This is a genomic window from Thermodesulfobacteriota bacterium (assembly GCA_040755095.1).
Lineage (GTDB): Bacteria > Desulfobacterota > Desulfobulbia > Desulfobulbales > JBFMBH01 > JBFMBH01.
In genome coordinates this window covers 1-50,062 of sequence record JBFMBH010000013.1, presented here as the reverse complement: position 1 = coordinate 50,062, position 50,062 = coordinate 1, and the positions used below count along the sequence as shown (strand labels likewise).

Genomic DNA, 50,062 nt, shown 5'->3' with positions numbered 1-50,062 from the left:
CCGACCAGCCACACTCCCCCCCCCAACCGCACGGCCAGCAGCCCCAGAAGGATCCAGGCTGCGAAGGGTCGCGCCAGGGCCCGGCCAGCCTGCTGGCGGGCGCAGCGCAGCACCAGCCAGGCACCGGCCCGGCGCCGGTTGCCGACGATGATCGCCATGAGGATCCGGGAGGCGAGCATGACGATGCGGCGGGGATAGCCGCCGGTGGTCAGGTGGATGGCCAGGAGGGCGGGCCAGCTGAAAAGGGCCAGGCCACGGCCGGCCGCGCCCGCCTGCTCCAGGCGAAAGCGGATCATGCGCCTGGTCTCGGCCAGGGACAGGGGTCCCAGGCGGATGAGGACCGCCACCCGGTCGGCGAAGCTCTCCCGCTCCCGGACAACGGCCAAAAGCTCAGGCTGGGCGAAGATGACGATCTGCAGCAGCTTGTGCTCGTTGGTCTCGTAGTTGAGCAGCTCCCTGAGGATCTCCAGGCAGAAGCCGGCCAGCTTCTGTCCCTCGTCGAAGAGCAGGGCCACCGTCCGGCCCTGCTCGACGCCGACCCGGAAGAGATGGCCCTTGATCCCCTCCTTGATCGCCCGTTCCGAGACCTCCTCCCCGGGCGCCGGCAGGCCCAGGATCCCGCACACCGCCACCAGGAAGTCCCGGGCCGAGACAAAGTCCGGATCCAGAACCAGACAGACCTCGACTGCGCCCGGCTCGGCTTCGGCCAGACGGCGGATGAGCTGCCGGCAGACGGTGGTCTTGCCGGTGCCCACCTCGCCGAGCACGATCACCAGGCCCCGGCGCTGCAGCACCGCCAGCTCCACCTCCCGCAGGCAGCGGCGGTGGCCGGTGGACTGGAAGAAGAAGCCGGGATCCGGGGAGTTGGAGAAGGGCTCCCGTTCCAGATTGAGGAGGGTGTAGTAGCTCATGGCTTCCGGGATGCCCGCCGCAGCCGGCTTGGCGTCCGGTGCAGGAATGTAGCCAGGCCGGGGAGGCCTGTCAATCGCAGAGCCGGGGCCTGATTTCTTGTTGACAAAGAGCCGGTTTTCGCCAATATGAATGACGATTCATTCAAAGACGACCCGTGCCTCGGCACCATTCTCCCCTTCTCCCAAGCACAAGGAGACCTGTCATGAAGCGCATCCTGAAAGCTGCTGCCACCGCCTGTACCTTCCTCGTCATGACGGCTGCCCCGGTCCTGGCCAGCGGTCCCGCTGCCAGCAAGCCTGCCCCCGACGCCATCATCCAGATGCTCAAAGATGGCAACCAGCGGTTCGTGGACGGCAAGGCCGCCCATCCCCATGCCGACGCGGCCCGCCTCGCCCAGGCCGGCTCGGAGAATCAGGGCAACCACGCGTACGCCACGGTCATCTCCTGCTCCGACTCCCGGGTCCCGGTGGAGCGGATCTTCGACGCCGGGATCATGGACATCTTCGTCATCCGGGTGGCCGGCAACGTGGTGGACACCGACGAGGCCGGCTCCATCGAGTATGGCCTGGCCCATGTCAACACCCCGGTTCTGGTGGTGCTCGGCCACACCCAGTGCGGGGCGGTGAACGCGGTGACCCAGGCGGTGCTGGGCCACGGCCATGCCCTGGAGCGCAACATCCCGCCCCTGGTGGAGAACATCCAGCCGGCAGTCAAGCGGGCGATGGCCGCCCATCCCGAGGCCAAGGACGCCGAGATCGTGCCCTTCGGCATCGAGGAGAATGTCTGGCAGAGCATCCAGGACCTGTTCATGGCCAGCCCGGCGGCCCGGGACATGGTCACCGGCGGCAAGGTCAAGGTGGTGGGCGCCATCTACGACGTGGGCACCGGCAAGGTGAGCTGGCTGCCCGAGGCCAAGACCATCGACATCCTCAAGGACGTGGAGGCCAACCCGGCCCGGGCCATGGAGGCGATGGCCCACTGAATATCGAATATCGAGCAAGGAATATCCAACCGCAGAAGGGACCGGCAGCACTGATCCGAAATGTCCACTGCCGGTTCCTTCAGCCTTCGGAATTCCTTGTTGGACATTCTGCGGTTCGTGTTTCACAGTAGGGCTATCGGGCAGATCGGCCCCCCGAATGGCTCGCGACCGGGGGCGCCCTCGGGCGCCACCGGCGTTTTGGGGGCCTGCCAGACCCTTCGCCGTGGGGCGGGAAGCGGCCATGTATCTCGCGCAAGCCACCCTTGCCGGCCAGCTCCATTACCTCCTCCGGGAGTCGGTGCCCACCGCCGGCGGCTGGACCTTCCGGGAGCTGGTGGACCTGGGCCCGGATCCCGGCCGGCATCTCATCTACCCCGGCGGCCGCAGCTATCTTCTGGCGCCGGAGCTCACCGCAGCCCTGGAGGCGGCCGGTGTCGTGCCCGACGACGAGGCCCTGGAGAACCTGCTCTGGCTCTTTCTGCGGCCGGAGGTGCGACGGGCCCTGGCCCCGTTCCGGCACCGGCGCCGGCCCCTCCCCGCGCTCACCCCGGCCGAGGAGCAGCGGCTGGCGGCAGCCATCCTTCTGCTCGATCGCCGGCGGCTGGCCTTCCTCCGCCACGGCCGGCTGGACCTCTCCCGCATCGGCCTTGAGCCCATGGGGCCTTTCCGGCAGCTGGCCGACAAATCCCGGGACGAGCTGGAGCAGTTCTTCCTGTTCCAGGAGGTGCGGCTGCCGGTCCGGGAGTACAAGGCCTATGTCTATGCCGCCTTCAACCTGCAGCGCTTCTTTGCCAGCCCCTATGCCCGCACCCAGCCCCAGCTCCTGAGCCCGGATGAGCTGGACGCCGTCTTCCTGGCCGAGCTGGCGGCCGTGAACCGGGATCCCGCCTTCTGGATGGGTCCCCTGCCCGGCCCGTTCCTCCATCCCTATCTGGTCCGCCACGCCATCCAGTTCTTCGATTACGAGTTTCCGGCCGAGGCCGCGGAGGCGCGGCTGATCCGGGAATTCATGGCCCGGCACCGCCGGTTGCTGCGGCCGGCGCCGAAGCCCCTGGCCGCGGAAGAGGCCGAGCGCCTGTTCGGCGTGAGCGGCGACGAGCTGGCCCGCCTCTCCCGGCGCCAGCTGCAGCGTCTCTACAAGGAGCGCGCCCATGCCCTGCACCCGGACAAGGGCGGCGACCATGACCTCTTCATCCGCCTCACCGAGGCCTACCGGGCCCTGATCCGACGTAAGCATGCCTGACCGGGCATCGGGGGGGGGCAGGCCACCCGCCGCCCTTCAGGCCTCCCTCTGGCCCGCCAGCACCGGGCAGCGGTGGCGGTGGCCGGCCCCCCGGTCGCACCAGGAAGGGAAATCGGTGTGGCAGCTGGTGATGGCGTGGGGGCAGCGGGGGTGGAAGGGGCAGCCGGCCGGCCGCTCGGCGGGGTCGGGCACGCTGCCCGGGATGGTCACCAGGCGCTGGCCACGGAGGGAGCGGTCCGGCCGGGAGGCCAGAAGGCCCCGGGTGTAGGGATGGGCCGGGGCCTGGAAGATCTGCGGCCGGCTGCCCTCCTCGACGATGATGCCGGCGTACATCACCGCCACCCGGTCGGCGATGTGGGCCACCACCCCCAGGTCGTGGGTGATGTAGAGAAGGGCCTGGCGGTGCCGGGCCTTGAGGTCGGCGAAGAGAGCGAGGATCTGGGCCTGCACCGTGACATCGAGGGCGGTGGTGGGCTCGTCGGCCACCAGCAGCTGTGGCCGGCAGGCCAGCGCCATGGCGATCATCACCCGTTGGCGCTGGCCGCCGGACAGCTGGTGGGGATAATCGCCCAGCCGCTCCTCCGGAGCCGGGATGCCGACGTCCGCCAGGAGGGAGATCACCCGGGCCCGCACCTCGGCCGCCGGCAGCCGCTCGTGAACGGTGATCGCCTCGCCGATCTGGTCCCCCACGGTGAACACCGGGTTGAGGCTGGTCATGGGCTCCTGGAAGACCATGGCGATGCGCCGGCCGCGGACCGCCCGCCACTCCTCCTCGGACAACCCCACCAGGTCCTGGCCATCCAGAAAGATCCGGCCGCCGGTGATCCCGGCGCTGGGTCTGGGCAACAGGCCCAAGAGAGCCAGGGCAGTGACCGTCTTGCCGCAGCCGGACTCCCCAACCAGGCAGAGGGTCTCCCCCGGGGCGATGGCCAGGGAGACATCGAGCACCACGGGCACCAGCCCGTGCCGGCTCCGGAAGCCGATGGCCAAATCCTGGACCGCGAGCAACGGCGCTGCCGGCATCATCGTCTGTTCCTGGTGGACATTGGTTGACGGCCGACCGCCGGGTCGGCTATATACGGTTGGTCTCAGTGTGGGGGAGCTTACCCAATGGCCGGCCGGCGGGCAAGGCCCCCGGGCCGTCTTCGGCAGGCCGGCCGCCCAAAAGGACAAGAAGACAACCGGAATGGAGGGAAACAGATGCGTAGATGCGGCAAGGCATGGGGGATCGGCTGGCTTGGCATCATGCTCGTTCTGGTCGCGGCGGCCAACGCCGGCGCCGCCACCTTCGATGCCACCGGCAACTGGATTCTGCACACCTCCGGTGAACGGGTGGTGTCGACCAACATCCCCGCCGAGTGCCAGCCGGATCCCGACGGATCTGTGGCTGCCACCATCCAGCAGCGCGGTGCTGCGGTCACCATGCTGGTGCCGGACGAGGGGCTCGTTCTGAACGGCCAGGTGAGCGGCGCCACCTACACCGCAGCCGCCAGCGAGAGCGATGGGCCGGGCGAGACGACCCTCATCCAGGTGCAGCTCGCCCTCTCCTCCTGCCAGGCCGGCACCGGAACCTACAGCATCCAGTACAGCGAGGCGTATGGCCCCAACCACTGCACCATCGTAGGCCAGGTCACCGCCAGCCGCCAGGGTGCCTGCCCGGCGGTCCAGCCGCCCGCAGCACCGGTGCTCACCGGCACCACCACCGGCAACCGGGTCAATCTCTCCTGGGGCGCGGTGGCCGGCGCCACCGGCTACCGGCTCGTGGCCGGCCCGGTCGCCCCGGCCTCCTGGACGCCGCAGGAGGTGGATCTGGGGCTGCGCACCGGCGTCGCCTTTGCCCTTCCCGCCGGCATCAGCGCCAACGTCGCCATCCGGGCCTACAACGCCGCCGGTGTGGGGCCGGCCAGCAACACCGTCCAGGTGGGGGCGGGCGGCAAGCCCGCGGCCCCGGCCCTGACCGGGACCGCTACCGCCACCGGCATCAGCCTCTCCTGGAATGCGGTGACCGGCGCCACCAGCTACATCGTCGCCATGGTGCCGGCGGGCGGCCAGCTCATGGTGGCGGATGCGGGCACCGCCACCTCTTTCCAGCGGTCGTTCCCGGCCGGCACCTCGGTAGCAGCAGCGGTGCTGGCCCGGAATCAGGCCGGCCTCAGCCCGCCGTCCAATGTCGTGCAGCTGTCGGTCGCCAACCAGGACGACGATCACGGCAACACCTGCAGCCAGGCAACAACGGTGGCGGCGGGCGACACCGTGGCCGGCAGCATCGAGACCGCCGGCGACACCGATGTCTTCCGCATCGAGCTGCCCGGGCCCGGCACCCTGACCGTTGCCAGCACCGGCAGCACCGACACCTTCGGCACCCTGCAGGACGCCAGCTGCGCCGACATGGCCACGGACGACGACTCCGGCGCCGGCACCAACTTCCAGCTGCAGCGCGCCTTCCCGGCCCGGGCCACGGTGCATGTCGCGGTACGCCACTACTCGTCCCAGAGGACCGGCGCCTACTTCCTGCAGGTGACGTTCGCACCCCAGGCCGCCTCGCTTCTGGACGCCATGACCGGCACCTGGCAGGTGGGCTACACCGACCCCACCGGCGGTGGCAGCTGGACCGGTCAGATCGTCGTCGATCCTGACGGCACGATCCACACCCCGGACTGGACCACCCACATCGAGAGCGAAGAGCTGATCTACGGCCAGTGGTACACCGTCCAGGGCGCGGTCACCGGCCGGCCCGCCAGCCGGCAGCTTTCTGCCGCGGGCACCGGCCAGGTGCGCCTGGTGGAGACCGGGCGTGCCACTGCCGCCGGCCAGGTGATCGGCGCGCCGATACCTGTCCCGCTGTCCGGCAGCGCCGACTACCGCCTCGACGTCCTGATGACCCCCGACATCGTGCTGGCGCCCACCAGGCTCACCGGCAGCTACACCATCAGCTTCAGCAATGCCACCGGCACCTTCAGGCCGCCCTCCCCCCTAAACGGCACGGTGGCTGGAATCCGAGTGGGGGATTGACCAGAAGGAATGGCGAACAGGTGGTTATCCGCCGGGCGCACCCGAAGGGGTGAAACACCGGACGTGCGCCGTGGCGGTTTCCCATAGGACCTATAGGTCCCATAAGTCCTATAGGTCCTATAAGTCCCATGGGTCCATGGGTCCATGGGAGCTATGGGAGTCATGGGACCTGCAGGTTGCGGTGGCAAGACCAAGGGGGCCGGCGGAACATCCGCCGGCCCCCTTGGCGGTTCAGACCAGGGTGGGGTGTCGCCGGCTAGCGCAGACCAGAGGCCGCGGCCATGGCCTCGAAGAGCTGGGTGTTGTCGAGGAGCTGGGTCCGTGGATACCAGGCGCCCTGGCGGCGGGCGAACTGGTTGACCCCCTGGCCCCTGGCGTAGAAGGTCACCAGCTCATTGGTGTGGGAGCCGGAGCCGTACGTGATCTCGCCCTCGGGATAGACAAAGCCCGGCGTGTAGCCGCCCACCGGTACGCTGTTGGCCACCTGCCGCGGCAGATCGCCCAGGCCGAGCCGCGGGGTGGCGCTGTCGTCCAGGACCAGACGCATGTAGCTGTTGCCGTGGTCCGAGGTGACGATGAGCAGGGTGTTGCTCCAGTCCACCCGGTCCCCGGGCTGGTTGACGAAGTCGATGGCCGAGCGGACCGCCAGGTCCAGGTCCCAGACGCAGCCGATCATGCGGGCGAAGTCATTGGCATGGTTGGCCCAGTCGATATCACCCTGCTCCACCATGAGGAAGAAGCCGTCCCGATCGGCGCTCAGCACCTTGAGGGCAGCCCGGGTGGAGTCCACCAGCAGCGGATCCTCCACCGCGCCCCGGGCGATGGCCGGAAATCGGGGCGAGTCGGCGGGCACCGGGGAGATGAGGTTGCCGTCGGCGCCGCCGAAAAGGCCGAAGAGCTTCTTGCCGCTGGCCAGGGCCTGGCCGGCGCCGTCCGCGAGGATCAGACCGCCGTCCACGCCGGCGGCCCGCTCGACAAAGACATACTCGTCGACGATGCCTTCCTTGACCTCCTGGTAGAGGGATTCGGACAGATAGCGGAAATTGCCGCTGGCGGGAAAGCCGCCGCCGATCACCACTTCGGGCTGGACGTCCCGGATGATCTCGTCGGCAATGGCCAGGTAGTTGTTGCGGGAAACGTTGTGACTGACATGGGCAGCCGGGGTGGCATGGGTGAAGGGCACTGTGCTCACCACGCCGATGGAGCGGTGCTTGTCTTCCCGGACCAGCTCGGCGATGGTCCTGAGCGCGCCGCCCTCCGGGTCACCGGGCAGCCAGGCGATGTTGCCGTCATCGGTCTTGTGACCGGTCGCCCAGGCCGTGGCGGCCGAGGCCGAGTCAGTGGCCTTCATGGTGGTCAGGAAATAGGCGTCGGACCCGGTGGTGTCGGCAGGGAAGGGCCGCTTGCCGCCCAGGGCGGGATCGTAGCCAATCGTCGGCTCGAAGCTCTCCGGGCTGTATGGGGCCGCCCCCAGCGTCGCGGCGCGGGCGTTGTAGGTGGTGACATCCCAGGTGGTGACCGCGGCTCGGTAGCCCAGGTCGTGCCAGGCCAGTCCGAAATCCCGGCCATGCAGGTAGCGGCTGGCGGCGATCTCGTGCTCGAGCTGCATGCCGTCGCCGATGAAGAGGATGATGTTCTTGGCCTCCCTGGACCGCGGCCCCCGGCCCCCTGACGCCTCGTCCTGGCCACCGGCCTGCGCCGCCGAGCACAAACCGGCGGTAACCACGAGGGCGGTGATGATGACCTTTCCTGCTCTGACTGCTCCGTTCATGTCTGTCCTCCTTCGCTGGTTGCGTGCTCCGAGCCCCTGTCTCCTGGCCGACTTCCGTGCGGGCACCCCGGCTTCTCTGACCGGCGAGCCACCCGGCCCGTCGCTCTTTCCGGCTGCCCTTGGCGCTGTTTTTGGATCCGTTCTGTTTGGAGCCGGTTAGGACACGGTTAGCCCTTGGTTCATTCCGGGCTGGAGCGGGGGGGGCATTGACACCCCTCCCCCGGTCTGGCTAGCCTGATGACGAGAAGCAGGCCTGGACTGGGGAGCCTGGCAGCGCACCCCAGATTTCGGGTCAACAGCAGCCCGGAGAAGCGGTCTGCTGCCAACACCAGGACCGACCTCCCTGGGCCGCCAGGAGGACCAGTATGGCCGAGACCGCGCCACGCCACGCCACCTACCACGATCTGCAGGCCCTGCCCGACCATGTGACCGGCGAGATCCTGGCCGGCGAGCTGGTGGCCACCCCCAGGCCATCGAGGCGGCACAGCTTTGCCGCCTCGCATCTGGGCGGCGGCCTGGTGCCACCCTATGGCCTGGGCCGGGGCGGTCCCGGCGGCTGGGTGATCCTGGTCGAGCCGGAGCTCGGTCTGGGTGAGGACATCCTGGTCCCGGATCTGGCCGGCTGGAAGAGGGAGCGTTTTCCCAGGGAAGAGGCCGACAACTGGATCTCGGTTGCTCCGGACTGGGTGTGCGAGATCCTTTCCCCCTCCACCTTCCGCAAGGACCGGATCACGAAGATGGCCATCTATGCCCGGCATGGAGTGCCCTATGCCTGGTATCTCGACCCTGGCAACCGGACTCTGGAGTGCTTCCAGCTGGGGGGGGGGGTGTGGGCCCTCATGGGCACCTGGATCGACGACGACCGGGTGCGGGCGGCGCCTTTCCAGGAGGTCGCCATCGATCTCGGGACCCTCTGGCTGTAGACGACCGCTCGGCGGCCCGGTAGGGCTACCGGTCTCTTCCGGCCACCCCTGGAATGTCCAGCCGCGTCCAGGGAGGGACCGGCGGACTGATCCGAAACGTCAATTGCCGGTCCCTTTTCCCTTCGCAGTTCCTTGTTGGACATTCTGCGGTTCGTCTTTCACGGTAAGGGGCCGCCTGGCTGGATCACCGGCGCAGCGGGGGCAGCGGGGGCCACAGGCCGGGCAGAGGAGGTGCATGGCCGGGCAGAGCTGGCCCCGGGTAAGGCCGCCGCCGCAGCCCTCGCAGGCCACGGGCTCCAGGGCCTTGGTCAGGGGGTTGTAGGTGAGGGACAGATCCTTTTTCGCTCGTCCCACCGCCACCTCGTACAGCACCCGGGCCACCGGCATCTGGATGAGCATGACCGCGGCAGGCTGCACCGCCACCCGCAGGCTGTACTTCTTCACCAGATCCTCCTCTTTGCGGGCCAGCTCCTGGGGCAGGGCCTCGATCTTGGCCTGGCGGTCCTGGCGCAATGCGTCGGACAAGCCGGCCCGGGCCAGGCCCCGGGTCATCTCCCGGCCCAGGCTGGTGTAGTACTCCTTGAGGCTCGCCAGGTCCCGGTGCAGCCGCCGGGTCATGCTGGCCACAAAGGGCTCGATGGCAGCGGTCACCGCCTGGTGGATCCGGCGATCCAGGATCGGCAGCAGGCGGTCCAGCCGGCCGGCGGTCCAGGCAGTGGGTCCCGGCTCCAGCACATAGTCCTTGGGGGTCTGGAGCAGACGCTCCGCCATGTCCGGCACCGGGACCCCGGTCTCCAGATTGGCCAGGACCGATACCTGTCCCTCCCGCTGCTCGTCGCTGGCAGCGAGATAGCGCGCCGTCAGCCACAGGTACTGCCCCAGGGCTCTGGCCTGGCCCTTCACCTGCCCCTTGGCACGGCTCAGGAAGAGCTGCTCAGCCACCAGCCGATCGAAGCCCTGGGTCTTGACGTACTCGAAGCTCAGCCGGCAGCCGGCCACCGGCAAGCCGGCCAGGGCCTCGGTCACCAGCCGCTCCAGGAGGAGCGAGCCAAAGCCCAGGCCAGCACCCGCGCCCTCGGCCAGCTGCAGATGCTCGCTGGTGCCCAGGGTGGTGGCCAGCGCGGCAGGCAAAATCGCCTCCAGGGAGTCGGGCTGCCGCTCCACCACCGCCCCCTGCTGTTCCAGGAACGTAGCCACGAAACCGGCCAGATCCGGCGGCGCCTCACATCTCATAGGTCTCTCCGAAGAGCTTGTCGTCCAGGGCCTTGGAGCGCTGGTACGCGGTCTTGGAGCGCTTGAGCTGCCGGGCCAGCTCGTCGAAGGCCTGGGTGCGGTCGGCCTCCGTGGCGGCACGGAGCCAGATGTCGTAGACCAGATCGGCGAAGTCCTCCTCGCCGCCGGTCCGGCCCAGGATCATGTCGATCTCGCCGATCACCAGCTCGAACATGTTGATCTTCTTGTCCAGGATCTCGAGGATGTAGTCCTCGATGGAGCCCACGGCGGCGAGATTCCAGATCAGCACCTGGTGCTCCTGGCCGATGCGATGCAGGCGGCCGATCCGTTGCTCGATCTTCATGGGGTTCCAGGGCAGGTCGTAGTTCACCATCTGGTGACAGAACTGGAGATTGCGGCCTTCGCCGCCCACCTCGGTGGCCAACAGGAGATCCACGTCGGCCCGGAAGCGGGCCAGCTCCTGGTCTTTGGCCTCGTTGGACAGGCCGCCGTGGAAGCGGGCAAAGGGGATGCGGTGCCAGTCGAACAGCTCGGCCAGGTACTCCAGGGTGGCGGTGAACTTGACGAAGACGATGGTCTTGTCCGGGTTTTTGGCCAGGAGCTGGAGGAGCACCTCGTTCTTGCGGCTGATCTCCACGTCCCGGGCCATGTTGGCCAGGGCGGCCACCTCCTGCCTCAGATCCGGATCCCAGTCCTCCTGGCGGGCCAGCCGGGTCAGGGTCCGGCTCACCGCCCGGGGCGAGGAGCCGGCCTCGGCCAGGAGGCTCTCCAGCACCAGGCGCCGGCCCTGGCCCTCCCGGCTGTTCATGGTCCGGACCAGGGTGGTCACCCGGTCGTAAAGCTCCTTTTCCGTGGGACTGGGCGTAACCCGCACGGTGTGGGCGAAGCGGGGCGGGATCTCCAGCCGGGCCACCGCCCGGGTGTTTCTGATCATCACCTGGCCCAGGAGCTCCCGCAGCCGCTCCCGGTTCTGGGGGTCGGTGGGGTCCGAGCGGCTCATGAACTCCTGGCGGAAGGCAGCGGCGGTCTTGAGCTGCCCTGGCTTCAGGAGGGTGACCAGGTTGTAGAGCTCCATGAGGTTGTTTTCCACCGGCGTGGCGGTCAGGAGCAGGAGGAACCGCTTCTGGAGGGCATTCACCAGCTTCCAGCTCAGGGTGTTGCGGTTCTTGAGGTGGTGGGCCTCGTCGACGATGACAATGTCGTACTCCCGGCTGACGACCAGATCGAAGTTCCGCTTCGACTTGGCCTGGTTGAGGGAGGCGAGCACCAGGGGCTGCTGCCAGAAGGCCGCGCTGCCACTCCGGTAGTCGGCGTCATCGGTGCAGGGCATAGCCAGGCCGAACTTGGCCGCCAATTCGTCCCGCCACTGGGAGACCAGGGGCGCCGGGGTAAGGATGAGGCCGGTCTTGACCATGCCCCGCAGCAGGTACTCCTTGAGGACGATGCAGGCCTCGATGGTCTTGCCCAGCCCCACCTCGTCCGCCAGAAGGGCCCGGCCCCGGAAGCCCTTCAGAACCTTCTTCGCCGTCTCCTCCTGGTACCAGAAGGAGCGGACCTCGGAAAGGCCGGCCAGACAGAGGAGATCCTCGAAGGCATCCTGGAGCCGGATACCCAGGGCCGAGAGGGCCAGATCGTACTGGGCGCGGCTGTTCAGGCGCTCCCGGGTCAGGGCCGCACGGAGGCTTTGGGTGGCCAGTTCCACGGTCACCGGCAGGGACGGTGCGGCGACGGCAGCTGGCGCCGGGGGGGGGGCCGGCATGGACGGCTCTGGCACTGCCTTCGCCGGTGCCGGAGCCGGGCGCGCTCCGGGCTGATCCCCCAGTAGTGGCCTTCGCGGGCGTGGCTCGGAAGGCTGCGACCATTCCCGCATCTGCTGGGCAAACTGCAAGCGAGCCTGGCAGCGGGCCTGCATTCTGAGGACCTCCTTGCGGACCGCCACCGGCCTGCGGATCTTCTTCGCCTCGCACAGGGCCAACACCGCCTCCGCCACGGCCAGGGCATCCTGGTCGCGGCCAACGTGCTCCAGCGCGATGACCAGATGCTGCAGGTGCTCGTCCCTGATCTTCTTCAGCTGAAACAGCGGCCAGGAGGCCCGCAGCCACAGGTCCGGTCGATCCAGATACACGCCCAGGTCCACCAGCATCTGCAACGCCGGGACATGGTCCGGGTCCTTCCGAAGCATCCCCTCGACCAGGGTGAGGGCCTGTTTGAAGTCCCCCTGGTGCATGTACCAGCAGGCATCCTCCCAGGTGAGCAAGGCCCTTTCCTTCTCCGCGGCCGCGACCCGGTGCTGGCGGGCCTCCTTCTGCTTCTCCTTGCGGCGCGCCTTGCGCCGGTCTTCCTTGGATGCAGCCATGGTCAGAGGAATGTGCCGGCGCTCACCGCTGCCGCAGCTTGGGGTTGATGGCGTCCCGCAGGCCCTCGCCAAAGAGGTTGAAGGCCAGGACGACGATGAGGATCGCCACCCCGGGGATGAGGGTCAGCCAGGGGGCGTCGAAGAGGAAGCGCTTGCCGTCGGAGAGGATGTTGCCCCAGGTGGCGTGGGGGGGCGGCACCCCGAAACCGAGGAAGGACAGGCCGGCCTCGGTGAGGATGGCGCTGGCGATGCCGATGGTGGCCGAAACCAGCACCGGCCCCAGGGCGTTGGGCAGCATGTGACGGAAGATGATGCGGCGGTCGGACAGCCCCAGGGCCCGCACCGCGGTGACGAAATCCTGCTCCCGCAGCGACAGAAATTCCGCCCGCACGAAGAGCGCCGTGCCCATCCAGCTGGTGAGCCCGATCACCACCATGATGTTGTAGATGCTGGCCGGCAGCACCGCCACCACGGTGAGGATCAGGAAGAAGGACGGGAAGCAGAGCATGATATCGACAAAGCGCATGAGAAGGCTGTCCAGGGAGATGCCCAGCCAGGGCAGAAGGCGCAGGCGGCGGTCGCCGTAGTAGCCGGCCAGGCCCCCGTAGACCACGCCGATGGCCACCGCGATGCCCACCGCCACGAAGCCGACGGTCAAAGACACCCAGGCGCCCTGGAGCATGCGGGCCAAGACGTCCCGGCCCAGCTCGTCGGTGCCCAGGAGATAGATCCCCAGCCGGGGCAGCTCGCCGGGGGCCAGCAGCTCCGGATGCGGCCGGGAAAGCGGCGGCAACAGCCGCTCCGGCAGCCGCACCAGGGCCGGGTCCAGGACCGGCGTGCTGCCGGCGGTGAGGAGGTAGCCGGCGACGGCCAGGAGGAAGAACAGGCAAAAGACCACCAGGCCCGCCAGGGCCAGGCGGTTTTCACGGATCAGCAGCCATAAGGAGCTTCTACTCATCATCCGTCCTCAGTATCTCCCAGCGGCCCTTCTTCGTCGAACCGACGTGCCGAATCCGCCCGGCCTGCCTCAGTTTCCCAAGGTGGTCCTTGATGCCGTCGGCAGTAATCCCGATACGGCTTGCCAGAGCCTCGCGGGTGAGGGTCGGGTCCTGACCCAGCATGGCCACAATCTGTTCTTGGGTAGTTTCTTGGGTAGTTTCTTGGGCACTCATCCTTGAAGGCTTCGCCTCCTGGGGACGGGGGCCAGCGAAGGCAGCGTCGGTGGAGTGCGTTGGCGAGAAGGGGAATTCGGTCCACAGTTCTCCAGGCTCCACCTGGAGACGCGGCTCTGGCGCACCTGCCTCGCGGCACGCTTCGAAGACCCTCTGGATGCCCCGGCCCCAGGCTTCGATTTCACCCGCCCGGAAGAAGGCGTTGGCTACGGAGGGGTTGAACGGTCGGGAGGGATGCGGTCCCAGCAGCTTGGCGACAGACCAACTGTCCGGCAATTCTCCAGGATTCCAGATGCGCAGCCGGTCGGCGTATGAGGTGGAAAATCGCCTCCCGCAGCGCGCCCTCCGGGACCGGATACGTTTCCACCCGCTGCACGCCCTCGTAGCTGATGGCTGCCCCAGAAGACACGCCGCGTTGGCCAGGCCGACCACCCTTCCCTTGCTGTCCCGGCCGATCTCCAGCACCCCGCCCTGGGCATTGGCAAAAGCGCACACCCACTTCAGGTACTCGTCCCGCCACGACTCTTTCCATTCGATGTGCTGATCTTCCATGCTGGGGATCCGTCAACCGCCCAAAGCTCCGATTCTGCCGGCCGGCCTCCACAAGACCGGCTGATCCTGGTGCTACGCCACGCCCTGGCTCTCTCTTGGAAAGTCTCTTCCTCCGCCTCGCGGAGCGAGAGCAGCCAACGATAGCCGGGGGATTCATCCCCCGGCGGGCATTCCCCGGCGGCCATATCTCGGCGGCGGCGCGGCCAGACGGCGCTCCCCGGCCGCGTCCCTGCTCGCTGCTCACAGCCGGATCCGCGGATCCACCAGGGAATACAGAATATCCGACACCAGGGTGCCGAACAGGACCAGCACCGCGGAGATGAAGTTGACGGTGAGGATCACCGGGTAGTCCCGGGCCAGGATCGCCTCGTAGGCCATGCGGCCCAGGCCCGGCCAGGAGAAGATCGACTCGATGATCACCGAGCCGCCCAGGAGGCCGGGGATGAGCAGGCCGAACATGGTGACAAAGGGCAGGAGGGCGTTGCGCAAGGCGTGGCGGTAGGAGACGACCTCTTCCGGCAGGCCCTTGGCCCGGGCGGTGCGCACGTAGTCGGCACCGGCCACCTCCAGCATCTGGCTGCGCACGTAGCGGGACAGGACTGCGATGCCGCCGGTGGCGCCCAGGATGCTGGGCAGCACCAGGTGCCAGACCCGGTCCATGAAGATCTGCACGGCCGGGGCGCCGGCTATCCCAAAGGTCTCCCGGCCGATGACCGGCACGCCCAGCCGGGTCACCACCAGGATGATGAGCAGATAGGCGAAGAAGAAGCCGGGGATGGACAAAAGCAGGTAGCTCAGGAAGGTGGTGCTGCGGTCGTAGGGGCCACCCCGGTGCAAGGCAGCCCGGATGCCCACCGGGAAGGACAGGGTCCAGGTGATGAGGGTGCCTACCACAAAGAGGGGCAGGCTGTTCATGAAGCGGTCGACAATCCTGGCCAGCACCGGCTGGCTGTCCTTCCAGGAGACCAGGCGGTCCTGAAACAGATCCTGATAATACAGGAGATACTGGACAGGCAGCGGCTCGTCCAGATGGAACTGGGCCCGGAACCGCTCCACCATCTCCGGTGTGAACTTGGGGTTGAGCGGGTCCACCTGGCCCGGCTCGCCGGGAGCGAGGTGGACGATCAGGAACGACACCACCGAGACAAAGAACAGGGTGATGAGCTTTTCGATGAGGCTGCGGCCGAGAAAGGCAAGCATGGGGGCCTCCGCTACCGGTCGTCCGGGCTGAAGACCGGCACCTCCGGCAGCTTCAGCCAGCGGTTGAAGTGGAAGGCGTAGCTGCCGGTTTTGGTGGGGGTGATGCGGCGGAAGCGAGACGTGCCGTCCGCCGCGGTCTCGGCGATGACGATGCGGCGGTCCAGGACCGCGGTCCACTTGCCCACATAAAGGAAGGTGTAGGGCTGCTCGGCGGCGATCAGCTGGTGCAGCTCCCGGCAGGCGTCCCTCTGGCGCTCATGGTCGTACTCCTGGCGGATGCGGACGATGAGCTCGTCGGCAGCCGGATTGTTGAAGCCCACGAAGTTGAGCTGGAAGGGGCCGGCCTGGGAGGAGTGCCAGATCTGGTAGAGGTCCGGCTCCAGACCCATGGCCCAGCCCAGGATCACGGCGTCGAAATCGAGCTTGTTCACCCGCTCCTTGATGAACACCGACCACTCCAGGATGTCGGTGGCCACATCGACCCCGATCTGCTTCCAGGCGTCCTGGACGATGGTGAGAATCGCCTTGCGGATGTCGTTGCCGGAGTTGGTGATGAGGGTGAAGCGCAAGGGCTTGCCGTCCCGGGTGAGGATGCCTTCGCTGTTGCGGGTGAAGCCGGCCTCGGCCAGGAGGGCCAGGGCGGCCTGGGGATCGAAGGGCAAGGGCGCCACCCCGTGATCGTAGTACTCGGTCTGCTTGGGGAAGGGGCCGGTGATCGGCTCGCCCTGGCCCTGGATGACGTAGCGGATGATCTTGTCCACATCCACCGCCATGCCCAAAGCCCGGCGCACCCGGGGGTCGTCGAAGGGCGGCCGCCGCTGGTTGTAGCCGATGTAGGTGTAGCCGAGGGCGAGGCCGGAAAAGGCCTGGAAGCGGGGATCGGCAGCCAGGCGCGCCACCTGGTGGGGCTGGACGTCGTAGGAGTCGATGGTGCCGGCGTAGAACTCCATCTCCTGGGTCAGCGGATCGGGGATGATGCGGGCCACATAGCGCTGGTAGTTGGGCGACCCTTCCCAGTAGCCGGCGAAGCGGACCAGCCGGACCTGCTCATCGGAGCGCCACTCCCTGAAGACAAAGGGGCCAGAGCCCACCGGCGCCCGGTTGAAGCGGCTGGTCCGCAAGGAAAAATCGGCCGGATCCTCGCCCCGCGCCACCGCCTCGGCAGCCAGGGCCGAGTCGGACAACAGATGCTCAGGCAGGATGCCCATGGCCCAGGTGGCCAGGGCCGGCGAGTAGAGGCGCTTGTAGACCACCCGCACCGTCTGCGGATCAACGGCCTCGACCTCTTTGACCGGCTCGTAGTCGGCCAGCCGGGGCGAGAGGTTCTTCGGATCCATGATCGCGGCGAAGGTGAAGCGCACATCCTCGGCGGTGAGGGGATGGCCGTCGTGGAAGCGCACGCCGGGACGTAAGCGGAAGACCAGCACCGGGTTGTGCTCGGCCGCCGGCAGGAAGCGCTCCGCATAGGCGGCCAGCGCCTGGCCGGCCACCGGCGGCTCGACGCTGACCCGGCCGCTGGGGTCCCAGGAGGTCAGATAGTCGGGCCCCAGGAAGAGGGCGAGACGGGCAAAAAGATCCTGGTCCACGGCCGCCAGGGTGAGCCGGATCCGGGCCGGCACCTGGATCTGCACCGTGCGGCGCACCGGCCCCTCCGCCCCCTTTTCGGTCACTGTCTCGGTGCGGGTCTCGGGGGGCACCAGCGCCAGGTCCCGCACCCCGGCCAGGCTGGCGGCCAGAGCCGGCGGCACCGGCAGCAGGCCATCCCGGGCCGCTGCCAGAAGATCCCGCAGGGCCGCCGGCCCCAGGTGGCCGTGCCCCGGGATCGCCGCCGCCTCGTTCACCACCAGATAGGCTTCCTCGAAGATCTCCCAGCCTTCGGCCACCCGGCCCCGGAAGCGCAGCTCCTCGTCCCGGTCGATGAGGCCCTCGAAGACCAGGTTCTCGATGCTGGCGCTGGAGGCGTCGGCGGAGAGCACCGGATTGAGGATGGTGGCGTCACCGGTGAGGGCGGTGATGTACTCGACCAGACGCTCCGGGTTGCCCCGGGTCTGCTCTTCGTAGGTGGGCACCCAGAAATAGGACTGGGCCAGGAAGAGGATGGTGAGGATCGGCGCGAGGAGAAGGAGTCGGCGGACGGTCATGATCAGGCTCGGCCTGGGCCGGCCCCAGCGGGCCCTGCGCCAGGGCCTAACCTTACGCGAATCCGCAACCGTTCACAAGGAGGGAAAGAGCGCCTAAGCCCGGCGCCGGCCACGCGCCAGGGGCAGCAGCCCGGCGAGCCCGGAGCCCAGGAGCACCAGGCCGGACGGGATGGGCACCGCCGCCGGCCGGAGACCGGTCATGAGATGGACGGTCATCCGCTCGCCCTGGGGCGAAAAAAAGTCCAGGCGATAGGTGTTGACCAGATTGGCGGCCGGATAGGTGGCGGCAAGATCCAGGCCGCCGTCGTTGAACGCCGGCACCGAGTAGGCGACAAAGCCGGCGCTGCCGGCGTCCAGACGATAGTAGAAGCCGATGGCCGCGCCGGTCGGGGTGAAGAAGGCCTGATCCTCCTGGTCGTCCAGATCCGCCACCCGGCCGGTGACGAAGTTGACCGAGGCCAGCTCCAGAAGACAGGTATCCTCCGGACCGAAGATGGGGATCCGGCTGGTGGCCAGCCGCGGGTCGGTGCCGGCCAAAAAGAAGCCCAGCTCGGTGGCGCCCCGATCATGGCCGGCATCCTGGATCTCCCAGCCCAGAAGCAGCTGGGCCGGACCGGGCCGGAACCACTCGGTGCCGTCATCGACCAGGGTGGCGGCCGAGGCGTTGACCGTAAGCCCGGCCGCGAGGAGTCCCGCAGCAACCGCAACCGCCATCGTCTTCATCAGCATTTCCTCCGCGCCGTTCTTTGGGCCTTTCACCCATGCCGCCATCAAAGCCCACGCCGGCCCGGGTGTCAAGAGAAAATGCCGCCTGCCTACCGGCACTGCCAGGAGCTTATGGGGAAGAAGCCTGCCCGGAGCCGTCACCCCGGGACGGCCGAGCCTTGGGATGAGCCTTGAAAAAGGCCCAGATCAGCTGGCAGGCGTCGATGTCCCGGCTCTTGGTGCCCACCATTTCATCCACAACCAGCCGCATGAGAAGGCCGCGGGGATCGTGGAAGGCGGGCCAGGTATGGCCGCCGCCCTGCACCTGGTACAGCACCACCTCGCTCTTGTCCCGGCCGCCGCTGTAAAGGTGTTGCACCACCCGGGTGCCGTCGGCCGGATCCCGGTCCGGCAGCTCGGTGACCAGGGGTGGCTGGGAGATGCCGTTGTGCTGCAGCCAGAACCGGACGGTCTCCTCCACCGGGATGACCGTACCGGTCTCCCGGCCGGCGAAGCGCACCACCCCGCCCTGCCAGCGCACCAGAGGGTCGTCGCTGCCGTTGATCATGAGCACCGGCAGCGGCGCCTTCGGCTGGAGCAGGGGCAAAAGCCGCTCCGGGATGGCGGCGATGACCGCCGCCATGGCCGCCACCCGGTCGCCCAGCTCCGAGCCCACGTAATGGGCCATCATGCCGCCGTTGGAGGCGCCGGCCACGTAGATCCGGTCCTGATCCACCGGATAGCGGGCCACCAGGCTGTCCAGCAGGGCGGCCAGGAAGCCGAGATCGTCCACGTTCTCCCGGTGGGCCACGAAATCCTGGACCCCACGCCGGTCGTTCCACTGGCCGTCCACGCCCTCCGGATACACCAGCAGGAACTGGTCCTGGTCGGCGAGGCGCTCGAAGCCGTTGTCTGTATAGGGCGGCCATTTGCGGGCTGAGCCGGTGCCGCCGTGGAGGGCAAGGAGAAGGGCGTGCGGCCGGCCCGGGTCATACCCTTTGGGCAGGTAGAGGCCGTAGGTGCGCTCCCGGCCGCCGTGGGCCAGCGGGTAGATGGTCATCGCCCCGTCCCGCTGGGGATCCCGGCCGCCGTCCACGGCCAGGACCGGTGGCTGCAGTCCCCCGGCGCCCAGAATCAGCAAGAGGGTCAAAAGGGCCGTCCTCATGGCCGCGTCTCGCCCTGCTGCGCCATGAGCGCCTCGACCTCGTCCCGGCCGAACAGGCCGATGGCCTTCTCCAGCTTGAGGAGGGCCAGCTGGTACGCATAGGTCTCGGTGACCAGGCTGTTCCTGGCTGCCTGCAGGGCGGTGTAGGCCTGGTCGTAATCCAGGGAGGTGGCGGCGCCGAAGTCGTAGCGGGCGGTGACGATCTCATGGCTCTTGGCCGCTGCCTCCACCTGCTGCTGGGCGTTGGCCAGAACCGCCTCCTGGTTGCCGACCCCCAGGAAGGCCTCCACCACCTCCAGCCGGATGCGCTTTTCCAGATCGAGTTGCGCTGTCCGGGCCTGTTGCAGGCTGATCGCCTTTTCCTCCTCCTCGGCCAGCCGGGCCCCGCCCTCGACCAGGGGGACGGACAGCCGGACCATGGCCGCCCAGAATTCCTTGTCCAGGGTGGGGGGCTCCCGGTCGAACCAGGTGTAGCGCCACTCGGCGCCCAGGGAGGGGTGGCTCTTCGCTTTGGCCAGGGCCAGCTCGTCTTCGGCGAGCTGGACCCGGAGTGCTGCCCGGCGGAAATCGTAGCGGTTGGCCTGGGCGATGGCCAGGAGGCTTTCGAGGTCATCCCCCCGGGGGAGGAGGGGCGCCGGCTCCACCACGTCCGCCACCGGTGTCGACCGGCCGGTCAGCCGGGCCAGGAGATCCCGGGCCAGGACCAGCTGATGCTGGGCGCTCAGGCGTTGGGCCTCGGTGCGGGTGACGCTGAGCCGGGCCCGGTAAGCCGCGTCCTCGGTGAGCTTGCCCGCCTGCACCTTGGTCTGGGCCACCGCCAAGTCCTTCCGGGCCAGATCCAGCAGCTGGCCAGCGGTGGCCACCAGGGCCTTGGCGGTCACGCACCGGTAGAAGACGGTGGCGACGCTGAACAGGACCTCCTGGACCGTCTCCTGGAGGGCCTCCCGGCTGTGGTCGATGGTGTGGCCGGCGGCGCGGCGCAAAGGAAAATACTCGCCCTGGTAGAGGGCCTGCTGCACCGAGAAGGTGGTGGACAGCTGGTCTTCCCGGGCCACCAGGGTCGGCCCGACCAGGATGTCCTGGTCGATGCCCAGTCCGGGCACCGCCAGGTGACTCTGGGTGGTGCGGGTCATGTCATCGTCCAGATGCCGGTAGTCGCCGTCCACCTTGGCGTGGGGCAGCATGATGCTCCTGGCCTGGTCCGGCTTGAGCCGGCTCTTGTCCAGCTCCTGGCGGGCGATGACGATCTGCTCGTGGCTGGCCCCCGCCAGGTGGTACGCCTCCTCCAGGGACAGCACCACCGGCGGCATCAGGGTGACGCCGCCGGCCACCGGCAGCACGAGGGCCTGCTCCAGAGCCAGGCTGGCGGCCGGGGCCTGGCTGCGGCCAGCAGCCGGCACGAGCACGGCCAGGGCGATGAGGCAAGCTGGCGTAACCAACACCCGCATGGCATCACTGCGCTTCATATTCGCTCCCAGACCTTCGCTACGCCTGCTGGGGCCGTCGCTGCCCCGGCGCTTTCTGCCCGGCTCCGCCATCCCCGGCTACGGAATCCAGGACCAGACCTCCACCATCACAAACCGTACCAGCCAGCGGGTGAAGGCCACCGCCACCGGCCGGGTGCTGCTCTCGATCTTGGCCCAGCCGGTCATGTCGCTCCTAAGGACCATGCCCTCGGGCAGCGTCAGGTCGCAGACCAGGCGCACCGCCTTGCCCTGATCCCGCAGGATCTCCCGCTGCTCCACGGCCTCCTCCCGCTGGGTCAGGGTGCGGCGCACCCTCTTCAGGCTCTTGTCGTAGGCCACCGGCGCGATCTCCCGCACCGAGCCCAGGTAGGTGGTGTCGGGATCGGCCCAGGTCCGCAGGCGCACCCGGGCGCCCGGCACGACGTCCGTGATCTCATCCTCGGGCACCTCCACCTCGGCCCGCAGGGGGCCGTCGCATTCCACCACCAGGAAGAGCTCGCCCTCGGCCAGGTATTGGCCCCGCGTCTCCTCCACCCGGGGGGTGATGATGCGGCCGTCCGCAGGGCTGACCACGGTGGTCAGGCGCAGGTCCTCCCGGGCATGGTCCAGCAGGACCTCCTGGCGCCGCAGCTCCGCCTCGGCGGCCTGGATCTCGGCGCCGCGGGCGCCGCTTCTGGCCAGGGCCAAGCCGCGGCGGGCCAGCTCCAGGCGCTCCCGGTCCAGATCCCGGCTGCGCAGGGCGGTCTCCAGCTCCTCGGCCGACGCCGCCTTGCCCCGGGCCATCTCCTCGTAGCGCCGGGCCTGGGCCTGGCTGTATTCCGCGGCCTTGGCCGCCGCGCTCACCTGCTGCTCGGCCAGGGCGATCTCCTCGGGCTTGGCGCCTTCCCGCAACAGGCGCAGCCGGGCCTTGAGGTCGTCCACCGCGGCCTGGGCCGCCTCGACCCGCATGCGGGCATCCCGGGTCTGGAAGACCGCGACCACATCGCCCTTCTTGACCGCCTGCCCTTCCACCACCGTGACCGTCTCCACCTCCCCGGCCACCGGCGCCCGCACCCCGTACTGGGTGCCCGGCACGATGCGGAATTCGCCACCCACCTCGTAGGGGTAGGGCAGAAACAGCACCACCGCGAAGCCCAGGAGAAGGACGATCCACACCAGCCGGGAGAGCCACACCCGGCCGTGCTGGTTGGCCAGCACCGGCAGCGAGGCCCGGCCCGGGAGCCGCTCCAGCTGGCCCCGGAGGAAGGGCTCGCAGCGCAGGCCGAGGATGATCAGGAAGAGCCCGGCACCAACCCCCTGGAAGCGTTCCACCAGCTCCAGGCCCACGGCGCTCAGCACCAGGGCAAGGAGCCCGTACTGGGCCAGCCAGGCCAGAAGGCCGAAGACCAGGAAGCGCCGCCCTTCCCCGGCTGCCAGCGGCTCCGGCTGCGGCCGGCCCAAGACCTGGGCCTTGAGCAGGGTCCGGGCCCGGTACCACAGGTCCCGCTGCTCGGTCCAGGCCGCAAAAAGGAGATAGCCGTCCCGCTGCAGGAGGGGCAAGGCCTCCAGAACGAGGTTGATCACCGCCGCGCAGACAAAGAGGGCAGAAAAGGTGCGCAGCGTACTGCCTGGCGCCACGTTGACCCAGACAAGAAGGCCAAGGGAGATCAGCACCAGCCGGAAGATGAGGCCGGCCCGCAGCACCCGCAGCCTGGCCTTCTTGTCCATGACCCAGAACACGTCGCTCAGGTTGGCGTAGATGTGAGGAATCACCCGGTAGACCCAGACCAGGCAGATCTCGTGGACATGGCCGCCCCGCACCTGACAGGCCAGGGCCTTGACCCCTTCGGCGGCCGGGATGATGCCGAAGATCCAGAAGAGCGGCACGGCGACCATGATCCGTTGCCGGCCGATCATCCGCAGCTCGTGCAGGAGGTCGCCGCCGTGGGCCGCGGCCACTCCCAGGGCCAGACAGGCCAGAGCCGCCACCAGCCCCAGGCCGAAAGATGAAAAGCACCAGCCCAGCTGCCCCTTGAGGAAGGTCAACAGCCGATCCGGATTGCCCAGCCGGTGCTTCGTGCCCTCGTCGGCCCCCACCAGGGTCTCTTCGCCGGTACGTTGCGCCAGAAGGCCCAGGCTGCCCAGGTGGCGGATGAAGGCCCCCAGGCTGTCATCGCTGATCGGCTTGCCGAAGCGCTCGGCAAAGGCCGCGCCCACCGCCGCCCGCTCCCGGGAGCCATCCAGCTGCTGGCACAGGAAAATCTCCTCCTCCCCGAGATCAAACAGCTCGCCGCTTCTGGGGTCCCGGACCAGGTAGCGGAACGAGCCCTCGCCGTCCAGGCGCGGCAGGATCACCAGGTCCTGGCGCAGCACGGGTCTTGGTGCAGCCATGGATTGCCTCCGGTTGGTCTCACGCTGTTTCGGCCAGATACTGCTCCCATGCCTCGTTCCGCTCCAGGAGGGCCACGCCGTAGCGGTACGGCAGGCCAGCCGTCCAGTCCTCCTGGCGGACGATCCGGCCCCGGGCAGCCAGCTTCTGGCCCCCCAGTTCCAGGCCGGTGATCACCTCGATCTCGCTGCCCAGGGCCACCGGCTCCGGGCTGTCGAGCAGCAGGCCGTGCTTGGAGACATTGACCAGGGTGGCGCCCAGGTAGCTGCCCGGCCGGGCCCGGACGTCCACCGGCATGGCCAGGGCCAGCCGCTGATCCGCCCGGCGCTCGTCGTGGCCCAGGGTCTCCGGGGGCAGCCCTCCCCCCTCCACGGCCGCCGGCACGATCAGGGCCGGGTCCAGGCCCAGCCGGCCGCGGAAGGCGCGGATCGCCTCCAGGAAGCGCTCCTCGCCCAGCGCCGTCTCGCCCTCGGGGCAGGCCAGATCCACCTGGGCCAGGGCCCGCCGGTAGTGGTCGATGGCCTCCTGCCAGCGGCCCAGGGCCAGGAGGGCATCGCCGGTGTCGGCCCGGGCCGCGGCCAGGTTGGGGTTGTGGGTCAGGGCTGCCTCGTACTGGCGGATGGCCAGATCGTAGTGGCCGAGGCGGAAGTAGACATTCCCCAGGCGGTGGTGGGCCGGGGCGTAGCGGGGCTTGATGACCAGGGCCAGCCGGTACTCCACCAGGGCGGTGGGAAAGCGGCCCAGGTGGAAGTGCAGCTCGCCAAGGCGGAAGTGGGGCTCGGCCTGGCGCTGGTTGAGGCTGAGGGCGTCCCGGTAATGGCGGATGGCGCCCCCATGATCGCCACGGCTTGCCGCGATGTCGCCCAGGAGCAGATGGGCCTTGGGAAAGCCGGGGCTGATGCGCAGAGCCGTCTCCAGGGCGGCGATGGCCTCCTCCTCCTCGTGGCGCAGATGGGCGTTGGCGATGCCGAAGTAGGCCACGGCCATCTGCGGGTTCAAGCGGGCGGCCTCCCGGAAGCTGGCCAGGGCCGCCTTGTTCTGGCCCATCGCCAACTGCAGTTCCCCCAGCCGGTGGTGGTCCAGGGCGTTCTCCGGGTCCAGGGCCAGGGCCGCCTGGCGCTCGGCCAGGGCCTCGGGGTAGTGACCGGTCTCGGCCAGGATGTACGAGCGCAGGCGGTGCGCCTCGGTGATGCCCTGGTCGAAGGCCAGGGCCCGGGCAGAGCTGGTCAGGGCCTCGTCATAGCGGCCCAGATCGGAGTAGATGCCGGCCAGCACGAAATGGGCCAGGGCATACCGGTCGCTCCAGCGCAGCACCGCCTGGCATTCCGCCATGGCCGCCGCGGCATCCCCCTGCTCCACCAGGGCGACCGCCAGGGCAAGGCGGGTCTGGGGGCCGTGGCCTAGCCGCTTGATGCGGGGCAGAAAGGTCTCGTCCATGGTCGTTACCCCCTTCCGAACAGCCCGCGGATGACGGAGCCCGGGCCTGGCCGGCCGCCCGGCGCAGCCTCCCCCTTCCGGCCGCAGCCGATGAGAAAGCGGCGGGTCTCGCCGCTCCCCCCCGGCAGACCGGCGAGAAAATCCGCCACCTCGTCCCCGGTGGCACCCTTGAGCACGGCCTCCAGATGGAAAAAGCGCAATGCCTGGACCCGCAGGCGCTCGCTGGTCCGGCTGGTGACGTCGGCCACCCGCACCTCCTGGAAGCCCATCTCCTCGAGAAGGGCGGCCAGCTCCTCGGCAGACCGGGGCTCGTTGCCGGAGGCCGGCCGGAGCAGGTCGGCCAAGGCCAGCAGGCCGCCGGGCGCCAAGACCCGCCAAATCTCGGCCAGGAGCCGCCGGCGGCTGCCCCCGGCCGCCAGGCCCTCCAGGCAGACCGCCTTGTCAAAGGCATCCCGGCCAAAAGGCAGCCGGGGCCAGCGGCCGGCCACGAAGCGCAAGCCCGGGAACCGGCGGCGGCACACCGCCGCGGCCTTCTTGCCGGCGGCCACGCCGACCAGGCCGTCCGCCGCAAAATAGCGGCTCAGATAACCGGTGGAGCTGCCCAGGCCGCAGCCCACATCGAGAACCCGCTCGCAGCTCAAGGCGGTGCGCTCCGCCTGGTAGTCCTCCCACGGCCGGGCGGAGCGGGCGGCCATCCAGGCCGCCACCTCCTCCGGCTTGGGATAGCGGGGCTCCCGGCCTTCCGGCTCCTGCCGGAAGAACGCCAGCAGCTCCTCCAGGAGATTCTCGCAGGCCTCCCGGGCCGAGCGCCCACCCGGGCGCCAGAACCCGGTGGCGTGCCAGCCGCTGCCTTCGTAGAAGCGGGTCACCAGGCCCAGATGGCGCTCGCTCACCCCGGGCAGCAGGAGCCAGTAGTCGTCCAGCTGCGCCTCCGGCCAGGGCAGCGCCTGCCGGCCAGGCACCACCACCTCCGGTCGCGCCGGCCGCCGGTCGTGGCGGCCCAGCCAGACCTCCACCCCGCCCTGCCGGTTGGACTCGTAGCGCCAGCCGGCGGTGCGCCGCACCGCCACCTCCTCGCCGAACTGGTTGACGACACCGATGAAGAGCCCGGCCGGGCTGGAGACCATGGTGCGCACCCCGACGTTGTACGGATTGCCGAAGCCGTTGCGGGTGACGGCCTCCCAGCGCGCACCATCCGGCGAGCGCCACAGCTCGAAGCCCCCGAAATGGGCCAGCAGGGCGTCCCGGTCCACGGAGGGCAAGTGGCGGGCGATGTGCTCGTCCCAGATCTCGTCCCGGGTAAACAGGAGCCAGCTCGACCAGTTGGCGGTGCCGAGATACAGGCAGCCCTGGTGCTCGCACATGCTCCAGATGTAGCCCACGAAGGGGTTGTTGAACCCGGCCCCCATGCCGCTCAATGGCGTCTTCACCCCCTGGGGGGTATTCCGGGGCTCGCCGGCCACCAGCTCCCAGGAGCCGTCCGGATGGATACGGATAAGCTCCGGCATGCCCGGTCCCACCCCGTGGATGCGGTCGAAGCCCAGGTTGTAGATGCCGCTGCCCACGTACAGGCTGCCCCGGAAGGGACACAGGGTGGCCGCCGCCTCGTTGAGGTTGCCCCGGAAGGCCCCCCGGATGATCACCGGCTCCCAGCGGTACGGCGGCGGGCCCTCCGCCGCGGTGCGCCAGATCTGGTAGCCAGCCACCGGATTCATGGTGCCGGCGTACAGATAATGGCCATTGGCCGCCATCACCGAGACGGCGATGTTGTTGGGATCGCCGAAGCAGGGCGGGCAGGCCTGGTGCCAGGCGCCGCACGCCGGGTCCTCGCTGACCAGGATGATGGGCACGTCGTGGGTGCCGGTGTCGGTGCCGCCGCAGCGGGCAGCCGGCGAGGTGAACAGGCGGCCCTTGAAGGACACCAGGCCCCGCAGGGTGGTGGCGCCGATCCTCTTCAGGGCCTCGTCCCCCACCTCGTCGAACTGGCAGCCGTCCAGGGAGCGGAGCACGTGGGGCCCGGGCCCCATGTGCGAGCCCCAGGACACGGCGTAGAGGGCCGGCGCCGGATCGCTTCTGCCCTGGAACACCGCCATGTTCCGGTAGCCCCACTGGCGGGGCACCGGAAAGCCCCGGCTACCCATGGCCATGGGCGAGACAAAGACCCGCTCCCAGGTGCCGGCTGCCGGCGCATAGCGCCAGATCGGCGCCCGCCAGTCCAGGTCCCACTGGATGTCCGGGACCTTCACCGGGTAGATGGCCATCGCCTCGCTGCGGGGGTATGGCCGCACGCCGTTCAAGGCGTTCCTGGTCACGCCGGCATAGAGATGGTCCTGAAACCAGGCCATGGCGTGGACATAGGTGTTCTGGGCATCCCCCCAGCCGCCTACCACGACGGGGGCGAAATGCCGCCTCCGGAGCGGCAGTGTCGGGCTGGCCGCTGTCAGGTCTTCCCGGAGCGCCAGTTCCATGCCAGGCCTCGCAAGCGGGTTGTTCTCTTCCCATTCTTCCCATAATTCCCAGAAGTCTCATAGCTCCCAGGTTCTTGGCCCCTGGCCATGGGAAGCATGGGAAGCATGGGAGTTATGGGAAGAATGGGAATGGGAGTCATGGTCAGGGGTCGAGGGCGGTGCCGATGCGGTCTTCGCGCACCACCGGGATCTCTGCCGGGGGGCGGCCCAGGAGGGTGCCGAAGACATGGGCATTGTCGCGGCCGAGATCCGGTCCCGGCCAGGAAATGGGGCTGCCGCCACGGCCCAGCCGGATCGGATTGCCGGGGTAGCGCTGGCCGTCCCCTGCCGCGGCGGGGGCAAAAAAGCCCCGGGCTGCCAGGTGGGGATCGGCGGCCAGATCCGCCACTGATGACACGGCGCCGGCCGCAATCCCCGCCTGCTGGAGGATGGTCATGGCCTCCCGCGGCGAGCGGGCCCTGGTCCAGGCGGCAAGCCGGCGATCGATCTCGTCGTGCCGCGCCATGCGGCCGGCGGCGGTGGCGAAGTGCTCCTGGCCGGCCCAGGCCGCCTCCCCCAGGACCTCACCCAGACGCTGCCACTCCGCATCGCTGCGCACCGCCAGCGTCACCCAGCGGTCCTCGCCGGCGCACGGATAGCAGCCGCTGGGGGCGAAGAAGCGGTGGCGGTTGCCGCGGGGCTCGGGCAGGCGGCCGGTCATGGCGTATTCCAGAAGATGCTCGCCCACCAGGGCGTGGGCTGCGGTTTCCAGCTGCGACAGATCGATCCACTGGCCGCGACCGGTGGCGTCCCGGTGCGCCAGGGCGGTCAGCACCGCGGCCGCGCCGCAGATGCCGTTGGCCACGTCCAGCTCCCGGATCCGCTTGGGGCCGCTGCCGTCCCGGTAGCCGGTGAGCGTCGCCAGCCCGCTCAGGGCCTCCATGGTGGCGCCGTAGCCGGCATAGCCGGCCCAGGGGCCGCTGTGGCCGAAGGCCGCCATGGACAGGAGGATGATATCCGGCTTTACCCTGGCGAGGCCCGTGTAGTCAAGGCCGCGGCGCGCCAGTACCCCGCCGCGGCTGTTCTCGGCCACCACGTCGGCCAGCCGCACCAGGTCGAGGAAGCTGGCCCGGTCCCGGGGATCGTCCAGATCCAGGGTGATGGAGCGCTTGCCCCGGTTCACCTGCCGCCACATGGGCCGCTGGTTGTACATCCCGCCCGCGACGATGCCCCCCCGGAGGAGGCAGAGCCGGGGCAGGTACTCGATCTTGATCACCTCGGCCCCGCAATCCGCCAGGATGCGGGTGCCGTGGGGGCCGGCCCAGCTGTGGGTGAGGTCCAGGATGCGGATGCCGGCCAGGGGCCCGCCAGTGACATGGGACAATGGCGCAGCCCCCCTCCCCAACCTCCCCCCGCTGGGGGAAGGAGGAGCCAGCGAGGGATGGCCGGGGTGAGAGAAGCCCCCCGTTCCCACCGGCCCGGCCGCCACCCCGGCCGCCACCAGCGCCTCGATCTCGGCCGCGGTCAGCCCCAGGATCCCGGCCAGCACTGGCCGGGTGTGCTCGCCCAGAAACGGCGCCCGGCCCTGCTGCCAGGGGGTAGCGGAGAGGACAAAGGGCGCGCCGGCGTACGGAGGGATGCCGCCGCGGCCGTCCGGTGTGGGCGTCAAGAAGCCCCGGGCCGCCAGCTGGGGCAGCGCCAGGACCTCGGGCAGGCTGGCCACGTAGCCGAAGGCCAGGCCCCTGGCCTGGCCGGCCTGGAAGATCTCCTGCCGGGTCTTGGTCGCCAGCCAGGGGGCGATGAGGGCCTCCACCTCCTCCCGGGCCAGATGCCGGCCCCGCACATGATGGAAGCGGGGGGCCAGAAGCTCCGGGGCCTCGAAGAGCTGGGCCCCTTTGAGCCAGTTCCGGAAGGGGGCGCAGATCACCGTGGCCAGGCCGTCCTGGCAGGGGTAGTCCCGCCAGGGCACCATGAGGTGCTTGGAGCGCCGGCTCGCCACCCCTTCGTGGAGCCAGTTGGCCACCGCGATCTCGATGTGATCGATCCCTCCTTCCAGGATGGCGATGTCCACCTGCTGGCCCAGGCCGGTCTTCTCGCGATGGCGCAAGGCCAAAAGGGTGCCGATGTAGGCGTGCAGCCCGGCGGTGTACTGGTTGATTGCCGTGCCAGGGGCCAGGGGCTCCCGGTCCGGATCGCCGGTGGCGTTCATCTGGCCGCTCAGGGCGTAGAAGGTCATCTCCTCGGCCTGGTAATCCCGGTAGGGGCCGGTTTGGCCGAAGCCGGTGATCGAGGTCCAGACCAGCCCCGGAGATTCGGCCCGCAACGCCTGGCAGCCCAGGCCCAGGCGATCCAGAACGCCGGGGGCAAAGCTTTCCACCACCACATCGGCCCAGGTGGTGCACAGCCGGCGGGCCAGGGCCTGGCCCCGGGGGTCGGTGAGGTCCAGGGCCAGGCTCAGCTTGCCGGTGCCCAGCCACAGGTAGGGGATGGAGTGCTCCGGGTCCGGCCGGTCGCCGGCAAAGGGACCCTGCTGCCGCAACGGATCGCCGGTCCCCGGCCGCTCGATCTTGATGACCTGGGCGCCGAATCCCGCCAGGAGCTTGGTGCAGTACGGCCCGGCCCGGAACTCGGAGAGGTCCACCACCTTGAGGCCGGCCAAGGCAGCGGCGGTCATGGGCCCTCCTCGGTCGCCTGCGCCTCCGGCCGCTTCCGGCCGAAGACCCGGTACTGGGACAGGGCCAGGCGGCCGGCGGCCCGGATCTGCTCCTTCTGGAGGGCATTGAACTCGGCATAGAGGGCCTTGAGCTGTTCGATGGACAGCCCTTTGGCGTAGAGGTGGAACACACTCCAGCCCGCGCCGTCGGAGATCTGCACATTGACGCTTTCCATCCGGTCCACCATCTCCAGATGGATCTGGGCCGCCTCCCGGCTGGTCATGGTCTTGTGGCGCCACTCGGCGCCGAAGCCGGAAAGGCCATACTCCTCGGCCATCCGTCCCACCGGCGCATTGGGGTCGTAGTAGAAGACCGAGCCCCGGGAGAAGGCGATGCGGGGGTCACTCACCAGGGCCAGGGTGTCCATGGCGGTCTGGTATGTCTCCCCTGGATAGCCGACGAAATAGGAGGCGGCGATGGTGATGCCGGCCCGGTCCAGGAATGCAAAGCCGCGCAGAAAGTCCGCCACGGTCACCTTCTTGTTCATGGCCGCCAGGATCCGGTCGTTGCCCGACTCGATGCCGCAGAAGACCATGCGGCAGCCGGCGTCCCGCATCTTGGCCACCACCTGGGCGTTGGCGAACTGGGGCCGGAAGAACGACACCCACTCCATGCCCAGATCCGCGGCGATCATCCGGTCCAGAAGATCCTCGAACCGCTTCAGGGGCACGTTGAAGGTGTCGTCGATGAAAAAGAGGTAGCGCACCCCCAGGCCTTTCAATTGCCGCAGCTGGGCCATCACCCCATCGAGATCGAAGGCCACGTAGTCACCGGCCAGGGCCGGGAAGGTGCAGAACCGGCAGCGGAAGGGGCAGGAGCTGGCGGTGCGCACATGGACGATCTCCCCCAGAAAGCGCTGGCCGATGCGGCCGAAATCCACCAGATTGGCGCCCTCCACCTGGGTCTCCATGACCACCGGATTGATGACATAATCCGGCCCGGCCAGGGCGGCATCCGGCCGCACCGGCCCCAGGTCCAGCCGCCGGCGCCAGGCCAGATTGGGCAGCCCGGCCATGGCTGCCCCGTCCCCGGCCCGTGCCGCCTGGAGCAGCCGGTGCAGGGTCTCCTGACCGTAACGGTTGATGACATAGAAGTCGGCGTCCACCTCGGCCAGGAGCCGCTCCAGCCGCGCCGAGGCCGCCAGGGTGCTCCAGTTGGCGTACAGCCACTTGCCGCCCACCACCACCCGGGTCTCGGGCGCCTTGTGCTCGTTGAGCCAGCGGACGGCCGCCTTCAGATACTCGGGGAAGAAGGCCAGGGTGCTGGACACCGCCACCAGCCGCGGCGGCCGGGAACGGAGGATGTCCACAATCTCCTCCCGGTGGTAATCGAAGTGCCAGACGATGTGGAAAGAAAGCTCGCCCTGGCGGGCCAGGTAGTCCACCAGCTCGCAGATGGACAGGTTGGGGATGTCGTAGACGCAGGCCTCCGCCTCGGAACGGAACAGCTGCGGATGCTGGCGGTAGATGTACTGGAAAGGCGCAATCCACTTGCCGTCCTGGCGGATGTAGTTGGCCAGGGAGCCGGTGCGGCCGTCGTAATTCATGACCGCGCCGATGAAGAGGATGTCCAGAGGATTCGTCATGGAGCTACTTCCCTCTCTTTTGTTGCTCCCGGGCCGCAAGCCGAGCCCGGGTCATCCGCTCCCGGAGCCCGCCGTCCTGCAGGAACCGATCTTCCAGGGCAGCCAGCTGCCGGTCCAGGAGAAAGTTGGTCTGGTGGATAAGACAGATGGTCATGTTGGCCACCACCTCGGCTGGCCGGGTCGCCACGAATTCCCGGAAGGCCTCGAAGGACAGCGGCTTCGCCATGCCAAGCCGCCGGACGTACTGCGCCTCGGGACTGTCCTTGGCCCAGAGCGGCAGATCCCGCAGCCGCAGGAAGTCCCGGTAGTCCTCCAGCAGCTCCTCCAGGCTGGCCCGGGCCACGCCGGTCATGAGGCAATCACCTCCAGCCACAACCGGGGCACCTCGGTCATGGCCACGGCGGCCAGGGCTGGCGCCGCGGTGGACTGCAAGGCAAAGCTGGCCTCGGCCACCGGATAGCCGCTCAGGATCACCTGGGCAAAGCCGCCGTAGGCGCCGATGGTCTCGAAGCTGCGGCGGGTCATCAGCACCGGGCGCTCAAAGCGGTACACCACCCCCAGGCCGTGCCGGGCCAGGACGGCCGCCCACTCCTGGGGGCTGGGCCACGGCCGAGAGAAGGCAGCCGGCCGGGTGCCCCGCTTCCGGGTCAGGCCGGGCCGGGCCGCCAGACAGGCCAGGGCCTGGCGCATCCATTCGTGGTGGAAGGCCTCGGTGCCCTTGGGCATGGTGCCGGCATAAAAAGAGCTGTTGAAGGCAAAGAAGCCGCCCGGGACCAGCACCCGGCGCACCTCGGCCAGCAGGCGGTCCGGGTCGGGCAGCATGTGGATGGCGTTGCCCATGACCACCGCGTCGAAGACCCGGTCCGGAAAGGGCAGCCGGTCGGCGGTCCCCCGGACCAGGCAGGCCAGGCCATCCCGGGCAATGGCCAGGGACTCGGCGGACAGATCGAGACCAATGATCGCCAGCCCCGGCTGGCGCTCCCGGAGAAGCCGGGTCATGGTGCCGATGCCGCAGGCCAGATCCAGAAGCCGGCGACAGCCGGCCAGGGGCATCGCGGCCACAAAGGCCTGGTTGGCGGCGATGTACTCGGGCTCCTTGGCAAAGGGCTCGTAGGTCATGTTGACCGGCAAGAAGCTCATGGCCGCCCTCCGGTGCCAGCCGGCCTGGTGCCGCAGGCCAGGAGGTAGTAGCGGATCTCCGGCACGAAGGCCAGAACCCGTTTCAGGAAATTCTTGAGGGAGGCCACGGTCATCTCGCCCCGCAGGAGCTTCGCGTGGCTGAACTGCACCAGGTGCCAGTAGGCGCCGTGGAAGGAGGGGCCGGTGGCATCCTCCAGCCGCACGCCGGCAAAGCCGCATTGCGCCAGGAGCGCCTGGTAGGCGGCCGGGTCGGGCAGGAAGTTTTGCACGTGCCGGAAGCGGCGGCGCTCCTCGGCCTCCCGGGTGAGCAGGATGTCCGAGACCACCAGCCGGCCGCCGGGCTTGAGCACCCGCCAAGCCTCCCGGAAGAACCGCTCCCGGGTGCAGAAATGGAAGGCCGCCTCGACACAGAGAACGGTGTCGAAGGTCTCATCGGCAAAGCCCAGGGCCACGGCATCCATGAGCAGGAACCGGGGGCCGGGCACCCGCGCCTGGCAGGTGGCCAGCTGCTTGGCGGAGATGTTGATGCCGGTTACGGCGGCCGCCGGGTAGTGGCGGAGCAGATGCCGGGTGGACGCCCCCTTGCCACAGGCCACGTCCAGGATGAGACCCTCTTTGGCCGGCACCCAGGCCAGGAGCCGCTCCATGAGGTTTTCCGCCGCGGCCCGGGCGTCCGGGGTGCCGGGCAGCCAGTAGCCGTAGTTGACGAAGTCGCTGCCGCCGTAATACTCCTCCAACGGCGGCCAGTACATGAGGCTGTCGTAGCCATCCCGGTTGGGCTGGCAGTCGTCGGCGATGGCGAAGACCGAAGGGCTTCCGGCCGTGCTCATGCCCCCTCCTTCCTCGCCGCGGCCAGGAGGTAGCACTCCACCTGGCCCACCATCCGGTAGGCCTTCTCCAGGTAGGCGGCCAGCTTGGGGCGGTCGATCCGCCGGGCCAGAAAGCTGGCGTGGGCCTGCCGCACCATGTTCCAGTAGCAGCCGTGCCAGCATTCCCGGGTGCGGTCCAAGACGTCGATGCGGCCAAAGCCGGTGCGGGCCAGGAGCGCCTGGTAGGCCGCGGGGTCGGGCAGGAAGTTGGCCGCACTGCGGAAGGGCAAGGTGCTCTCGGCCTCCCGGTTCATGAGGATGTCGGTGAGAAGCAGGGTGCCGCCCGGTGCCAGGACCCGCCAGGCCTCCCGGAAGAACCGCTCCCGGGTCTGGAAATGGAAGGCCGCTTCCACCGCCACCACGAGGTCGAAGCTGGCGCCGGCAAAGCCCAGGGCCACCGCATCCATGGCGGCAAGGCCGCAGCCCGGCGCCACGGTGGTGGCGGTGGCCAGCTGCTTCACAGAGATGTTCACCCCGTGCACCTGGGCGGCCGGGAAGCGGTCGGCCAGGGCCCGGGTGGAGGCGCCCTTGCCGCAGGCCACATCCAGGGCCCGGGCGGGCGGGTGGCCGGCATAAAGGTCGAAAAGCCGGTCCATGAGCGCCTGGCAGGCCTCCTTCTGGGTGAGATCTTCCCGATCCCAGTAGCCGAAGTTGGCAAACTGGCTGCCGCCGAAATAGTCCAGGAACACCGGCTGGTACATGGTGGCGTCGTAATGGGCCGCGATGGCGGCGGCCGTCGGGCCAGGGGCGGGGGCGGTGGTGGTCATGGCTGCGGCGGCCCTCCCCCTTTCACGGCCCGCACCAGCACGTAGTGCCTCAGATCCGCGGTCAGGCGATAGATGCGGTCGAGAAAGGCATAGAGCTGGTCGGCGCTCACCAGCCCGGCCAGAAGCTTGCCGTAGGCGAAGCGCACCACCTGCCAGTAGGAGGCCTGCCAGCTGCGGGCAGTGGCATCTTCCAGAAGAATCTCGCCGAAGCCGGCCCGGCGAAAGACCTCCCGGTACTGGTCCAGATCCTCCACGAAATTCTCCGGCGGAAAGTGGGGCCGCGCCGGCCGGCCGGCCGCACTGATCAGGGCATCGGACAGGACGAGCACCCCGCCCTCCCGGAGCACCCGATGGGCCTCTTTCAGGAACCCCTCCCGGGTGCGGAAGTGGAAGGCCGCCTCGACGCACAGGATGGCGTCGAAGCTTTCGCCGGCAAAGCCGAGCCGGGCGGCGTCCATGGCCAGGAACAGAGCGCCCGGCGCCAGCTGGCGGCAGGCCGCCAGCTGGCGGGCCGCGATGTTGATGCCCAGCACCTGGCGGGGGGGCGCCAGGCCCAGAAGGAAGCGGCTGCTGGCGCCGGCGCCGCAGGCCACGTCCAGGATGCGACCGCTCCTGGCCGGCACAAGATCGGCAAGCCTGGCCAGGAGCCGTTGGCTGGCCTGGGCCGGCGTCTCCACGCCCTCATCCCAGTAGCCGAAGTTCAGAAAGCGGCTGCCGCCGTAGTACTCGTCCACCAGGCTGTTGAAGAGGCGCTCGTCGTACAGCCGGTTCAAAGCCTGGGTATCGGCAGCCGCCTCAGCCATGGGCGTCTCCCGGCCGGGCCGGCGCTGGGCGGCGCTTGCGCCGGCCCCGGAAGGCGCGGATGACCAGGTGATCGAGGACCGTGTCCTCAGGCAGACCGGCCAGATAGACGATGAGGCCCGCCACCCGCTCCGGCGACAGGGTCTCCTCCGGCGGCTGGATGGGGCCGTTCTGCTGCCAGATGGGGGTGTCCACCGCATCAGGCAGCAGCACGTGCACCCGGATGCCGGCGCTTTTCACCTCCTCGGCCAGGGCCTCGGACAGGCCGATGATGCCGAACTTGGAGGCGCAGTACACCGCATCGAAGGCCCGGCCCTTGAGGCCGGAGGTGGAGGAGATGTTGATGATCTGCCCCCGGCGCTGGCGGAGCATCACCGCCACCACCGCCCGGTTGACGAGAAAGGTGCCCTTGAGGTTGACGGCGATCACCCGGTCGAAATCCGCCACCCCGGTCTGGTGCAGCAGCCGGGGCCCACCGCCACCCGCCCGCAGAATGCCGGCAGCATGGACCAGGAGATCGATGCGGCCGCAGCGCTCCTGGACCTGCGCCACCATGGCCTCCACCGCCTGGGCGTCCGCGACGTCGGCGGCAATGGCCACGGCCTGGCAGGCCGGATACCGGGCCGCGATCTCGTCCAGGAGGGCGGCGAGGCCCGGGGCATTGAGGTCCACCGCGGCAACACTCGCCCCGGCCGCGGCCAGGGCCAAGCAGGTGGCCCGGCCGATGCCGCTGGCCCCGCCCGTGACGATGACAACCTGGCCGGCGAGACTCATGGGGTCGATCCTCCTCTTCCTCCTGGGCCCACCAGGGGCCCATGCCGCTTCAGGGGCTCGATGATCGGCTGGTCCAGCACGGTGTCCTCCGGCAGCAACAGAAGCTCCAGGATCGCTGCCGCCACCCGCTCGGGCGGCAGGATATCCGGCGGCGGCAACAGGGGGCCGTTCTGGTCCCACATCCCGGTATCAATGGCGCCGGGCAACAGGGCCTGGACCCGGATGCCCGCAGGTGCCAGCTCCGCCGCCAGGGCGCTGGAAAGGCCGATGACCCCGAACTTGCTGGCGCAATACGCAGCATCAAAGGCGAGCCCCCTCAGGCCCGAGGTGGAGGACAGGTTGACGATCTGGCCGGCACCCTGGTGGAGCATGGCCGGGATCACCGCCCGGTTGGCCAGATAGACGCCCTTGAGATTGGTGGCCATCACCTCGTCCCAGTCGGCCTCCGGCATCCGGGCCAGGGTCCGGGGCAGGCCGCTTCCGGCCCGCAAGACCCCGGCAGCGGTGACCAGGATGTCGATGCGGCCGAACCGGTCCAGGATGGCGCTGGCCATGGCATCCATCGCCGCCTCCTGCCGCACATCCAGGGCCAGGCCCAGGATCTCGCCCCCGGGCACCGCCTCCTGCAGCTCCCCGGCCGCCTGCACCACCCGGTCCTGGTCCCGGGAGACGATCGCCACCCCGGCCCCGGCCTGGGCCAGGGCCCGGGCGGTGACAAGGCCGATGCCGGCACTGCCGCCGGTGACAATGGCGGACCGACCGGCCAGGGGGAGGGTCATGGCGCCCCCGCCAGGAGGAGCGCCTCCCAGTCCCAGTCCGGCGCCAGGAGCGCGCCCAGCTCGATGCCGAAGCGGAAGCCCGGGCCGGCCATCTCCCGGTCCTGACGCACCACCCGGCCCCGGAGGGACAGCTGCGGTGCCCGCACCTCCACGGCCTCGCCCAGTTCCAGGGGGTGGCAGGCCTCCAGCAGCAGGCCGCGGCTGGAGACGTTCACGGTGCGGGCCGATACCAGGGCGTGGCCGTTGGCCGCCACCTCCACCGGCCACCGCACCAGCAGGCGCTCCTCCCGGCGCAGCTCCCGCACCGCACCCAGGAAGCGGAACAGGTTGGCCAGGAAGACCTCGGTATGGGTCAGGGGGAAGAAATGGCCGGCGCCGGGCAAGATCAGGGACTCGAACGACGGGATCAGCTCGACCAGGCCGGCGATGGACTGCCGGGTGAGGGCCGACTCGCCGCCCATGGCCATGACCGGCTGGCGGATGCCCCGCAAGCGCTCCGGCTTGGGCTCGTCGAAGCGGGCGATCTCGTCTCGGAGCGAGGTCTTCTGCAACAGCTCCAGCCAGCGCCGGGCGGAGCGGTTGCCGTGGCCGCCGGTGGCAAAGGGGATGAAGGGCTCGCTTTGCTCCAGCTGCCGGCGGGTGCGATCCTGTCCCGGCGAGGCGAACTGCTCCAGCAGCCAGAGGCCGGCCTCCCGCTCATCCTCCGGGATCACCAGCCCCACCTCACTGAGGCGGCGGACGATGACCTCACTCTCCCGGACGTCCCGAAAGTCCCGCAGGCCTTCCAGGCTCCGCACCCGGGTGTCGGCAAGAAAGAGGCTGCGCACCCGCTCCGGGGCCATGATGGCGCACTGGAGGGACACGACCCCGCCAAAGCTGTGGCCCACCAGATCCGCCTGCTGCACCCGCAGATGATCGAGCAGGCACAAGAGATCCTCGGCAAAATCCCGCACCCGGTAGCCCACCTGGGGCATGGCGCTCCGGCCGTGCCCCCGGAGATCCACCAGAATGACCCGGAAGCGCCGGGCCAGAGGCAGGAGGATGCGCGGCCCCCAGAAGCCGTGGTTGGCCCCCAGGCCATGGACCAGGACGATGTTCCGGCCCCGGCCCATGACCGTGTAGTGGATGCCAACCCCTTTGCACTGGACGATGCCCATGGAGGATCTGTCCTCTTCCTATTCGATATACCCCAGGGCCTGCATCTGGCGCAGCACGAACGCCTTCTCCTCGGCAGCGCTGCGGGCCGGGGGCTGCACCGCGTAGGAGTCCGGCGCCATGGTGGGGGGCCCTCTCCGCACCGGGCTCGCCTGCAGGAAATCCTCGGCAAAGACCCCGGCCGGCACCTCACCCTCCAGATCCTCCGGGATGGCAAGACCCAGGGCGTGGAGCAGGACGGGGGTGATATTGGCGATGGAGAAGGTGTCCGCCTGCCGACCGGCGAAGAAGCCCGGTCCCCGGGCGATGAAGACCCCCTCCGGGTGGTGGGTACCCTCCACCTGGGGCCGGCGGCAAACCACCGGCTGCCGCCGCAGGATGGAGACAAAGCTGTGGTCCCGCAGCACCAGGGTGAGATCCGGGGCCTGCTGGTTGTGGGCCCCGGGATAGGCCTCCTCCCGGGTCAGCACCGCCTGCACCACCGGCAGGCCGGTCTCCGGGCTGGCCAGCGCCAGGAGCTGCTCCTTGAGACGATGGCGGAAGGCCTCGTAGTCCCGCTCCGGCACCCCGGGCTGACCCAGCGCCTTCGCCCGGGCGATGTAGATGCCGTTGGCAGTGGTGGTGCGGGCATAGGCCAGGGTCTTCTCCCAATCGAGAAGCACAAAGTGCTCGTTCACCAGCCGCTCCACCCCCCGCCGGGTGGCCTCGTCCGCCTCCTCCGTCTCCTTCCAGACCAGGTAGCCCTGCTCCGCCAGCCAGGAATTGACCCGGAAGACCTCGAAGGCCGGGCCGAAGCCGTGATCCGAGGCCACAACCAGCCGCGCCTCCTCCCCGGCCAGGGCGTAAAGCTCGGCCACAAAGCTGTCCAGCTCCCGGAAATAGGCCAGGATCATGACCCGCAGCCGCTGGTCGGCCGCGCTGGGCCCTTCCTGCTGGCAGGCGGGGTCCAGGAGGCGCCAGCCGATATGGAGCATCTTGTCCATGCCGTCGAAGAGCACCGCGGCCAGATCCAGGCCGCCCCGGCCGATAAGCTGCCGGGCGATGGCGTGCCAATGCCGCTCCCGCCGCCGGTGGAACTCCACCCAGGACTCCATCTCCTCGGCCGGCACCCCGCGGGCCGCCTTCTTCTCCAGCCCGAAGTCCCAGGCAAACTCCCGGGGCTCGAAGCCAGGCATGGCCTGAAGCTCCTCATAGAGCCCCGGCGGGTGGATGTTCCGGCGCAGGTGCTTCCAGGAGACCAGGCCCGGCACCACGAAGCCGTTCACCGCCGGCGGCGGCGCCATGATGGGAAAGTTGAGGGCCGCGATCCGGCCGCCCTGCCGGGACACCATGGACCAGATCGTCTCGGTCCGGATGTCCCGGAAGTTGTACAGGGTGAAGTAGTGCTCGGTGGCTCGCTGCTCGGCCCAGATGAAATCGATGATGCCGTGGCTGCCGGGATGGCGGCCGGTCATCATGGTGGTCCAGGCCGGCGGGGTCAGGGGGTTGGCGGTGGACAGCAGCCGAGCCCGCACCCCTTTGGCCACCGTCTCCCGGAGGAAGGGCATGACGCCCGCTTCCATCAACGGGTCAAGGATGGTGAAGGTGGCGCCGTCCAGGCCGATGAACAGGGTCGGGTGCATGGGAAGACCGTTTTTGATGGAGGGAGGTGGTGGATGGACTGGATGGACACTATGGACAGTATGGACCGGCACGGACCGGGGGGGCCCGATCGTCCATGGTGTCCATGCTGTCCATACAGTCCATGCTGTCCATGTTGTCCGAGCCCAGGCAGGCCGGCTTACGCGAGGTGCTTGGCCAGCAGGCCTACGGCGTCGCCCACCCGGATCTCATCCACATAGCGGCCGTCCTGCATGAGGATCTCCTCCCAGGGCAGGCCCCGGCGCTGGAACCGCTCCTCCATGGCGACGATAAACTGGACGATGTCGATGGATTCGAAGGCCAAATCGCCCACCAGTCTGGTCTTGGGACCGATCTCGCCGGTGAAGTCCAGGTCCCAGTCCCGGGTCATGTCCTGGACAATGGCCACCACGGCCGCTTCGATCTCGCCTTGCGACAAACCGGAATCACTCATGCCATTCGGCTCCTCGATCTCGATCTCCATACCACCGATTGCATCCTCGTTGCGCCAATGCCACCGCCCGCGTGTGCCCGGGGCCGGCCTCAAGCGCACCCCCCAGCCTGGGCCCGGCAGCCGCACCGCCAGAGCCAAAGTCCGGTCGCGCAACCGGCCGATTGCCACCGCTGGCTGCCAGCCCAGATCGGCCAGCTGCCGGCTCCGGACCGTTGCCTGGCCGTCCGGGCCGAGATCGACCGCCAGGTCCGCCGACCAGGGGTCAAGCCTGGCCTCCTGCCGCACCAGCCGCCGCACCGCCTCCTTGACCGCCAGCCGGTCCAGGAGCCAGGCGCGGCGGCCCGGCTCGCCCGCCATCCCCTGCCAGAGGCGCCGCTCCTGCCGGCTGAGCACGATGTGGGCGATCACCGCCTCCAGCATGGCGCCATCCGCACCGGTCAGGCCCAGGTCCTGCCAGTCGCCACCGGCCAGAGCTGCCGGCAGCGCCCGGCCAGCAGCCACCAGCGGCGGCATGGGCAGGGCAGAGGTCAACAGCACCTGACGCCGGCCGCGGAACCGGTGCAGCACCGCCGGCATGGGCACCCGGCGGTGCCGGAGGCCCCGGATCCGGCACCAGGGCCGGCCGGCCGCATCCCGGAGCGTGCCGTCCGCCAACAGGCCCTGGTCCCCGGCGGCGTGGATCGACACCCGGCAGCTGCCGGCCAGGGGGGCCTCCCCGGCTGGCGCCGCCAGCTCGATCTCCTCCACCCCGGTCGGGAAGATGACAAACCCCTCGGCCAGAAACTGTTGCGCCCAGAGGCCGGCGCTCTGGCCGGCCGCATCCAGCTGCAAAGGGGCAGCCAGCAGGCGGGCCGCCGCCGGGATGGCCAGGGACGCCGGCGGCGGCGCCAGCATTGTCTCGATGCCTCCCTGGTCCCAGGCCCGCACCCCCGCCAGGATGCGAAAGGCCGGGCCATGGAAAAGGGCGTCCGGATACAGCGCCTCCCGGCTCACCAGCAGCGGCCCCGCGGCCGCCGGTCCCTCGGCTGCCGCTGCCAGGGCCGGCGGCCGGTCGCTGAAGGCCATGGTCGCGGTGACCTTCGGCTGGTCCCCGGCCAGAAGCAGAGCCTGGACCTCCTCCCCCTGCCACCGGGCCTGGACGGTGAGAAGCACGCCGTCGTCCGGGCAAGGCAGCCAGCCCATGGCCCGCACCGCCGCGATCCGCACCAGCAGCTGGCCAGGGCTCAGGAGCGCCGCCGCCTCGGCCATCAGCTCCAGGGCCATGGCCAGGGGCAGCACCGGCAGGGCACAGAGCCCGGGATCCTCCCGGGAGACAGCTCCGCCCAGGGTGTGATCTTGAAGCCAGGGGTCGGCGGCCAGGGAAAGCCGCCGCTGGACCACGATCATGTGACCCTGCGCCGCCACGGTCGCGCCGGCCAAAAGGGGCAACGCCCCCGGGCTGGCGGCAACCGGGCGGCTCACGACCGCTCCCCTTTGGCCCCATCGGCCAACAGATCGATGATCTCTCCCAGGGTGCGCAGCCGGGTCAGGGCGGCGGTCTTCTCCTCGTCGAGCCCGCCCAGCTGCCGGGCCAGGGCGGCCAGGATCTCCACCCGCTTGATGGAGTCGATGCCCAGATCCGCCTCCAGGGCCTGATCCCGGCCCAGGATCTCCTGGGGATAGCCGGTCTTGTCGCTGACCAGGGCGAAAAGCATGGCCTCGATGCCAGCCGGCACGGCCGGCACCGGCCTTGGCTCTGGTCGCTCTGCCGCCGGGTCCGGGGTGGGTGCCGGCGCCGGCCGTGGCGGCAGCGGGACCGGTGGCGCCACCGCCTCGGCCGGCAGCGGGCCGCCGGCCAGATAGGCGGTCATCACCTGGAACTGGGTCGTCAGGATGGCCTCCACGGAGGCCAGGTAGGCGTCCATCACCTGGTCGGCCCCGGGCGGCAGCCCGGGCCGGGCCGGACGCTCGTCACTGGTCGGCGGCATAGCCTTCTCCCCTGTCGTTGGGCTCCCCTGGTCTGGCCGCGCCCCGGCCAGGCTGACGCCAGACAACCGCAGGATCGGCAGCTCCCGCCGGATCTCAAGCCCGCCGGCGGGCATCGCCAAGATCTCCTTCTCCACCCGCCGGCGAAAAAGGGGAGCGAGGTCCATGGCCACGCCGTGGGCCGCCAGAAGGGCCAGGGCATGGCCGAGCTGGGCAATGCCGCCCCGGTGGTGGACATTGGCGGCCACGGCTGCGAACCGCCGGCCCTTCAAGGTGTCCCGGACAAAGCTGGTCAGGTTGGCCCGGGGGCCGATCTCCACGAACAGCCGGATGCCGTCGTCATGCATCCGCTCCACCGTCTCCCGGAACCGGACCGGCTGCGCCCACTGGGCCAGGGCAGTATCCCGCACCCCTTGCGCATCCTCGGGGTAGGGGGCGGCGGTCATGGCCGAGTAGAGGCGCACCCGGGGGGCCTGGAAGCGGGCCTCGTCATAAAGCTCGGCCAGGAGCGCCAGGGCCGGCAGGAAGCGCTCGGTGTGGTAGGGCCGGTGGAAGGGCAGCGGCTGGCAGACCGCTCCTTTGTCCCGGAGCGTCCGGGCCGCGGCGGCCAGCACGGCCTCGTCGCCGCACAGCACCGACTGGTGGGGGCAGTTGTCCATGGCCCGGACCAGAAAGCCGGGGCTCGCCGCCAGGACTTGGTCCACCGCAGCCCGCTCCACCCCGCCCACGGCCAGCAGCCGGCCGGCAGCCACCGTGGCCGCCCTTTCCAGCCGCTCGATGATGGCGTTGCCGGTGCGGATATAGCCGATCACATCCTCCTCGCCGGCAAGCGGCACCGCGCCGGCCGCCTCCAGGGCCGCCAGCTCGCCGGAGCTGTGGCCGGCCATCGCCTGGGCCGCGATGCCCAGCTCGGCAAACAGGCCGGCCAGGGCCCGATTGGCGGTGGAGACCGCATCCACCGCCCCGTCCATGGCCAGAAGCAGCTCCTCGGCCTGGGCCCGGTCGCTGCCCGGCGGCGGGAAGATGAACTGGCTGGGAAGAAGCCCCCGGGGATGATCGGCGTAGGCCCGGTCCAGGAGATCGAAGCAGGCCCGCACCCCGGGGAAGTGCAGGCACAGATCGGCCAGCATGTCCAGGTACTGGGATCCCTCCCCGGGGAACAGGAAGGCGAGCCCGCCCTCTTGGGCCAGGGGCTGGTCGAAGTAGAAGATGCCGCTCTTGTCCTGGATCTGGGTGCGACCTTCCTCTTGGAGCTTCTGGGCGCTGCGGGCAAGCTTCCTGGCCGCCTCCTCCACGGTGCCGGCCACCAGGGCGAGACGGCAGCCGGCCGGCCCGGGGCCGGCGGCCAGACCGGCGGCGCGGCGGGCCAGCGGCACCGCCGGCTCCTCGTGCCAGGCCTGGGCCAGATCCTGGCAGCGCTGGGCGAGGTCCAGCCGGGAGGCGGCCGACACCACCAGGACCTCGCTCTCCCAGTCGCCGTGCCGCCAGGCGCCGTCCGCCGCCGCCGGTCCCTCCTCCAGGATGACGTGGGCGTTGATGCCACCAAAGCCGAAGGCATTCACCCCGGCCCGGCGGGGGGTGGCGGCAGCGCCATGGATCCAGGGCCTGGCCCGGCGGTTGAGGTAGAGCCCGGTTTTCTCCAGCTCCAGCTCCGGATTCTCCTCGTCGCAGGCAATGGTGGGCGGCAGCACCTTGTGGTAGATGGCCAGCGCGGCCTTGATCATGCCGGCGGCCCCGGCCGCCGGGATGAGATGGCCGATCATGGACTTGACCGTGCCAAGGGCCACGGAGGGCAGCTCGCCCCGGCGCGGTCCCAGGACTTGGCGCAGGGCCATGACCTCGGTGCGGTCCCCCAGAGGGATGCCGGTGCCATGGGCCTCGATGAGCCCCACGGTCGCCGGGTCGACGCCGCCGTCCTGGTAGGCCCGGCGCAAGGCCAGCTCCTCCCCCTCCAATCGGGGGGCCAAGAGGCCGGCCCCCTTGCCGTCACTGGCCGAGCCCACCCCTTTCACCACGGCGTAGACCCGCAGGCCCTGCGCCAGGGCGTCCTCCAGGCGGGTCAGCACCAGCATCCCGGCTCCCTCGCCCAGCATGGTGCCGTCGGCCCGCCGGTCGAAGGGCTTGAGGTGCTCGCTCCGGGACAGGGCGCCCAGCTGGGTGAAGAGCATGTGGATGGGCGCCGGAGTGGAGATCTGGACGCCGCCCACCAGGGCCACCTCGCACTTGCCGAGAGCCAAATCGTCCCGAGCGATCTCCAGGGCCAGGAGAGCGGAGGCGCAGGCGGCGTCCACCACCAGGGTCCGGCCCTGGAGGTCGAGCCGGTTGGCGATGAGGCCGGCCATGACGTTGTGGCACAGGCCTGGTGCGGTCTCCGGTGAAAAGGGCGGCAGCTGGGCCAGGAGGGCGGCCCGGATCCGGGCCAGGGTCTCCGGCGCCAGGTCCGGATCAAGATCCCGCAAGAGGTCCTCGGTCTGGTCCACCACCAGGGCATGCTGCATGGCGGACATGAAGCCCCGGTTGACAAAGGTGCCCCGGCCCAGGATCACCTCGGTGGCGGCCCGGTTGAAGGGCCGGTCCAGAAGGCCGGCGTCGGCCAGGGCCGCGTGGGCCACCACCAGGGCCACGAAATGCTCCGGCTCGGCGCCGTCCACCGCCCGGGGCATCACCCCGTAGCGGGCAGGCACGAAGGGGGGCAGCTCGTGCAGATAGCCGCCCCGCCGGCAGGCAATGCGGTTGGACTCCCGGCTGTCCGGGTCATAGACCTGGGCCACCAGCGAGCTCGGCAACGGATCGGTGATGCAGTCCCGGCCGGCGACGATGTTGTGCCAGAAGGCTTTGAGGTCCGGAGCCTGGGGAAAGAGGCCGGCCATGCCGACGATGGCCACGTCCCGCCGGGGCTGCAACGCGGCGGACGGCTGGCTGCTCATGGCTGCACCCTCCCTCTGCCCAGGCCGGTGTACGCGACGTGCCCGGCCAGCCGGTTGAGGGCCGGGCTGCCGGTGGCCTCCACGGAGTCGATCAGCCCCAGGGGCCGGCCGCAATCGTCGGCGAACCGCATGGTGTAGCGCACCGACTGGCGGTCCAGGACGTCTTGCACCTCCAGATGGCAGGAGATGGCCCTGTCCGCCGGAAACGGGGCATAGACCCGCAGGGCCGCGAACCGGGACGGCAGCACCGTACAGTCCAGGTGCTGGCGGGCCCAGAGCAGGGCCATCTGCAGGCCGATGTCCATGACCACCGGATCGATGAGCCAGGAGGCCGCAGGCCTGGTGGCCAGGCAGTCCCGGGGGGGCGAGCTGAAAAGCCTGGCCAGCATGGCCGTCTCCGAGACGCCGTCGACAGCGGTCAGCCCCTGCAGGAGCGGGCCGTGGAAGAGACGCTCCTGGTACGCCTCGGCCACGGTGAGGGGGAAAGGGGGCAGACTGCCTGGGGCGGGCAGGGCCGGCCAGGCCGGAGCCGGGGCCGGCCGGCGCCCCAGCACCACGGTGGCGGTGTAGAGGGGCGGCGCCGGCGGCGGGTCATCGGCGATGCTGGCGGCCAGCCGCAGCATCTCGCCCTCCTTGCCGCCGGCAGCCGGCGCCACCGCGATCCGGATCTCCCGCTCCTCGCCATCCAGCACGATGCCCTTCAGGACCCGCACCTCCTCCACGGCTTGAAGCACCCAGTCCGGCCGGCCGGCCGCGGCCGCCTCGGCCATGAGCTCGACAGCAAAGGCCGCCGGCAGCACCGGCCGGCCGTCCAGGCGGTGGTGGTCGAGAAAGAGGTCGTGGGCCGGAGAAAGGGTGCGGCGGAAGGCCTGGCCGGCAGCCTCGAGGCGGGCATCGGCCAGGAGCGGCAGGCGACCCAGGTCCGCGGCCAGTGGGCCCAGGTCCTGCCAGGGCCCGGCCCCCAGCACCACCTCCACCTCGCCCTTGGCGCCCTGCACCAGCTCCTGCCGGCAGGCAGCGGCACCGGCAGCCGGATCGATGAGGCCGACGCCGCGGCGGGCAAAGGCTGCCTGCACCGCCGGGGAGGCCATGCCGCCGCCGGCCCAGGGTCCCCAGTTGAGAGCGGCCACCCGGCCCGGCATCCGGGCATCCAGGTACAGGGCCAGCTTGTTGACAAGATCGTTGGCCGCGGTGTAGTCCGCCTGGCCGGCATTGCCGAAGCGGCCCGCCACCGAGGAGAAGAAGGCCAGCAGCTTGAGGTCCGGCAGGCGCAGCAGCCGGGCCAGGAGAAAGGCGCTCTCCACCTTGGTGCCAAAGACCCGCTCAAAGGACGCCAGGGATTTGTTGGCCAGCACGGCATCCTCGATGACGCCGGCCGCATGGATGACACCGTCCAGGCGGCCGAAATCCCGGTAGATGCCGGCCAAGAGCTGGCCGAGGGCGGCCTCGTTACGGACATCCGCCTCCCGGTAGACAGCCTGGCTGCCCAGCTCCTGCAGCCTGGCGAGGTTGGCCCGGATCTCCCGGCGGGCCAGCACCTCCCGGGCCGCCCGCTCCACCTGGGCCGGGGTCACGGCCTGCCCCTGGGCCGCCAAGCGGGCGGTCAGGGCCTGGCGCAGCGCCGCCGGCTCAGCCAGGCCGGCGCAAGCCGTCTCCTCGGGACCAGCGGCCAACGGGGTGCGGCCCACCAGCACCAGGGTGGGCCGGAAGCGGGCCGCCAGCTCCCGGGCCGCTCGGGCGGCGATTCCCCGGCCGCCGCCGGTGACGAGCAGCACCGACGAGGCATCCGGCTCCCAGGCCGCCGGCCGGCCGGCCAGGTCCGGGGTCTCGACCAGCCCCACCGTGCAGCGCACCCCGGCCCGCCAGCCCACCTCCACCAGGCCGTCATCGGCCGCCAGCTCGGTGCGCAGCACTGCCGTCAGCTCGGGGACGCTGCCGGCGGGATCGAGATCCACCACCTTGACCCGAGCCTGCGGCCACTCCAGGGCCACGGTCTTGACCAGACCCGCCACCCCGCCATGACTGGGCCGCGCCGCTTCGGACGCCAGGCTGCCGTCCAGACCAAAGGCGCCGCCCAGCCCGGTGGCGGCCAGCACCGTGGGACGGCCAAGGGCGCCGGGAGCGCTCAGCCCCTCCTGGCAGGCCTGGAGCAGCAGGAACAGGGATACGGTCTCCCGGCCGACCAGCCGGCGCCAGGCCGCCAGATCCAGGGCCGGCAAGGGCTCGGCCGCCGCCAGGGGTGCCAGATGCACCACCGCCCCCACCAGCCCCAGCTCCGCCGCGATGCCGGCGATCAGGGCGGCCACGGCTTCCGGGGTGAGAGCCGCGGCAGCCGCCCCTTCCCGGTCGGCCCGGGCCAGCCCCTGATCGCTGACCTGAAGAAGAACGGGGGGCAGGCCCTGCTCGGCCAGAGTCGCCGCCAGGCCGGCCGCCACCCCCCGGCCGTCGTCGGTGATCAGCACCACCCGGCCGGCCGGCAAAGGGGCCTTGGGCCAGACCGCCGGTGCCGGCAGGATTTTGGGCACACAGCGGGGCACCGCCGGCACGGCTGCCGGCTCGGTGGCGGCCTCCTCCTCGGGCACCGCCGGGTCCTGCCCCTGAAGAAAACGGCGCATCAGGGCCCCTTGGCCGCCGGCCAAATGCTCCATGAGCCGATGATGCCGGACCAGCCGCGGCGCCGCATCCTGGCGGGCCCCGGCCGGCGGGCCGAGGTAGCGGAGCATCAGCTCCTCTTGGCCCTGGGCCAGGGCCGCCATCAGCTCATGGTGCCGCACGAGCAGCCCCGCTGCGCCCGCCGGCGGCCCGCCGGCGGGCGCAGCCGTGGCCGCCGATCCCACCGGATAGGGGGTGATGGCCCGCACCGGTGCCGAGCCCCATGGGGAGGCGGGAGCCGGCCGCACCCCGGCGCCGCTCACCAGCCAGAGGCCATGGCAGGCCGGGCGCTCGCTGGCAACAGCGGCCGGCTCCGGCGGCCGCTCCGGGGGCAGCCGTCCCTGATCGAGGCCGGCCCAGTCCACCGGCACCCCCTGGGCGAGGAGCTCGGCGGCCAGATGCTGCAGTCCGGTCAGTCCGGACCGGTCCCGCAGGCAGCTGGCCACGGCCAGGTGCGGCCGGCCGGCCAGGATCTGCTCGGCCAGGCCGGTGAGCACCCGGCCCGGTCCGACCTCGATGAAGATCCGGGCCCCGGCCTCGTGCATGGCCAGGATCTCGCCGATGAAGTCGATGCCCTCCAGAAGATGCCGCCCGAGCAGGGTGCGGATCGCCGCCGGCTCCTCGGGATAGGGACAGCCGGTGGTGTTGGAGTACACCGGCACCCGGGGCGCCGCCAGGGGCACGGTGGCCAGATAATCCGCCAGCCTGGTCCCGGCCGGCGCCATGACCGGGGAATGGAAGGCGGCCGCCACCGGGATGGGCCGGGCCTTGATGCCCGCCGCCTCCAGACGGGCGGCGGCCAGCGCCACCGCCTCCCGGGCCCCTGAGATCACGGTCTGCCGGGGGGAGTTGCGATTCGCCACCCAGACCTGGGCCAGGCCATCGAGAAGCGCCGCCACCCGGGTCGCCTCCGCCTCCACTGCCGCCATGGTGCCCGGCTCCTCGCCTGCACCCTGGCGGATGAAGCGGCCCCGGGCCTCGGAGAGGAGGATGAGGTCGCCGGGGTCGATGGCGCCGGCCGCGGCCAGGGCCACATACTCGCCGTAGCTGTGGCCGGCGGTCATGGCGGGCGTGATGCCGAGGCCGGCCAGGAGGTCGCACAAGGCCAGGTCAGCGGTGCCCATGGCCGGCTGGGCGATGTCGGTGCGGGCGAGCAGCTTCGCCTGGGCCCGGCGCCCCTCCTCGCTGTAGGCCGGGGGCGGGAAGATGAAGTCGCTCAGGCGAGCGCCCAGCCGCTCCAGGAGAAGGGCATCGCTGGCCGCAAAGCGCTCCCGGACCGGCGAAAGCTGCACCGCCAGGTCGGCCAGCATGCCGGGGTACTGGGAGCCCTGGCCCGGAAACAGGAAGGCGATGCTGCCCCCGGCGGCCAGGGGCTGCCTGGTGCAATAGATGCCCCGGGGATCCCGCAGGCTTTCCTCGGCGCCGGCCAGAAAGCTTCCGGCCACCGCCAGCTTGGCGGCAAGATCCGCCACGTCCTCCGCCACCACGGCCAGGACCGGGGAGCCGGCCGGCAGCCGCGGCCGCAGCCGCACCTCCCGGGTCCGGGTCTGCCAGGCCAGGGCGAAGAGGTCCACGCCGGCGACCCCGGCCAGCCGGGCGGCCGCGGCGGCGACCTCGGCGGCCAGGGCCTGCCGGGAGGCGGCCCGCCAGACGAAAAGCTCCGTGGGCCAGCGCTGCCAGGGGGCCGGCACCTCGGCCTCCTGGAAGCGGCCCTGGTGCTCGGCCAGCACCGTGTGGAAGTTGGTGCCGCCGAAGCCGAAGGCAGAAACCCCGGCCAGCCGGGGGGGGCCTGGCCGCCGGGGCAGCCAGGGCCGCGCCTCCTGGGGCAGGAAGAAAGGCGAGGTGGGGCTGGCCAGGCCCTGGTTGGGGGTCTCCACCCCCAGGGTGGGTGGCAGGACGCCGTGGAAGACGGCGAGGGCGGCCTTGATGAGGCTGGACAGCCCGGCTGCCGACTTGGTGTGGCCGATCATGGACTTGACCGAGCCCAGGGCGCAGCTGGCCGGCGCTGCACCGGCGGCGGTGAAGAACCGGGTCAGGGACTCCACCTCCACCCGATCCCCTTCCACCGTGCTGGTGGCATGGGCCTCCACCAGCCCCACCGCGGCGGGCGACACCCCGGCCTGGCGATAGGCCCGGGCCAGGGCCCGCTCCTGGCCGGCGACGCCGGGCGCGGTCAGGCTGCGGTCCCGGCCGTCGCTGGAGGCGCCCATGCCCTTGACCACCGCGTAGATGCGATCCCCGTCCCGCTCGGCGTCGGCCAGCCTCTTGAGCACGCAGAAGGCCACCGCCTCGCCGATGACGATGCCGTCCGCGCCGGCATCGAAGGGGGTGGTGCGGCCCCGGGGGGAGAGGGCATGGGTCTGGGCAAAGCACATGTAGGTGAAGGGGCTCTGCATGGAGTCGGCCCCGCCCACCACCACCATGTCGCTGGCGCCGCTGGCAAGCTCCTTCACCCCCAGGTAGAGGGCAGCCAAAGAAGAGGCGCAGGCGGCATCCACCAGGGCGTTCATGCCGCCGAGATCGAAGCGGTTGGCGATGCGGCCGGCGGCGACATTCATGAGGATGCCGGGGAAGGAATCCTCGGTCCACTCCGGGAGGGTGTCACCGAAGTGGGCGGCGATGCGGTCCGCCGCCTCGCCAAAGAAGAGCGGCAGCATGGTGCGGAAGCCGTAGAGCTGGGCCAGGTCGCCAGCGCCGCTCACCCCCACCACCACGGCGGTGCGCGCCCCGCCGAAGGGCACCGCCCACTAGGCCGCAAACGCCCACGCCGTGCGC

33 protein-coding genes are annotated in these 50,062 nt (G+C 70.2%); 4 read left to right on the top strand and 29 right to left on the bottom strand.

Features of this window, described 5'->3' with window-relative positions; translation table 11 throughout:
• Positions 1–911: AAA family ATPase (locus tag AB1634_04025; protein MEW6218688.1), on the bottom strand; the 911-nt coding region annotated here is incomplete at its 3' end.
• A 203-nt stretch (positions 912–1,114) separates the two neighbouring features.
• Here AB1634_04025 and AB1634_04020 point away from each other — a divergent pair.
• The gene (locus AB1634_04020) at positions 1,115–1,894 is read left to right on the top strand and encodes a carbonic anhydrase (protein MEW6218687.1); all 780 of its coding nucleotides are present in this window, start codon (positions 1,115–1,117) and stop codon (positions 1,892–1,894) included.
• Positions 1,895–2,135: 241 nt separating this feature from the next.
• On the top strand, positions 2,136–3,137 hold the full coding sequence (locus AB1634_04015) for a hypothetical protein (GenBank protein ID MEW6218686.1): 1,002 nt from the start codon (positions 2,136–2,138) through the stop codon (positions 3,135–3,137).
• A gap of 36 nt (positions 3,138–3,173) precedes the next feature.
• Here the strand turns inward: AB1634_04015 and AB1634_04010 are convergent, their stop codons facing one another.
• Positions 3,174–4,163: an ABC transporter ATP-binding protein gene (locus AB1634_04010; GenBank protein MEW6218685.1), complete on the bottom strand. Its 990-nt coding sequence runs from the start codon at positions 4,161–4,163 to the stop codon at positions 3,174–3,176.
• Between the two features lie 174 nt (positions 4,164–4,337).
• Here AB1634_04010 and AB1634_04005 point away from each other — a divergent pair, with 174 nt between their 5' ends.
• Positions 4,338–6,149 carry a fibronectin type III domain-containing protein gene (locus AB1634_04005; GenBank protein ID MEW6218684.1) on the top strand — a complete coding sequence of 604 codons (1,812 nt, stop codon included), beginning with the start codon at positions 4,338–4,340 and terminating at the stop codon, positions 6,147–6,149.
• Between the two features lie 256 nt (positions 6,150–6,405).
• Here the strand turns inward: AB1634_04005 and AB1634_04000 are convergent, their stop codons facing one another.
• Positions 6,406–7,920 carry an alkaline phosphatase gene (locus AB1634_04000; GenBank protein MEW6218683.1) on the bottom strand — a complete coding sequence of 505 codons (1,515 nt, stop codon included), beginning with the start codon at positions 7,918–7,920 and terminating at the stop codon, positions 6,406–6,408.
• A 365-nt stretch (positions 7,921–8,285) separates the two neighbouring features.
• On the opposite strand from AB1634_04000, the gene AB1634_03995 reads away from it, so the two are divergent.
• Positions 8,286–8,843, top strand: a complete 558-nt coding sequence (locus AB1634_03995; GenBank protein ID MEW6218682.1) for a Uma2 family endonuclease — start codon at positions 8,286–8,288, stop codon at positions 8,841–8,843.
• A 99-nt stretch (positions 8,844–8,942) separates the two neighbouring features.
• Here the strand turns inward: AB1634_03995 and AB1634_03990 are convergent, their stop codons facing one another.
• The 26 genes from AB1634_03990 to AB1634_03865 all read right to left on the bottom strand — a co-directional run bounded on the left by AB1634_03990 (position 8,943) and on the right by AB1634_03865 (position 50,028).
• Positions 8,943–10,076 carry a hypothetical protein gene (locus tag AB1634_03990; protein MEW6218681.1) on the bottom strand — a complete coding sequence of 378 codons (1,134 nt, stop codon included), beginning with the start codon at positions 10,074–10,076 and terminating at the stop codon, positions 8,943–8,945.
• Positions 10,066–12,432: an SNF2-related protein gene (locus AB1634_03985; protein ID MEW6218680.1), complete on the bottom strand. Its 2,367-nt coding sequence runs from the start codon at positions 12,430–12,432 to the stop codon at positions 10,066–10,068. Before AB1634_03985 ends, AB1634_03990 begins: the two co-directional genes overlap by 11 nt.
• Before the next feature lie 22 nt (positions 12,433–12,454).
• Positions 12,455–13,390 (bottom strand): ABC transporter permease, encoded by a 936-nt coding sequence (locus AB1634_03980; protein MEW6218679.1) that lies wholly within the window; start codon positions 13,388–13,390, stop codon positions 12,455–12,457.
• Entirely contained in the window at positions 13,383–14,156 is a 774-nt protein-coding gene (locus AB1634_03975) for an ATP-binding protein (GenBank protein ID MEW6218678.1), read from the bottom strand. The genes AB1634_03980 and AB1634_03975 overlap by 8 nt, the downstream gene beginning before the upstream one ends.
• Positions 14,157–14,396: 240 nt before the next feature.
• Positions 14,397–15,356: an ABC transporter permease gene (locus AB1634_03970; GenBank protein MEW6218677.1), complete on the bottom strand. Its 960-nt coding sequence runs from the start codon at positions 15,354–15,356 to the stop codon at positions 14,397–14,399.
• Positions 15,357–15,367: 11 nt separating this feature from the next.
• The gene (locus AB1634_03965) at positions 15,368–17,497 is read right to left on the bottom strand and encodes an ABC transporter substrate-binding protein (GenBank protein MEW6218676.1); all 2,130 of its coding nucleotides are present in this window, start codon (positions 17,495–17,497) and stop codon (positions 15,368–15,370) included.
• 93 nt (positions 17,498–17,590) lie between these two features.
• Positions 17,591–18,220, bottom strand: coding sequence for a hypothetical protein (locus AB1634_03960; protein MEW6218675.1), 630 nt, complete (start codon positions 18,218–18,220; stop codon positions 17,591–17,593).
• Between the two features lie 112 nt (positions 18,221–18,332).
• Positions 18,333–19,367: a PHB depolymerase family esterase gene (locus AB1634_03955; GenBank protein MEW6218674.1), complete on the bottom strand. Its 1,035-nt coding sequence runs from the start codon at positions 19,365–19,367 to the stop codon at positions 18,333–18,335.
• Positions 19,364–20,833 carry a TolC family protein gene (locus AB1634_03950; GenBank protein MEW6218673.1) on the bottom strand — a complete coding sequence of 490 codons (1,470 nt, stop codon included), beginning with the start codon at positions 20,831–20,833 and terminating at the stop codon, positions 19,364–19,366. The genes AB1634_03955 and AB1634_03950 overlap by 4 nt, the downstream gene beginning before the upstream one ends.
• A 78-nt stretch (positions 20,834–20,911) precedes the next feature.
• Complete coding sequence (locus AB1634_03945; GenBank protein MEW6218672.1) at positions 20,912–23,203, bottom strand: HlyD family efflux transporter periplasmic adaptor subunit; 2,292 nt, start codon at positions 23,201–23,203, stop codon at positions 20,912–20,914.
• A gap of 19 nt (positions 23,204–23,222) precedes the next feature.
• Positions 23,223–24,638 carry a tetratricopeptide repeat protein gene (locus AB1634_03940; GenBank protein MEW6218671.1) on the bottom strand — a complete coding sequence of 472 codons (1,416 nt, stop codon included), beginning with the start codon at positions 24,636–24,638 and terminating at the stop codon, positions 23,223–23,225.
• Positions 24,639–24,643: 5 nt separating this feature from the next.
• The gene (locus AB1634_03935; GenBank protein MEW6218670.1) at positions 24,644–27,106 is read right to left on the bottom strand and encodes a class I SAM-dependent methyltransferase; all 2,463 of its coding nucleotides are present in this window, start codon (positions 27,104–27,106) and stop codon (positions 24,644–24,646) included.
• Between the two features lie 142 nt (positions 27,107–27,248).
• Positions 27,249–29,759 carry a CoA transferase gene (locus tag AB1634_03930; protein MEW6218669.1) on the bottom strand — a complete coding sequence of 837 codons (2,511 nt, stop codon included), beginning with the start codon at positions 29,757–29,759 and terminating at the stop codon, positions 27,249–27,251.
• On the bottom strand, positions 29,756–31,384 hold the full coding sequence (locus tag AB1634_03925) for a B12-binding domain-containing radical SAM protein (GenBank protein ID MEW6218668.1): 1,629 nt from the start codon (positions 31,382–31,384) through the stop codon (positions 29,756–29,758). Before AB1634_03925 ends, AB1634_03930 begins: the two co-directional genes overlap by 4 nt.
• 4 nt (positions 31,385–31,388) lie before the next feature.
• Positions 31,389–31,736: a four helix bundle suffix domain-containing protein gene (locus tag AB1634_03920; GenBank protein ID MEW6218667.1), complete on the bottom strand. Its 348-nt coding sequence runs from the start codon at positions 31,734–31,736 to the stop codon at positions 31,389–31,391.
• On the bottom strand, positions 31,733–32,524 hold the full coding sequence (locus AB1634_03915; GenBank protein MEW6218666.1) for a class I SAM-dependent methyltransferase: 792 nt from the start codon (positions 32,522–32,524) through the stop codon (positions 31,733–31,735). Before AB1634_03915 ends, AB1634_03920 begins: the two co-directional genes overlap by 4 nt.
• On the bottom strand, positions 32,521–33,354 hold the full coding sequence (locus AB1634_03910; GenBank protein MEW6218665.1) for a class I SAM-dependent methyltransferase: 834 nt from the start codon (positions 33,352–33,354) through the stop codon (positions 32,521–32,523). Before AB1634_03910 ends, AB1634_03915 begins: the two co-directional genes overlap by 4 nt.
• Positions 33,351–34,160 carry a methyltransferase domain-containing protein gene (locus AB1634_03905; protein ID MEW6218664.1) on the bottom strand — a complete coding sequence of 270 codons (810 nt, stop codon included), beginning with the start codon at positions 34,158–34,160 and terminating at the stop codon, positions 33,351–33,353. The genes AB1634_03910 and AB1634_03905 overlap by 4 nt, the downstream gene beginning before the upstream one ends.
• Positions 34,157–34,963 (bottom strand): methyltransferase domain-containing protein, encoded by an 807-nt coding sequence (locus tag AB1634_03900; GenBank protein ID MEW6218663.1) that lies wholly within the window; start codon positions 34,961–34,963, stop codon positions 34,157–34,159. The genes AB1634_03905 and AB1634_03900 overlap by 4 nt, the downstream gene beginning before the upstream one ends.
• Complete coding sequence (locus AB1634_03895; GenBank protein ID MEW6218662.1) at positions 34,956–35,735, bottom strand: SDR family NAD(P)-dependent oxidoreductase; 780 nt, start codon at positions 35,733–35,735, stop codon at positions 34,956–34,958. The genes AB1634_03900 and AB1634_03895 overlap by 8 nt, the downstream gene beginning before the upstream one ends.
• Positions 35,732–36,514, bottom strand: coding sequence for an SDR family NAD(P)-dependent oxidoreductase (locus AB1634_03890; GenBank protein ID MEW6218661.1), 783 nt, complete (start codon positions 36,512–36,514; stop codon positions 35,732–35,734). The genes AB1634_03895 and AB1634_03890 overlap by 4 nt, the downstream gene beginning before the upstream one ends.
• Entirely contained in the window at positions 36,511–37,671 is a 1,161-nt protein-coding gene (locus AB1634_03885; GenBank protein ID MEW6218660.1) for an alpha/beta hydrolase, read from the bottom strand. The genes AB1634_03890 and AB1634_03885 overlap by 4 nt, the downstream gene beginning before the upstream one ends.
• 18 nt (positions 37,672–37,689) lie before the next feature.
• Positions 37,690–39,291: an alkaline phosphatase family protein gene (locus AB1634_03880; protein ID MEW6218659.1), complete on the bottom strand. Its 1,602-nt coding sequence runs from the start codon at positions 39,289–39,291 to the stop codon at positions 37,690–37,692.
• A gap of 158 nt (positions 39,292–39,449) precedes the next feature.
• Positions 39,450–41,204 carry a polyketide synthase dehydratase domain-containing protein gene (locus AB1634_03875; protein ID MEW6218658.1) on the bottom strand — a complete coding sequence of 585 codons (1,755 nt, stop codon included), beginning with the start codon at positions 41,202–41,204 and terminating at the stop codon, positions 39,450–39,452.
• Positions 41,201–44,635, bottom strand: coding sequence for a beta-ketoacyl synthase N-terminal-like domain-containing protein (locus tag AB1634_03870; protein ID MEW6218657.1), 3,435 nt, complete (start codon positions 44,633–44,635; stop codon positions 41,201–41,203). Before AB1634_03870 ends, AB1634_03875 begins: the two co-directional genes overlap by 4 nt.
• The gene (locus AB1634_03865) at positions 44,632–50,028 is read right to left on the bottom strand and encodes an SDR family NAD(P)-dependent oxidoreductase (protein MEW6218656.1); all 5,397 of its coding nucleotides are present in this window, start codon (positions 50,026–50,028) and stop codon (positions 44,632–44,634) included. Before AB1634_03865 ends, AB1634_03870 begins: the two co-directional genes overlap by 4 nt.
• Between the last annotated feature and the right edge of the window lie 34 nt (positions 50,029–50,062).

What these genes read in the sequence shown, in the direction of transcription:
- AB1634_04020 (MEW6218687.1), top strand. Translation starts at nt 1,115, where the DNA reads ATGAAGCGCATCCTGAAAGCTGCTGCCACCGCCTGTACCTTCCTCGTC.
- AB1634_04015 (MEW6218686.1), top strand. Translation starts at nt 2,136, where the DNA reads ATGTATCTCGCGCAAGCCACCCTTGCCGGCCAGCTCCATTACCTCCTC.
- AB1634_04010 (MEW6218685.1), bottom strand. Translation starts at nt 4,163, where the DNA reads ATGATGCCGGCAGCGCCGTTGCTCGCGGTCCAGGATTTGGCCATCGGC.
- AB1634_04005 (MEW6218684.1), top strand. Translation starts at nt 4,338, where the DNA reads ATGCGTAGATGCGGCAAGGCATGGGGGATCGGCTGGCTTGGCATCATG.
- AB1634_04000 (MEW6218683.1), bottom strand. Translation starts at nt 7,920, where the DNA reads ATGAACGGAGCAGTCAGAGCAGGAAAGGTCATCATCACCGCCCTCGTG.
- AB1634_03995 (MEW6218682.1), top strand. Translation starts at nt 8,286, where the DNA reads ATGGCCGAGACCGCGCCACGCCACGCCACCTACCACGATCTGCAGGCC.
- AB1634_03990 (MEW6218681.1), bottom strand. Translation starts at nt 10,076, where the DNA reads ATGAGATGTGAGGCGCCGCCGGATCTGGCCGGTTTCGTGGCTACGTTC.
- AB1634_03985 (MEW6218680.1), bottom strand. Translation starts at nt 12,432, where the DNA reads ATGGCTGCATCCAAGGAAGACCGGCGCAAGGCGCGCCGCAAGGAGAAG.
- AB1634_03980 (MEW6218679.1), bottom strand. Translation starts at nt 13,390, where the DNA reads ATGAGTAGAAGCTCCTTATGGCTGCTGATCCGTGAAAACCGCCTGGCC.
- AB1634_03975 (MEW6218678.1), bottom strand. Translation starts at nt 14,156, where the DNA reads ATGGAAGATCAGCACATCGAATGGAAAGAGTCGTGGCGGGACGAGTAC.
- AB1634_03970 (MEW6218677.1), bottom strand. Translation starts at nt 15,356, where the DNA reads ATGCTTGCCTTTCTCGGCCGCAGCCTCATCGAAAAGCTCATCACCCTG.
- AB1634_03965 (MEW6218676.1), bottom strand. Translation starts at nt 17,497, where the DNA reads ATGACCGTCCGCCGACTCCTTCTCCTCGCGCCGATCCTCACCATCCTC.
- AB1634_03960 (MEW6218675.1), bottom strand. Translation starts at nt 18,220, where the DNA reads ATGAAGACGATGGCGGTTGCGGTTGCTGCGGGACTCCTCGCGGCCGGG.
- AB1634_03955 (MEW6218674.1), bottom strand. Translation starts at nt 19,367, where the DNA reads ATGAGGACGGCCCTTTTGACCCTCTTGCTGATTCTGGGCGCCGGGGGA.
- AB1634_03950 (MEW6218673.1), bottom strand. Translation starts at nt 20,833, where the DNA reads ATGAAGCGCAGTGATGCCATGCGGGTGTTGGTTACGCCAGCTTGCCTC.
- AB1634_03945 (MEW6218672.1), bottom strand. Translation starts at nt 23,203, where the DNA reads ATGGCTGCACCAAGACCCGTGCTGCGCCAGGACCTGGTGATCCTGCCG.
- AB1634_03940 (MEW6218671.1), bottom strand. Translation starts at nt 24,638, where the DNA reads ATGGACGAGACCTTTCTGCCCCGCATCAAGCGGCTAGGCCACGGCCCC.
- AB1634_03935 (MEW6218670.1), bottom strand. Translation starts at nt 27,106, where the DNA reads ATGGAACTGGCGCTCCGGGAAGACCTGACAGCGGCCAGCCCGACACTG.
- AB1634_03930 (MEW6218669.1), bottom strand. Translation starts at nt 29,759, where the DNA reads ATGACCGCCGCTGCCTTGGCCGGCCTCAAGGTGGTGGACCTCTCCGAG.
- AB1634_03925 (MEW6218668.1), bottom strand. Translation starts at nt 31,384, where the DNA reads ATGACGAATCCTCTGGACATCCTCTTCATCGGCGCGGTCATGAATTAC.
- AB1634_03920 (MEW6218667.1), bottom strand. Translation starts at nt 31,736, where the DNA reads ATGACCGGCGTGGCCCGGGCCAGCCTGGAGGAGCTGCTGGAGGACTAC.
- AB1634_03915 (MEW6218666.1), bottom strand. Translation starts at nt 32,524, where the DNA reads ATGAGCTTCTTGCCGGTCAACATGACCTACGAGCCCTTTGCCAAGGAG.
- AB1634_03910 (MEW6218665.1), bottom strand. Translation starts at nt 33,354, where the DNA reads ATGAGCACGGCCGGAAGCCCTTCGGTCTTCGCCATCGCCGACGACTGC.
- AB1634_03905 (MEW6218664.1), bottom strand. Translation starts at nt 34,160, where the DNA reads ATGACCACCACCGCCCCCGCCCCTGGCCCGACGGCCGCCGCCATCGCG.
- AB1634_03900 (MEW6218663.1), bottom strand. Translation starts at nt 34,963, where the DNA reads ATGGCTGAGGCGGCTGCCGATACCCAGGCTTTGAACCGGCTGTACGAC.
- AB1634_03895 (MEW6218662.1), bottom strand. Translation starts at nt 35,735, where the DNA reads ATGAGTCTCGCCGGCCAGGTTGTCATCGTCACGGGCGGGGCCAGCGGC.
- AB1634_03890 (MEW6218661.1), bottom strand. Translation starts at nt 36,514, where the DNA reads ATGACCCTCCCCCTGGCCGGTCGGTCCGCCATTGTCACCGGCGGCAGT.
- AB1634_03885 (MEW6218660.1), bottom strand. Translation starts at nt 37,671, where the DNA reads ATGGGCATCGTCCAGTGCAAAGGGGTTGGCATCCACTACACGGTCATG.
- AB1634_03880 (MEW6218659.1), bottom strand. Translation starts at nt 39,291, where the DNA reads ATGCACCCGACCCTGTTCATCGGCCTGGACGGCGCCACCTTCACCATC.
- AB1634_03870 (MEW6218657.1), bottom strand. Translation starts at nt 44,635, where the DNA reads ATGAGCAGCCAGCCGTCCGCCGCGTTGCAGCCCCGGCGGGACGTGGCC.